50 protein-coding genes, 3 tRNA genes and 1 pseudogene (1 of these 54 only partly in view) are annotated in these 57,671 nt (G+C 25.5%); 39 read left to right on the top strand and 15 right to left on the bottom strand.

Annotated elements, in window-relative coordinates:
- On the top strand, positions 1-1,174 hold the 3' portion of the coding sequence (locus EXC48_RS00615) for an MFS transporter (protein ID WP_129720339.1). It extends 92 nt beyond the left edge of the window; 1,174 of the gene's 1,266 nt are visible here — the last part of the coding sequence; its start codon lies off the left edge, out of view; its stop codon occupies positions 1,172-1,174.
- A gap of 573 nt (positions 1,175-1,747) precedes the next feature.
- On the opposite strand, the gene EXC48_RS00620 is transcribed toward EXC48_RS00615, so the two are convergent.
- Together EXC48_RS00620 and EXC48_RS00630 are read right to left on the bottom strand one after the other, a co-directional pair.
- Positions 1,748-2,083 carry a hypothetical protein gene (locus tag EXC48_RS00620; protein WP_129720400.1) on the bottom strand — a complete coding sequence of 112 codons (336 nt, stop codon included), beginning with the start codon at positions 2,081-2,083 and terminating at the stop codon, positions 1,748-1,750.
- 332 nt (positions 2,084-2,415) lie between these two features.
- Complete coding sequence (locus EXC48_RS00630; protein ID WP_129720401.1) at positions 2,416-3,330, bottom strand: ROK family protein; 915 nt, start codon at positions 3,328-3,330, stop codon at positions 2,416-2,418.
- Between the two features lie 250 nt (positions 3,331-3,580).
- Here EXC48_RS00630 and EXC48_RS00635 point away from each other — a divergent pair, with 250 nt between their 5' ends.
- The 16 genes from EXC48_RS00635 (at position 3,581) to EXC48_RS04640 (ending at position 22,261) form a co-directional block, all read left to right on the top strand.
- Positions 3,581-5,479, top strand: a complete 1,899-nt coding sequence (locus EXC48_RS00635) for an alpha-amylase family glycosyl hydrolase (protein ID WP_129720402.1) — start codon at positions 3,581-3,583, stop codon at positions 5,477-5,479.
- 101 nt (positions 5,480-5,580) lie between these two features.
- On the top strand, positions 5,581-6,030 hold the full coding sequence (locus tag EXC48_RS00640; protein ID WP_015286934.1) for a hypothetical protein: 450 nt from the start codon (positions 5,581-5,583) through the stop codon (positions 6,028-6,030).
- An 18-nt stretch (positions 6,031-6,048) separates the two neighbouring features.
- A complete protein-coding gene (locus EXC48_RS00645; RefSeq protein WP_129720403.1) occupies positions 6,049-8,466 on the top strand; it encodes a hypothetical protein in 2,418 nt (805 codons plus the stop codon).
- A gap of 3 nt (positions 8,467-8,469) precedes the next feature.
- Positions 8,470-8,982, top strand: coding sequence for a hypothetical protein (locus tag EXC48_RS00650; RefSeq protein ID WP_015286937.1), 513 nt, complete (start codon positions 8,470-8,472; stop codon positions 8,980-8,982).
- A gap of 2 nt (positions 8,983-8,984) precedes the next feature.
- Positions 8,985-10,013, top strand: coding sequence for a hypothetical protein (locus EXC48_RS00655; RefSeq protein WP_197725026.1), 1,029 nt, complete (start codon positions 8,985-8,987; stop codon positions 10,011-10,013).
- A gap of 95 nt (positions 10,014-10,108) precedes the next feature.
- Entirely contained in the window at positions 10,109-11,023 is a 915-nt protein-coding gene (locus EXC48_RS00660) for a DnaB-like helicase C-terminal domain-containing protein (RefSeq protein ID WP_129720404.1), read from the top strand.
- On the top strand, positions 11,016-11,783 hold the full coding sequence (locus EXC48_RS00665; protein WP_129720405.1) for a single-stranded DNA-binding protein: 768 nt from the start codon (positions 11,016-11,018) through the stop codon (positions 11,781-11,783). The genes EXC48_RS00660 and EXC48_RS00665 overlap by 8 nt, the downstream gene beginning before the upstream one ends.
- Before the next feature lie 3 nt (positions 11,784-11,786).
- Positions 11,787-13,439 (top strand): hypothetical protein, encoded by a 1,653-nt coding sequence (locus EXC48_RS00670; RefSeq protein WP_129720406.1) that lies wholly within the window; start codon positions 11,787-11,789, stop codon positions 13,437-13,439.
- Complete coding sequence (locus EXC48_RS00675) at positions 13,440-14,651, top strand: hypothetical protein (protein WP_129720346.1); 1,212 nt, start codon at positions 13,440-13,442, stop codon at positions 14,649-14,651.
- A complete protein-coding gene (locus tag EXC48_RS00680; protein ID WP_129720407.1) occupies positions 14,632-16,611 on the top strand; it encodes a hypothetical protein in 1,980 nt (659 codons plus the stop codon). The genes EXC48_RS00675 and EXC48_RS00680 overlap by 20 nt, the downstream gene beginning before the upstream one ends.
- Before the next feature lie 42 nt (positions 16,612-16,653).
- Positions 16,654-17,154 (top strand): hypothetical protein, encoded by a 501-nt coding sequence (locus tag EXC48_RS00685; protein WP_129720408.1) that lies wholly within the window; start codon positions 16,654-16,656, stop codon positions 17,152-17,154.
- A 13-nt stretch (positions 17,155-17,167) separates the two neighbouring features.
- The gene (locus EXC48_RS00690; RefSeq protein WP_129720409.1) at positions 17,168-18,145 is read left to right on the top strand and encodes a hypothetical protein; all 978 of its coding nucleotides are present in this window, start codon (positions 17,168-17,170) and stop codon (positions 18,143-18,145) included.
- Between the two features lies 1 nt (position 18,146).
- Positions 18,147-19,460 carry a hypothetical protein gene (locus EXC48_RS00695; RefSeq protein ID WP_129720410.1) on the top strand — a complete coding sequence of 438 codons (1,314 nt, stop codon included), beginning with the start codon at positions 18,147-18,149 and terminating at the stop codon, positions 19,458-19,460.
- Positions 19,461-19,462: 2 nt separating this feature from the next.
- Positions 19,463-21,742 (top strand): hypothetical protein, encoded by a 2,280-nt coding sequence (locus tag EXC48_RS00700; RefSeq protein WP_129720411.1) that lies wholly within the window; start codon positions 19,463-19,465, stop codon positions 21,740-21,742.
- A 2-nt stretch (positions 21,743-21,744) separates the two neighbouring features.
- Positions 21,745-22,116 (top strand): hypothetical protein, encoded by a 372-nt coding sequence (locus tag EXC48_RS00705; RefSeq protein ID WP_129720412.1) that lies wholly within the window; start codon positions 21,745-21,747, stop codon positions 22,114-22,116.
- Positions 22,097-22,261, top strand: coding sequence for a hypothetical protein (locus EXC48_RS04640; protein WP_165035611.1), 165 nt, complete (start codon positions 22,097-22,099; stop codon positions 22,259-22,261). Before EXC48_RS00705 ends, EXC48_RS04640 begins: the two co-directional genes overlap by 20 nt.
- A 53-nt stretch (positions 22,262-22,314) precedes the next feature.
- Here EXC48_RS04640 and EXC48_RS00710 read toward each other — a convergent pair whose 3' ends face one another.
- From EXC48_RS00710 to EXC48_RS00740, 7 genes are read right to left on the bottom strand one after another with little or no spacing between them, the layout of a single operon-like run.
- On the bottom strand, positions 22,315-22,698 hold the full coding sequence (locus EXC48_RS00710; protein ID WP_129720413.1) for a hypothetical protein: 384 nt from the start codon (positions 22,696-22,698) through the stop codon (positions 22,315-22,317).
- Positions 22,683-23,192: a hypothetical protein gene (locus tag EXC48_RS00715; protein WP_129720414.1), complete on the bottom strand. Its 510-nt coding sequence runs from the start codon at positions 23,190-23,192 to the stop codon at positions 22,683-22,685. Before EXC48_RS00715 ends, EXC48_RS00710 begins: the two co-directional genes overlap by 16 nt.
- Entirely contained in the window at positions 23,180-23,644 is a 465-nt protein-coding gene (locus EXC48_RS00720; protein WP_129720415.1) for a hypothetical protein, read from the bottom strand. The genes EXC48_RS00715 and EXC48_RS00720 overlap by 13 nt, the downstream gene beginning before the upstream one ends.
- The gene (locus EXC48_RS00725; protein WP_129720416.1) at positions 23,628-23,822 is read right to left on the bottom strand and encodes a hypothetical protein; all 195 of its coding nucleotides are present in this window, start codon (positions 23,820-23,822) and stop codon (positions 23,628-23,630) included. Before EXC48_RS00725 ends, EXC48_RS00720 begins: the two co-directional genes overlap by 17 nt.
- Entirely contained in the window at positions 23,804-24,544 is a 741-nt protein-coding gene (locus tag EXC48_RS00730; protein ID WP_129720417.1) for a hypothetical protein, read from the bottom strand. Before EXC48_RS00730 ends, EXC48_RS00725 begins: the two co-directional genes overlap by 19 nt.
- The gene (locus EXC48_RS00735; protein WP_129720418.1) at positions 24,537-24,818 is read right to left on the bottom strand and encodes a hypothetical protein; all 282 of its coding nucleotides are present in this window, start codon (positions 24,816-24,818) and stop codon (positions 24,537-24,539) included. The genes EXC48_RS00730 and EXC48_RS00735 overlap by 8 nt, the downstream gene beginning before the upstream one ends.
- A 13-nt stretch (positions 24,819-24,831) precedes the next feature.
- Positions 24,832-25,800 (bottom strand): tyrosine-type recombinase/integrase, encoded by a 969-nt coding sequence (locus EXC48_RS00740; RefSeq protein WP_129720419.1) that lies wholly within the window; start codon positions 25,798-25,800, stop codon positions 24,832-24,834.
- Positions 25,801-26,891: 1,091 nt separating this feature from the next.
- Between EXC48_RS00740 and EXC48_RS00745 the strand changes: the two are divergent.
- The 6 genes and pseudogenes from EXC48_RS00745 to EXC48_RS00770 form a co-directional block, all read left to right on the top strand.
- A pseudogene (locus EXC48_RS00745) lies at positions 26,892-28,775 on the top strand (ABC transporter permease subunit); the annotation flags it as partial.
- A 2-nt stretch (positions 28,776-28,777) separates the two neighbouring features.
- Positions 28,778-29,737 (top strand): sugar ABC transporter permease, encoded by a 960-nt coding sequence (locus tag EXC48_RS00750; protein WP_129720420.1) that lies wholly within the window; start codon positions 28,778-28,780, stop codon positions 29,735-29,737.
- 2 nt (positions 29,738-29,739) lie between these two features.
- Complete coding sequence (locus EXC48_RS00755; protein ID WP_015286943.1) at positions 29,740-30,951, top strand: ABC transporter ATP-binding protein; 1,212 nt, start codon at positions 29,740-29,742, stop codon at positions 30,949-30,951.
- A 3-nt stretch (positions 30,952-30,954) separates the two neighbouring features.
- Positions 30,955-31,629 (top strand): hypothetical protein, encoded by a 675-nt coding sequence (locus EXC48_RS00760; RefSeq protein ID WP_015286944.1) that lies wholly within the window; start codon positions 30,955-30,957, stop codon positions 31,627-31,629.
- 94 nt (positions 31,630-31,723) lie between these two features.
- Complete coding sequence (locus EXC48_RS00765; RefSeq protein WP_015286945.1) at positions 31,724-32,464, top strand: GntR family transcriptional regulator; 741 nt, start codon at positions 31,724-31,726, stop codon at positions 32,462-32,464.
- A gap of 148 nt (positions 32,465-32,612) precedes the next feature.
- On the top strand, positions 32,613-33,347 hold the full coding sequence (locus tag EXC48_RS00770; RefSeq protein ID WP_015286946.1) for a GntR family transcriptional regulator: 735 nt from the start codon (positions 32,613-32,615) through the stop codon (positions 33,345-33,347).
- A gap of 28 nt (positions 33,348-33,375) precedes the next feature.
- On the opposite strand, the gene EXC48_RS00775 is transcribed toward EXC48_RS00770, so the two are convergent.
- A complete protein-coding gene (locus EXC48_RS00775) occupies positions 33,376-34,734 on the bottom strand; it encodes an aldehyde dehydrogenase family protein (RefSeq protein ID WP_165035613.1) in 1,359 nt (452 codons plus the stop codon).
- A 122-nt stretch (positions 34,735-34,856) separates the two neighbouring features.
- Here EXC48_RS00775 and EXC48_RS00780 point away from each other — a divergent pair, with 122 nt between their 5' ends.
- Genes EXC48_RS00780 through pgmB form a run of 4 tightly spaced genes read left to right on the top strand, consistent with a single transcriptional unit; the run spans position 34,857 to position 41,585 of the window.
- Entirely contained in the window at positions 34,857-36,890 is a 2,034-nt protein-coding gene (locus EXC48_RS00780; protein WP_041593839.1) for an alpha-amylase family glycosyl hydrolase, read from the top strand.
- 4 nt (positions 36,891-36,894) lie between these two features.
- Entirely contained in the window at positions 36,895-38,535 is a 1,641-nt protein-coding gene (locus EXC48_RS00785) for an alpha-amylase family glycosyl hydrolase (protein WP_129720422.1), read from the top strand.
- A gap of 7 nt (positions 38,536-38,542) precedes the next feature.
- Positions 38,543-40,927, top strand: a complete 2,385-nt coding sequence (locus EXC48_RS00790) for a glycosyl hydrolase family 65 domain-containing protein (RefSeq protein ID WP_129720423.1) — start codon at positions 38,543-38,545, stop codon at positions 40,925-40,927.
- Positions 40,920-41,585, top strand: a complete 666-nt coding sequence (pgmB, locus tag EXC48_RS00795) for a beta-phosphoglucomutase (protein ID WP_129720424.1) — start codon at positions 40,920-40,922, stop codon at positions 41,583-41,585. Before EXC48_RS00790 ends, pgmB begins: the two co-directional genes overlap by 8 nt.
- A 233-nt stretch (positions 41,586-41,818) precedes the next feature.
- Here pgmB and EXC48_RS00800 read toward each other — a convergent pair whose 3' ends face one another.
- The gene (locus EXC48_RS00800; protein ID WP_129720425.1) at positions 41,819-42,550 is read right to left on the bottom strand and encodes a GumC domain-containing protein; all 732 of its coding nucleotides are present in this window, start codon (positions 42,548-42,550) and stop codon (positions 41,819-41,821) included.
- Between the two features lie 979 nt (positions 42,551-43,529).
- On the opposite strand from EXC48_RS00800, the gene EXC48_RS00805 reads away from it, so the two are divergent.
- The 8 genes from EXC48_RS00805 to EXC48_RS00840 all read left to right on the top strand — a co-directional run bounded on the left by EXC48_RS00805 (position 43,530) and on the right by EXC48_RS00840 (position 50,621).
- Positions 43,530-44,597 (top strand): McrB family protein, encoded by a 1,068-nt coding sequence (locus EXC48_RS00805; RefSeq protein WP_129720426.1) that lies wholly within the window; start codon positions 43,530-43,532, stop codon positions 44,595-44,597.
- A gap of 23 nt (positions 44,598-44,620) precedes the next feature.
- On the top strand, positions 44,621-46,372 hold the full coding sequence (locus EXC48_RS00810; RefSeq protein WP_165035615.1) for an McrB family protein: 1,752 nt from the start codon (positions 44,621-44,623) through the stop codon (positions 46,370-46,372).
- On the top strand, positions 46,362-47,909 hold the full coding sequence (locus EXC48_RS00815; RefSeq protein WP_165035617.1) for a 5-methylcytosine restriction system specificity protein McrC: 1,548 nt from the start codon (positions 46,362-46,364) through the stop codon (positions 47,907-47,909). Before EXC48_RS00810 ends, EXC48_RS00815 begins: the two co-directional genes overlap by 11 nt.
- A 631-nt stretch (positions 47,910-48,540) precedes the next feature.
- The gene (locus EXC48_RS00820; RefSeq protein WP_129720429.1) at positions 48,541-48,867 is read left to right on the top strand and encodes a hypothetical protein; all 327 of its coding nucleotides are present in this window, start codon (positions 48,541-48,543) and stop codon (positions 48,865-48,867) included.
- Positions 48,868-48,948: 81 nt separating this feature from the next.
- Positions 48,949-49,242: a hypothetical protein gene (locus EXC48_RS00825; protein WP_129720430.1), complete on the top strand. Its 294-nt coding sequence runs from the start codon at positions 48,949-48,951 to the stop codon at positions 49,240-49,242.
- Between the two features lie 415 nt (positions 49,243-49,657).
- Positions 49,658-50,092: a 50S ribosomal protein L13 gene (gene rplM / locus EXC48_RS00830; protein WP_015286959.1), complete on the top strand. Its 435-nt coding sequence runs from the start codon at positions 49,658-49,660 to the stop codon at positions 50,090-50,092.
- A 2-nt stretch (positions 50,093-50,094) separates the two neighbouring features.
- A complete protein-coding gene (rpsI, locus tag EXC48_RS00835) occupies positions 50,095-50,490 on the top strand; it encodes a 30S ribosomal protein S9 (RefSeq protein ID WP_015286960.1) in 396 nt (131 codons plus the stop codon).
- Positions 50,491-50,544: 54 nt separating this feature from the next.
- Positions 50,545-50,621: transfer RNA gene (locus tag EXC48_RS00840), tRNA-Ile, on the top strand.
- 119 nt (positions 50,622-50,740) lie between these two features.
- On the opposite strand, the gene EXC48_RS00845 is transcribed toward EXC48_RS00840, so the two are convergent.
- A tRNA-Lys gene (locus tag EXC48_RS00845) sits at positions 50,741-50,816 on the bottom strand.
- A 7-nt stretch (positions 50,817-50,823) separates the two neighbouring features.
- Positions 50,824-50,909 (bottom strand) — tRNA-Leu (locus EXC48_RS00850).
- A 445-nt stretch (positions 50,910-51,354) separates the two neighbouring features.
- Here EXC48_RS00850 and EXC48_RS04685 point away from each other — a divergent pair.
- Positions 51,355-51,792: a transposase gene (locus EXC48_RS04685; protein ID WP_197725027.1), complete on the top strand. Its 438-nt coding sequence runs from the start codon at positions 51,355-51,357 to the stop codon at positions 51,790-51,792.
- Positions 51,793-52,169: 377 nt separating this feature from the next.
- On the opposite strand, the gene EXC48_RS00860 is transcribed toward EXC48_RS04685, so the two are convergent.
- On the bottom strand, positions 52,170-52,694 hold the full coding sequence (locus EXC48_RS00860) for a variable surface lipoprotein (protein ID WP_129720431.1): 525 nt from the start codon (positions 52,692-52,694) through the stop codon (positions 52,170-52,172).
- 162 nt (positions 52,695-52,856) lie between these two features.
- Positions 52,857-54,206 carry a signal recognition particle protein gene (gene ffh, locus EXC48_RS00865; protein WP_129720432.1) on the bottom strand — a complete coding sequence of 450 codons (1,350 nt, stop codon included), beginning with the start codon at positions 54,204-54,206 and terminating at the stop codon, positions 52,857-52,859.
- Between the two features lie 42 nt (positions 54,207-54,248).
- Between ffh and EXC48_RS00870 the strand changes: the two genes are divergently transcribed.
- The 3 genes from EXC48_RS00870 to EXC48_RS00880 all read left to right on the top strand — a co-directional run bounded on the left by EXC48_RS00870 (position 54,249) and on the right by EXC48_RS00880 (position 57,631).
- Positions 54,249-55,166, top strand: a complete 918-nt coding sequence (locus EXC48_RS00870) for an RluA family pseudouridine synthase (RefSeq protein ID WP_129720433.1) — start codon at positions 54,249-54,251, stop codon at positions 55,164-55,166.
- Positions 55,166-56,041: a hypothetical protein gene (locus EXC48_RS00875; protein WP_129720434.1), complete on the top strand. Its 876-nt coding sequence runs from the start codon at positions 55,166-55,168 to the stop codon at positions 56,039-56,041. The genes EXC48_RS00870 and EXC48_RS00875 overlap by 1 nt, the downstream gene beginning before the upstream one ends.
- A 315-nt stretch (positions 56,042-56,356) precedes the next feature.
- On the top strand, positions 56,357-57,631 hold the full coding sequence (locus tag EXC48_RS00880) for an IdeS/Mac family cysteine endopeptidase (protein WP_129720435.1): 1,275 nt from the start codon (positions 56,357-56,359) through the stop codon (positions 57,629-57,631).
- Positions 57,632-57,671 lie beyond the last annotated feature (40 nt).

Below are 57,671 nucleotides of genomic sequence, written 5' to 3' on the forward strand. Positions count from 1 at the left end.
TAAGTTAAGTTCGTCAGTTTATATTTTTAAATTAACAGAAAATTTTTGACTTGTTTCATTGTTTTATCTATTTATCCAATTGCCAGCTTTAATTGTATATATTTTTGGGCCAAAAATTGTTCAAAAATTCACTAATAAGCAAATCATATTTTTTGCAGATTTTTCAAGTTTTTTAGTTGTATTAATTGTTTTTGTGATTTACTTTTTAATTGATACGAATATTTATGGGCACACATTTTCTTGGATTTTAACTATTTCTAGTTCATTATATGGTTTATTTAACAGTTTTAGATTTTTAGCTATTAAAAATATAATTTTTTATTTATCAAATAATTCTCATGATATGAAACAATATAATTTATTTAACTCATTAGGATTATCTTTTGCTTCATTTTTATCACCAATTTTAGGCTTTTTGTTATTTAAATATTTTCCTTTTTGAGCTACATTATTATTAAATATGATTACATTTCTAACTTCAACATCATTATATTTATGTTTAAAGCAAAAGAAGAATCATATTGAATTTATTGAACAACACGATGTTGAAATTAAAACTAGCAAAAATAAATATTTAAATTGAACTTTTGCAATTTCGCTAGGATTTTTAATAACAATCTTACTTTATCCAAAACAAGCAGGAATTAATCAATTTTTCAGTTTTGTTAATTATGATTATAAAGAGTGAACCTTTATTTTTACAATTTGTATATTTGGTTTTGGTTTAATAGGAACCTTGTGTTCCTTTTTGCTAAATAAAATAAATGCTCATAATAGGTCTTTATATTTTAATATTATTATTTTAGTAATTGCATTATTAAGCTTTATCTGACTTTTTTTAAATATTATAAATGACCCAAAATTATTGTTAATATCGTACTTAATTTTAAATGCTTTGACGCAAATGCTTAGTTCGTTGGTTTTGCCTATTGGTAATAATTATATATTTATGATATTTGATAAAAAAGAATTCACTAGACAAAATTCATATATCTTAGTTTATAGGATAGTTTTTTATACAATATTAATTTTGTTACTAACGGTTTTATATTTATATGCTGGATTTGTAGTAATGTTTTTAATGTATTCACTAATTCTATTAATTATTTGCCTTTTTATTTTTTATTCAAAGTATAAAATTCAAAAACAAGAGGTTAATCAAGATGATAAATAAAATACTTATAATAAAAACTTTATAATAATTTCATCTAACGGTCTTAAATGGATTATCATCTTTGGTTGCTCATCTAAAGTTAGAAGAACGTTTTTAAAATTTTGATTATAAATCTAATATTTTAAAAAGACTTTTTAGAATAATTTAAATAGTCAACAATGCTTATTTTTTGTAATGTGCTTAAAATAGTTGATAGATCTTAGGCATTTGATGAAATATAATACTTTATATGTTTACCATATTCTGTATTTCTGGAAATTTTTATTTTATCAATAAATTTTGTATTAGTATTAACTTCAATTTGGAAGCATATTTCTTAATTTATTGTTGATAATAGCTTTTTTAACATTTATGTTTTCATCATATTTATCAATTTTTTATAGTTATTATTTAGTTGTCTAAATATATTTGTATTTTCCAAATAAAGAATTTATACTCGTTATTTAAATGATCATATCAATATTTTATAAGAATGTTTTTGATTTTTAAAAGTATATAGCATTTTAAATGTATAGCAAAAATAATTAAAAAACCTGAGTATCTAGAAAACTCAGGTAACAAATTTATAACGTTTTAATTTAACTCTTTAATTTTATCTTCAATTTCTTTAATTGCTTTATCTAGTTCTTTATTTAACTTTTCTTTTGCTTCAGGTGTAGTAGCTGAGTCAAGTTGTTTTTTTCAATATGATTTTATAATATTTTTGGTTTGTTCAATTGTTTGTTTTTTAATTTCTTCTGAAACTGGGATTCCTTGTTTTTCAAGTGATTTAAATGAAAGTTTTGCAGTTAAATTAATTAATTTATCTATTTTATCTTCTGTTGTTTCTTTTGCACTACATGCTACAACTGTAGCAGGTAATGCAACAAGAGGTAATAAAGCACCACTAATTTTTAATCATTTTTTCATATTTATTCCTTTCTTGTAATTAAAAATTTTGTTAATGTCCATTGCATTATACATCGGTGAAAAAAAAAAAAAAAAAAGCAAAAAAGTTCATTTTTGCATATTTTTTCACATTTTTATAAAAAGAAACTATTCTGCTTCTTTATTTCCGTGCATAATATGTTCTTTTAAAATTTTATAGTCATTTTCACGCAATAGTTTGCGGTATCTAGTTACTGTGCGTGTAGATATTTTTAATTTTTTGGAAATATATAAGTTTGTGTGATTTAAATTTTCGGAAATAAAAGTTAAAAACTTAGTTCTTTTCTTTTCGAATTTTGTCATTGTCATAATTTTTATCCATTTCTTAATTTGATAAGATTGTAAAGACCATATAATGCGGAATCGTCTCCTAATTCATCAAAATATAAATTAATGTTTTTAAAATGATTTGGATCGCTAATTTCTTTTGCTAAATTAAACGCATCAATAACAAATTGTTTTTGAGCTAATGCTACACTTCCACCAATAAAGAAATTATGTGGAGCAATAATTCCTGCATTAATTGCAAACATATTCATTAATGTTTCTTTTGCTTCATTAACAATTTTAGTTGCTTGTATATTTCCTTTTTCAGCTAATTCGAAAACTTCTTTTGCTGAATTAGCAATATCATAATATTTAGCTTTTGTTTCTATCCCGCTGCCTGAACAATGAAGTTCAAGCGCATATTTATTTAATAATCTACTTTTCCCTAAAAAAGCAGATTTAGAAACAGGAATTTGCGCGATTTCTTGGGCATAATAATTGTTTCCGTGAAAGATTTTATTATTTATTATTAAACCTGAACCAAAACCAGTGCTTATTGTATAAAATTGACTTACATCATTTAAATTTTTTTTGTAATAAACATGATTAGCCAAAGCCATTACATTTGCATCATTTTCAAAAACAATATCTTTTATTTGAGTATTTTTTAAAAGATATTGTTTAACATCAAAGTTTTTTCAAGTGCCGCCTAAATTAGGACTATTAAGTACAATTCCATTTTCATAATCACTTGGTCCTGGTATGCAAAGCGCCAGATACATAATATTATTTTCTAAAATTCTTTCTTTGATTCAATTACAAGTATTTTCGGCTGATGTATAATCAGTTGATGTTTTTACTTTTGATATTATTTTTCCATTTTCATCAAAAATTGCAAAACGCACATTTGTACCGCCAACATCAACAGCCGCATAAGAGTTGTTTTTATTTTTTCAGTCCATATAGTGATTATACTTTTTTTTGTTTTTTTAAAAAATACTTTTTATTTTTGTTTATATTGTGCGTTTTTATCCTAAAACAAGTATAAAAATATTACTATATACTAATTTTTACTATAAAGATAGTATATGGTTAATATATAAAAATAAGATATAATAATCTAATAATATGGTAATTTTTACCTTCTATATTGATATGTCAAAAAGGTAAAAAATATAAGAAAGTAAGAGGAATATATTTTAAAATTTTAATATGAGAAATATTTTAAAAAAGAGTTTATTAACTATTATGGTTAATTTACCATTAACATTAATTATGTCTTGTTCAACAGGATTTAATAAGGAAAATGAATTGAAAAAGTTACAAAGTACAAAAGTTTTATTAGATTGAGGCGATGATAAGTTTGTTAATATAATTAGAAAAAATAATCTAAATCATACTAGTTACTTTGATGATGTAAAACGAGTTGGTTATATTGCTCCATATAATAAAGATGCAAAGCGTTCAAATGTTATGTATCAATTAACAGTTTATTCATTTGCTGATGGAAATAATGATGGAATCGGAGATTTTATCGGGCTTAAAAATAATTTAGATTATTTTGTTAATTTAGGAATTGATACTTTATATCTTTCGCCAATTCATCCTGCTTCATCATATCACGGATATGATGTAATTGATTATACTGATGTAGCTCCTGAACTAGGAGGAATGAAAGCATTTGATGAATTTTTAATTAAAGCGCATGAAAAAGGTATTAGAGTTGTGCTTGATATGGTGTTTAACCACACTTCATATGAGCATCCATGATTCCAAAAAGCCTTGCAAAATGATCCTAAATATAAGAATTTCTATTATATTTATGATAAAAGTACAAACCAAAAAGAAGGTAAAGATAATATAAAAGGAATATTTAAAAATATTGATAAAAATATTAAACCAAATAATGAAATTTATTGAGCAGCAGAATTTTGATCTGGAATGCCTGATTTAAATTTAAATAATCCTGACGTTATTGAGGAACTTAAAAATGTTCACCGTTTTTGAGCAAAGAAGGGTATTGATGGATTTAGATATGATGCATTTTATCACTATTTTGATTCAAACAATCCCATCAAAGGTAAAAGTAATAAAGGCAATGAAGTAGAATTATTTAAAGAATTTAGAAAAGTAATCAATCAAGAATATAAAAATGCTGAAGGTCAAAAAATCTCTAGATCATCATTAGATGCATTTATGTTTGGTGAGTGATGAGATGATGCTTCAGAATTTTATGCTCAAAATACATGATATTCAAAAGATAAAAAAGAGAAAGCTTTAAGTAGTGTTATTGATGGTAAGAGATTTAAATTTAATACTAATGTTAATATTAGTTATAATTCAGAGTTAGATTTAATTCAAAGACTTACTGATAAAGATGGGAAAATAAGAGAGTGAATACCATTTTTAGATAATCATGATGTGGAAAGATGAATTAATTGAATTAGATCCCAACACGGTGATACAGTAACAGAAGAGCCACACAAATTAACAACCGAACAACGCGCTTGATATGAGGAAGCTCTGATATCATTATTATCTCGTGGAGGATTACCGACTTTATATAATGGTAATGAACTATTGATGCAAGGTGGACCTAAGACCCAGGATATTAATGTACGTGAAGCGTTTTGGTGGAATGATACATCTAAAAATGTTTATTTTAAAGAAGCTAAAAACCCAGGTGATTTAATAACAACGAAAGCTTCTCCTGGAGAAGGCTCAGTTGAATCTATTGTTAATAATCCAGATTCTTCATATAACTTACTGGCTAAAATGATTAAACTAAGAAAAGAATATGATTCTTTAAAAGAAATGGATAAAAAATATGTTGCTGATCCAGAACAAGTTTTAGAATTTATAAAACCTTTTAGAGAAAATATTAATAGTGAAGAAGTTACGTTAAGAAATAATCAAGATGGAACATACATTTTAATAATTCATAGTTCAAATCCATATGAAATTGGTAATTTAGGTTTAAAGCCGAACTACAAGGTTGAAAAAACATTTTTTACTAAGAATATAGAAATTTCAAGTAATGAGAAAGGAATAATTTTTAAAGGTAATAAAACATTAAAAATAGGAGCATTCTTAATAAAAGAAGTTAAATAAAACTGCTTGACTAGTCAAAACCTAACATTATCTAAGAATTCATATAATGTTATTTTTGATAGTGTTTTATTGCTTTATTATTTAAAATTTAATTAAGAAATATGAAAAGGCAGATAAAAGTAAAAAAAATACCTTTTAAAACCAAATTAAGATTTCTATTTCTAGGTAAGTATCCAATCGAAAGAATATATAAACCAAAGATAATTGAATACTTATTTATGATTTTCTCCAATATTTTAATCTTAATTATATCTATAATCTTATTTTATGTTTTATTAGGAGTTTACAAGCAAAGTAATTCAAACAATTTTTATGGAAATGTTTCCATAGAGTTAAACAAGTATGAATACAGAGTAATTTTATCAGTGTTTTTGATTGCTTATTTATTAAATTTAATATTATCTGTTCATGTTATTTATATATTAAACAAAACAGAATTTAACAAAATATTTGCCTTAATTGGTGTTTTAACTTCAATAATGATTTTATCACCAATAGCAATCATTTTTCTTATAATAGCATATCAAAAAAATGAATTAGCATTTGAATAATGCAAAAGGATGATATTTATGAAAAAAAATAAATTAATTTTACCTGCAGTTGGATTATTTGGTGTTGCTGTGGCGGGGACAGCAATTGCATGCAGTAAGAGAGATGGAAGTGAAGAAATAGTTGTTGCAGTAGATGGAGTGCAAAAGAAATTTTATGAAAAAGCAATAGAACTTTATAACAAAACACCTTCTGCTAAGAAATTTAAAATTAAAATGATTGAAAAAGATGTTTTTGGTGCAATTGACATTAATATACAAGGAATTACCGACAAAATAGTTGCTGATATTTTCTATATGCCAGCAGACAGAGTAACTGATTTTACTCAACGTAAAAATTTAGTTCAAATAGAAGACTTTTTACCAGGTATTTTGGATGATATTGCTAAAGAAATTGGAGCAAGCGAAAAAGAAAAAGAAGCTATGAGATACTTCGGGACTATTAAAGGCCGTTCAAAAGCTAATCCAGAAAAACAAGTTACAAAGTTAATGGCTATTAGACATAATACTGAAGGTTTAATATTAGCTTCAACAAAAGAAGAATCAGAAGCAAGATCAGAATTACAAAATACAAGTTATGATACCTTAATTGAATTAGTTAAAGCTGGGAAAGCATTGTTTAGATTCCAAGACTTTTGATTTGGTAATGGAATTTTAGCTGGTGCATTTGAAAAAATCAAATCAGAATCAACTGATGCTAAAATTAAAAATGCTAACTTAATGGAAAAAATTATTTACACAAAATATGGTGATGCAAGAGTTTCATCTGGGTTTCAAGCAGGAAATGAATATCATGAGGCATTTAAAAAAGCAACAAAGGTTATGTCTGATTTATTCTTCCCAATTTATGAGGCAGCATATGTAAAAACTGAAGCAGAATTTAAAGATACAGTTTGAGGCAAAAAAGGAATTTCACAAGGAGATTTAAAAGCAATATTAGATAAAAATGTTGGTGATGCCCAAAATAGAATATTTCAATTAATGAAAGATAAAAAAATAGATTATACAGTAATAGGATCATGAGATTCTCAAAACTCAGAAAAATCAGCGGGCGTTAGATCATTCTTTAATGTTGTTAAAACTGATGAAAAAAATGAATATCTTCAAGGGCCAGGCTCATGAGCATACGGTATAAACGCAAGAAACAATGGTGCTAAACCAGAAAGAAGAACAGCATTAAGAGAATTCTTAAAAGCAATTTTTAAAGCTGAATCATATAAAGAATATTTTTTAAGTGATTCTAAGATTCCATTTACAAATAAATTCCAAACAGACTTAGCAAATGACCTTAGAAACGAAAATGACAATGCGGCTAGAGAGGTTAATAATTTTGCAAAAGAACTTAAATTTGAAAACTATACAGAATTATATAATGCGGCAAAAAAAGAAATAAATGATATTTCTGAATTAGCAAAACAAGGACCGATTGGTAATGATTGATCATCAGATAAAGATAAAACAAAACCTTCTGATGCAGTTAATGAAACAACAAAAGAAGATAATGTAAAAAGCTTGAAAAGACCGTCTGTCGTATCAGAAACAGAATTTAAGAAAACAACAGATAAAATTCAAGCAACATTACCTCTTAGAAATGTGGTTGCGACAATTTTGGGATTAAATAATTTAGATAATTTAAAAGGAACATCTGGTACTAATAAAGATCAACCATGACTTGTTGGGCAAGAATTATTAAAACCTGAGGCAATTAAAACTGATGGTGAATTAAAAGATGCTATTCAAGGTGGAACAGCATTACATGTTAGAAAGGTTCAAAAATTTATTTTTGGTGTAGATGGAGATGATCAAAAAGGGAAAGAAGATTTAATTGAAAAATTAAAAAATGATGTTCTTGAAGATCAAAAGAATGGAAACTCATCAAAAATTAGTCAAGCATATGATGAAGTATTTAAAAAAGCAAAAGACTTTGCAACTAAATATTCAAAAAATACAGTTCCATCTGATGATATTTTAAAAAATGTTACAAAGAAACATTTAGATATATTTTTAAATGCAGCAATTGTTAGAGCTTCAATTTCAAGCATTTTTGAAAATACTAAATTCAAAAATAAAGATAATACTGATAGCAAATATTCATTTAAAGAGGTTGATGCAAAAATTTCTGAATTTGAAGGTAAATCAACATTTAATAAACTTTTAAAAGTTTTCTCATCAACAAAAGAAATTAAAGATGGTGGTATTGGAATATTTAAAACTCAAGCCACAAGACCAGATAATTCAAATCCGCAATTTGGTCCAGTGTGAGGATACTTTAATGATTCAACATTTGGAAATAACCAAAAATATAAAGAGTTTAAAGCAAAAGGCATTAAAACAGAAAAAGAATTTGCTGATGAAATATTTAAAACACTTCAAAAATTATTTGCAGATGTTTCAAGCACTTTACAAAGAGGAAATTCAGCAACATACGTAGAATTTTAATTTATGATTAAATATAAAGAAAATATATCGAAAACAAGTTTTTATATATTTATTGCACAAATAGCGCTATTAACTTTAGCGCTATTTGTGTGAATAATGATTCCCTTTGGGTTAGGGATACGCTCAGAAGAATTTTTAAAAATAACAAAAAACTTAAGTAATGAGCAAATTAATAAATTAGGTTATGAAATAACAACTAAGACAGTATTATCATATATCGCCAACACACTTGTTATATTATTTTTTGTTGGTTATTTACTTATACTAAGAAATAAATTAAAATATGGATATTTCTTTATTATAAGTTGAATTGTTATATTTATAACTATAGCATTTGTACCATTTTATGGCGGTATCAAATATCACCCAAATATTCAAATTATTTTTGGAGGAATAATAAGTACTATTAGCATTACGATCATTCTACATTTAGTTTTAATTTTGTTTAATTTTTATATTAAAAGAAAATTTCACTATTATGAATTTTACAAGATACATAAAGAAAGGGGCAAATAAGTATGAATGAACTTAAACTTTATAACTGATATGGCGAAACGTTTGAAAGCATCCTACCAAGCTCCACAAAGAATTTAAAAGCCTATAAAAAACAAGTTAAAAATGTATTTTTAAGGAGTAAAGATAGTATAAAAGCTAATGAGAAAGTTGAAAAAGATTTATATGTTAGAGCAAAACAAAAATTAAGTGATAACTTAAAAAGAGAATTGGCTAGTCATAAAGTTGCATATAAGAATAAAATAGCAGTTTTAAAAGATTCTATTAAAAAACTTTCTTCATTTGATACTATGGAAAAACTATTAAAATTTGAAATTGGTAAGTTAAAGAAAAAGAAGAACGAAGTTCAAAATTATGCGAAGGATTTTGTTTATTCTTTAATAAAATCTGCTGATGATATAGATTTTAAAATAAAAAACATTTCACAACTTCAAAAAACAACTACTGAGTCTGAGACAGAAATTTTTAAGAAATTTACAGTATATAACATTATATTGTTATATATTAAAAATAATAGTGATCGTGATTTTGATATTAAAAAAATTGAGCATTTACTTTTACCAATAGAACTAAATTGATTAGAAAAAAGTAAAATAGCAACTACTTCATATTTTAAAGATATATACTATAAATTAGAAAATGAAAGACAAAAATTACAACTTCAAAAAGATAAATTAGTAGCTGAATATAATGCTACATATGCTATTCAAAAAGAGATATACATTAGAGAAAAAAATAACATTAAGTTAAAAAATAAACAAACTATTCTACAATTAGAATATGAATATAATGAAAACTTAAAAAGAAAAAGAGAAGAAGCGAAGAAAGTGAAAGAACTTTCTTTAAAAAAGATAGAGGAACAAAAAGAACAAATTATTTCAGTGCAAGCTAAGAACAATCTTATTACACATGAAATAATATCTAAGGCGAATAATTCAATAAATAGAATTAAAGAAATTTATAAAAAGGAAAAGGTAACTCAAAAATTAAGATCACAAATTCAATTATATAAAGACTTATATATATATATATAATCCCCAATTAATGGAAGTAAGTAGTAGCGTGAATAATCCCCCTAAAAAAAATAAGGGGGATTTTTATTTTAATCTTTACCCCTTTTGGAGGAAAAATGAATTATTTGGATGGTTTAAAAACACCAAAAAACATTCTTATGGAATGAGAGCAAGAAGATAATAAAAAAAGCAACATTATCAAAAAAACAAAATTTAGCATTATCGATAATGAATTGTTAGGTTTAAGACCAGGACAATTCTTGATAGTAGGAGGAAGACCAGGAACAGGAAAAACAACCTTTCTTATCAATTTAATAAACAACATAGAGCAAACATTATCAGAAAACGAATATATTTTATTTATCTCATTCGAACAGTCATCGAATGAAATTGTAGAAAAGTTATTTGCATTGAATACTCGCGAGAAATTAAAAACTTTTTATGAAATTGATAAAAAAGAAATTTTAAACAGAAACCCAGAAGCAGCACAAAAACTTAAAGAGCAAAAAATATTAATTTATGATAATGCATCTTTGATGGTAGAACAAATAACAACATTGATAAATGAAATTGAGAGTAATTTAAATATAAAAATTAAAGCATTGTTTTTAGACCATATCCAAATCACACAAACAACAATAAATGGTAATCGTTATGAAAAGACTTCAATAGTTTCACGTACTTTAAAAATAACAGCATTGCAAAATAATATACCAGTAATTGCATTATCTCAATTATCAAGAGATTATGCAAAAAAGACAGCAACTAAACCAACAGCACCTAATATAACAGACCTTAGAGATAGCGGGAATTTAGAACAAGACGCAGATATAATAATGTTTTTATATGAGGTTGATAATGAAAATGATAATCTTTTAAAAGAGTTAGGCGTTTCAATTGTTAAAAATAGAAATGGACGATTAACAAAAAGTAAAGTTATATTTTCACCAATATTTGCAAAAATTTGAGATTATGAAGAAGCAGCAAAATTAGGAATAACTAATTCTTTAAAAGGAGCACAAAATGAATAATGCACAAAAATTAAAAGCATTTGGTTACAATATTGCAAAAGGTATGTGTAAAATTTTAGATGCACCAGAAAAAAGAGAAACAGTAAATGGTAAAGTTTTCGCAACAGCAAGAGCATCATTTACATCATACACTCAAAGGCCAGGCGAAGCATATACAACTTACTTTTCTTTAATTGCTTTTGGTAAGAATGCAACAAGATTAATAAATAATTTTCAAGCAGGCGACTTTATTAGATTTATCGGTAAGATTTATCAAAAAAAATATTTTAATGAACAAAAAAATACAGAATCTATATCTTTAAATGTGCATATTTTAAGTATGTCGAAAGTTGATAAATTTTTAAATCAAAAACAAATGGAAGATGAATATTTTTCAATTGAAATTTTAAGTACATTAGCACAAGACCCTAGAAAAATTAATGATGATACTATACTTTTAAATGTATGTTATCCTAATAATTCAGATGAAGCAGAGTTTATAACAATATTTGCAAAAGAAAAATATTTAGAACGTTTAGCGCCTAATGAACAAAATTGTTTTAAAAAAGGAAAGATTATAGGAATAAAATTTTTACCTTATGGAGTTAAAAAAACTACTTCATCAGGAAAAATTTATATAGGTATTACAGGACAAGCAACGACAATTTTTTATGTTGAAGACTTAATTGATGATAATCCATTAATTGCTAAATCAACTCAAAATGTAGAATTAAGCGCGCAAGAAACAAAAGAACTATATGAAAGTTTATTTTTAGATTAACAGATGATACCAGAATTTACAGAACAAAAATTAAAACAGATTTTACATTATACAGACCTTGATGCAAATCCAAGTTATGACGCTTTTAAATCAAAAGAATTTTACGAAATTCAATCAGGCGCAAAAGGAGTATCAAAGTCTTTTGGTGGAGCAATAATATCAATTTATCGATTAGTAAATGAAAAAATATTTTGTAGCGTATGATGTCGTAATCAATATAACCATATCGCTAATACATTGCGGCCTATGTTTTTAAAAGTATTATCTTTTTTAAAAGATGAACATAATTTAGATTACACAGAATATATAACCGTGACAACTTCAGGCGTTTATTGAAATTTTGACGATGGCGGAAAAGGTCGTTGCATACTTTTTCAAAACTTCGAAAAGACCCAAGCGTTTCAAGGTATTACACTACCAAATAACGCTTTTAAATTTGGTGAATTAGTTATTGATGAACCAATTGAAGACCCTATTGATACTAAAAAGACACCATTAGAATTACAACAGCTTTATGAAGTGCAGGAAGAAAAAATACCATTATTAATTCAAAACACTGTTTTAAGAACACAAGCACCTGATAATTTTCAAATTAAAGTAAAATTTTTTTACAATATTTTTACAACAGAGCATTTTTTAATACAAAAGTTTCATAATGTAGTTTTACCGATTTTAACACCAGATGGTAATCCAAATAATGTAATAATGGAAAAATTAATTAAAGAGCATTATATACAAAAAACAGATGCTAATTTTGATGATGATTTAGGTATAACTATTACAATGTTTGCAAAAACTTTTGTACCAAAAAAAGAATTAAGTGCAATACAAATGAAAAACCTAAATTCTTTAAAAAATAAGAATTTACGTTTATGGATTGTTACAGTTGCAGGATTTGTTTTTTTAGATGAAACACAAAAAACTAATTACTTTTTAAAACCTTATATCATAAATAATTTAGGTGAGATTAGAAAAGAAATAGAATTAGTAGAAAAAGAATACTTTTATACTCTTTTAAAAAATAATGAAATTTATTCGATTTGAGATGGTTTTGACCCAGGTAAAGTTGATAATGCGTCGTGAGTGCGTGTTGCATTAACTAAAAAAGGAGAAATTTTAGTTTTAGAAGCAGTAGAAGATATTAAAGCTATTACAAAAACAGATAGCAGATTACAAAATTGTAGAGCATTATTAAAAATAATTGATGAAAGCAATAAAGATATAATGCAATATTTAAAAAATAAAAATTCTTTTGATGATGAAGAAATTTTAACAGCAGAAACATTTAACAGTGTTATTGCTTGTGATAACGATATTATTATTGAAAACTTAAATGCAATTGCATCAGAAATGCAATTAGATAACATTTATGCAGTTAAAGCAAATAGACGTGATACAAATAAACAAGCTTTCGGCATTGTGTCCCGCCAAAATTGAGAAAAATTTATTTTTGCTAATGGTCTTATTAAATTAATAAATTCACAAGGCAGCAAAAAACTTTTAGAAAACTTTACTAAACAAGTTATACCAGATCAAGAATTAAAAAGAGACGAAAGTATTTTTGCAGAAATTTACGATTTAATTAATGCTTTTGAAATGGCGTGTTCGTTTATATATAAAAATCAATATTTAATTTTTCAAAGTAAAGGAGAATAAATGTCAAAAACAAATGAAGAAATTTTTAAATCAAATTTTATATTAACTAATTCTCAAAATTTTAATTCTATTTTTGGTGAAGGAAAAGAGTTTAAAATACCAGACAGTAAAAAACAATTTGAAAATGATGGTGCAGTACAACAAATGACACAGCTTGCTAACGCTTTGCCAAAAATAGAATTAGAAAATCAAAAAGAATTATTAAAATTTTTGAATAATAATTATTTTTTAGAACTAATACAAAAATTAGAGGTAATGCTTTATAAAAAAGGATTGGCTGCATTAGGTATTTTAGAAAATAAAAAAATAGTTTTAGCAGAAGTAATAGATTATGCATTTAATTTAGATAATGAATTATCTTTTTTAAAAGTTTCATTAGGACAGCAAAAAATTAAAAATGAAGTTTTTGAAGTTGTTTATGAATATGATTTAGATAGTAATTACATTAAAAAATATGGTATTAGCACTAGAACAGGCAAAACAATATCACCAAAAGAATTATTTGGTAGCACTTATAAACAAGAATTAAATGTTAATAATTTTATACCATTCACTGTTTTTAAAAATAAAGCAAGTGAAGCGCCAGATATTGAAATGGTAAATCCTGAACTTTTTGAAATTTTAAATGCTAAATATAAATCATTAATTTTAGATATGTATTTATCTTTACCAATCCCGCAAGTACAATGGAATGTTGGCGGTACAAAAGCAGACCAAATTGTTAAAAATCTTTTTAGCTTAGATAATAATAGAACAGTTAAAATCGATAGCAAAGCGACAATATCTGCGCTAGGTGATAATTTTGATATTAAATATGCACCAACACAAGCACCTCAAATTATCTCAACAATTGAAAATTTAATTTATTGAATTAAAAAATCTTTATTAATTAAAAAAGATGGTGATGATGGTGGTACTCATAATAAACATAATGCAGAAATAGCTACATTAAATTCAGCGTACGAAGATTATATTGAAATGAAAGCGAATTTAAGAGAGATATATTATCAAAACTTTTTTAAAATCATTTTAAGAGTACTTAAATTAAATTATGAACAAGATATAAATGTTATTGTTGTTTCTTCAACTAAATGATTAGAAGAACAAGCGAAACAATTACAAATAACACAAAATGGTGTTATGCTAAATAATAATCAAGTAGTGCATCAATTAAACCAAGAGGAAGACCAAAATGGACGCATTAACAATTAGTGATAACATAACAACTTTATATGTTTATAAAATTAAAAATTTTATAGAAAAACAAAAACTAGAAACAAATTCTAAAAATTTTATCAGACTTGAATTTGTTGGTGAATTTGATGCAACAATTACAGCAAGAGCAAAACAAACAAATTTAAATTTAGATAATAAAATTTTAAAACTAGGTTTAAATGATAGTTTAACAGTTGCTATTGATGATAATTTTATTTTTGATGAAAATGAGTTTTATTTTATTTTAGGCTCAAAATACCAAGCGCATACAGGTTTATATGATGCTTATTATTTTGAAACAAAAATTGATGAACTAATTTTTAATGATTTAGGCGATGATAAAATACAAGAATTTACAATAACTAAATTAAAATCTTTCAAAGAATTAAATGACATAGAATTTATTGTTGTTAATGATGAAGATGATGTTAATAATGAATTAGAAGTTGTTAATGCAGATGATAAAATCGATATTACTAGTTATCAACTAGAATTTTATTCTTCAGCATTAATCAATCAAATAATGCACTTTAAAAATGATTTTTTTGAAGTGCCTAATTTTGAAATAAAAGATAATAAAAAACCTATTTTAATTTTTGCTAATCCAACAGCAGTTTATGATAATACTTATTCTTTATTTTTATGAAACATCTCAAAATTTTATGTAGATAATTGAAGTGTTATAAGTTTCTTTTTAAGACGCTTAACGTTAGAATATCATAAAAATTATGAACATTATTTAAAGCAAATTGTTAATAATGGTAGTCATCGCGAAATACTAAAAGAATGTGCGTATAACACATATGTAGAGTTTCAAGGAACAGAAACCCAACGCAAAGAATGAGCAGATAAAAACGGTAATGCAAAAAGTTCAGACATAAACGATTATTTAATCCGTAATTTTTTATCAATTAGGCCAGAAGCAGAAAAGATAAAGTTTTTAAGTTTATTATTAATGTTTTCAGAGCAAATAGCATCGTCCTATTGTTGAAAAGGTGGATTAAATGATGAACATAAAGCAGCATTACCAATGACAGCATATTTTAAAGATATTGCTAATGAATACTATGTTGATAATCCTAGAATTGTTTTAGAAAGTTTATTATATAGTACAAACGAGCAAGATAATAACGATATAAAATTTGGTGTATATAATCAATTTTTAAATAAAAATATTTTCTTTTTAAATGGTAAAACAGTGCAATTCGCATTAACACCAGACCAATTTGAAGAACCAGAATTATCACAAAGACCTGTTGATTTTAATAATAAAACTTTAAATCTAAATTATCCATTTTATTTATTTTTAACAGAACAAGATACAAGTAGCATTTTAGGTTTAAGTAGTACAATTCGAGGACATTCAAAAGAAGTTATTAAAGATGATATTTTAGTTTGAAGTGGTATTAAAGATGAAGAAAAATATCAAACTGTTAATTGAGAGCAAGAATTACAAAAATATCTTGCTTCAGAATATCCTCACTCAGAATTTGAGTTTTCAATCCTAGGAAGACAAAATATTTTTACGCGTCGGTTAAACGTCCCTCTTGTGATTGAAAATAATTATTATTATAATGAACTACATCAAAAGCAAAAATTATATTTTGAAAAAGATAAATTTTATTTGACAAGTTATGATGCAATCCTAGGTTCACCATCACCAGCAATAAGACACGAATATTTAAAAATACGTGTAGTTAAAAAAGATTATGACAATTTATTTACTTTTGAAAATCAAAATTTATTTATGATTAATAATCCAAATGATTTAAATAAAAAAATAAATAATCACATTAATCGCATTGAGTTTTTTACAAATCCAGATAAAGTAATTATTAAAGGTGCATTTTTACAAGATTATAAAATAATTTTAAAAGGTAATGCTTTTGAAAATGGAAAAGAATTTAACATTAAATCAGACAATAAATTAACTAATAAATTAATTTTTTGAAAATAAAAACCAGGGAACCGCAGCCCATTAAAGACGGAGGAGTTATTAATGAAACTATTCGAAAATTTATCTCAAAAACTTGGCATATCTTGTCAAGAAATTAATGAAAAATTAGGTATTAAGGAAAATGCTAGCAAACCTGAAATACTTAATGCATTAGGTGTTTATGCTATTTTTGATGAAAAAGAAAACTTATCTAGTTATATCGCAGATAAAATAAGCAATAAGACCAAAGAACTAGAAGCTTCAAACTTAGAAAAAGAAAAAGCATTAAATGAAATTAATGAATTAAAAAATCAACTTTCTAATTTTGAAACTACTAAATCGCATTTAAAAGAACTTATTAAAAATGAGTTTAATAAAATCGACTTCACAACTAAAACAGATTTTGAACAATTAGATATAAATAAAATAGATTATTCTAATGTTAAAAAATCAATATTACAGCAAGCAAGCGAACTTAATTGAGAAGTCAAAGAACAACCCCAACCCCAAGAACAACCCCAAGAAAACAATTTTAAAGCGAAGGGGATATTAACAAGATATTAAAGGAGAATTTTATATGGCAAATGAATTAACATTAAAAAGTGCGCTGCAAACAGAATTTAGTTTAGTGCAACCAAAAACAACACACGGAGCAAATTTAACACTTCAAGCAGCACAAATGGAAAGAGCATTATCTAGCTTAGTAGATAAATCATTATTTTTAAATATTTGTAAAAATACTGTTATTTTAGAAAGCTCAGATTTAAACGTTAAAATACAAAAAGTAGTAGGTTCTAAATTTAGTCCTAAAACCGCAATTGGAACAGGTACAGCTAATAAATGACGTCTTGGTGGAAGTATTAACGTAAGTTGAAATGAACCAGTTACAGTTTTTGAAGCAATTACAGCATTTGAAAAAGAATTATTACCAATTGATTTAGCATCAAGTAAAGCAGCAAAAGTTGCGAACCAATGAAGTAGAATTTTTGAAAGAACAGCATTTAAAGAATTAGAAAATAAAATTATTACAGATAAAACTCAAATTCAAAAAGACTTATCAAAAATGCAAGCAATAGAAGTTTATAATGAACTTGTTAAAAAAGCAACAGAAATAACAGAAACAGTTGATACAGAGCAAGGTATCGATTTAATTGAAAGAGATAATGTTGTTATTATGGTTAAACCTGCTTTATTTGATAAGTTAGCGCAAGCTAAATTAACAGGGAATGGTGTTTTAGAAGCATTTGAATTAGGACAATATGGTATATCAAGCATCGCAGGATACAAAATCTATGCAAACCCATTTTTAAGACAATTTGACGCAATTGTTTTAGCAGACTTTATTGGTTTTGGTGCAATGTCACCAATTGCAATGTCATATGGTAAAATTGATAATCTTTCAAATGATTTAGGATTTTATTTTGAAGGTAAAGACGCATATGCATTTTTATACGATAAATTAGCATATGGTTTTGCAGTAACACAAAAATCAGCAGATGAGCAAGGAAAGAGAATAGAATTACCAAACGCAAACCAAGAATTAAAAGACAAATAATATGTTATTAATAACAACTACCCCAGAATTTAAAAAAGTAGTTATTAAAGATAATGAAAGGACTAGCAAATCACTTTTTAATTTTGGTGAGTTGCTTAGTTCTTTTTTTATCGATATTCTTGGTGATATTGTTATTGATGTTTTAACAGTTGCGTTTATACCGCTTGGAGCAGGTACATTTTTAATCAGAGCAGGTGCTAAGTTTATTAAGAATATTTTGTTAGATTTAGCACGTACAGGAAAGGTTGATTGAGAAAATACTTTTTTAAATTTAGGTATTGATTTATTGTTTATTGGAGCATCATTCGCAACTAAAACAGCATTAAATACAACTAAAAGATTAGCAAAAACTAATAAACTAGCAAAAGCAATTTATAACACATATTCAACAGCAAAAAAAGGTTATGATTTTGTTAAAAAAGGAATTATTGAAAAGATAGCAGAAGCATCTAAAAAAACAATTCAAGCACTTCAAAAATCAGCAAAAGTTAGTCAAAGAATTAAAAATATTATTACACCTCAAAAAATTAGCTCATTAATTGAACAAGGGAGAACAATATATCAAGCAATCAAAAATCCATTTTCATTAATTACAAAAGGAGCTAGTAAATTAAAAGGCCTTATTAATCAAAGAGTTAAAAAAACAATTGAAAAACAAGGTCTTAAATTTTGAACCTCAATAGTTCAAAAAAGAGCACTTAATGGAAAAATAAGCAATAAATTAGCTAAGAAATATGCACAAGCACTTAATAAATTTGAAAAAGGACAAATTTATTTTAATTCAAAATGAGTAAGTGGTGTGCGTGTTTATAATCCAAAATATTGAGAGCAAACAAGATTTATAAGTTTCTTTTTATATTTTAAAAGACAAGCAACTAAGACTAAAAATAATCCAAAAGGAAAAAGGCCACTTGAATTAGTGATGTCTATAAATAAATATTTTGAGTTTATTAATGCATCATCAAAAGGACAATATTATTTAAACAATATTTCGTGAGGTTGAATTTTAGGAAAAGGTCGTAGGATATTAGATAATTTAACATTTAATAATTTAGATGAGTTATATGTATCAAAAGATTTTGAACGTTTTCGATTATCTTTTAATAAAGTAGAAAATCAAAAAGAAGCATTATTAAACGACGTTGAAAACCTAGAAAGAGTTAAAAAGCATAGAACAAATAAAACACAATCAATTGCATATGTTGATAAATTACAAAATGGAAAATATAAAATTAAATTTGCTAGAAATGTGAAAGATTTTAACTCTACACTATATACACGTCAAACAATATACAAAAAACAAAAAAGGAGATAAATATGAATGAAGAAAAGTGAATAAAAATTAAAAACATTTTTGAAATAAATTTAGATGCGTTAAAACAAATAGCATTTAATCAAAATATTGCAATACCTAAAAGACTTAAAAAATTTTTTGGCGAATTAAACGATGAAGCAATTATTGACAAAATGCAGTTACACGTATTTTTAGCAATAGATAATTTAGTTAATAATAAAATAACTAAATTACTTGAAGCAATTAATTACGATGAAACAAAATTTAAAGATGTTATTGGTGTTTATCGTGTAATGTCAGTGCATATTGCATTATTGCACGAAACACATTATCGTATTGTGTCAGAAACAGTACCAGAAATAGCAAATAGACAACGTTTAATATCTAATAATTTAAATATTTTTAATGAAGCACGTAATTTTTATTTAAATGAAAATTATTTAAATGAGCAAGCGTTAAGAACTATTGTTAATGCAGATTTTGAAAGTTTAGAAAATGAGCTTTTAATTTGAAAAAATAGAATTGAAAGCTCAGAAGCTTATAAAGAATTAAAAAATAAAACAAGTGATATACAAAATTTATTAGGTAAATATGAACATTTAAAATTGTTATTTAATACAGAATTAAATGATTTAGCAAATCAAAGAATTGCACCACTTGAATTAAGCGCGCAAGCGTTAAATCAATTAGTTTCAGAGCAAATAAATAAAGCTAATGAATTAAGTGATAAAGTAACTACTTTTGAAACAAAAATTGATGATATACCAGAAACAATAAATCAAAGTGTCGCAAATCGTTTAGAAAGTTTTAGCCAAAAAGATAATGAATTAGAACAAAAATATATACAAATAAATCAAAAGGTTGATAATTTTAAAAGAGAGCAAGATAATACAAACTTAGCAAATAATTCTAAATTTTTACAATGCAAAGAAAAAATATCATCATTAGAAACTAAATCTTCACAAAACGAACAAAATATTAGTGTAATTAGAAATAAAGTACAAGAAGCAAATGAAGAATATAAAAATAATATAAAAGAATTACAATCATCTAAAATAACAGCAGATTATGTAAATGATAAGTTATTAAATATTGAAGACCCAACACAGCCAACACACGCAGCAAATAAAAAGTATATTGATGGTATTATTGAACGTGTACCAGAATTATCAACAAATAATACTTTTAGTGGTCGTAATACTTTTAATGATAATGTTAGTTTTGGTGGTAGTTTAGTTACTTCTAGCGCAAGCATTACACAAAACGAACAAGTGACAAATAAGCGTTATGTAGATACTAAAATATCAGAGCAGGCGCAAAGAATAACAGCAATAGAACAGTCACCAGGATTTACGCAAAATGAAAATGTTTTAACAACTCAAAATTTAAATGCAGTACCACGTGAAATGAAAACTTTAACAATAGTACCTGCTTCAGGCAATACAGCATCGATATTTTTATCAGGTAAAAACAACACTAAATGAGAATTTTTTAGTGATGGAGGTTCTCGTAATTTTGGAGTATTTAATAAATCAGGTAATAAATATGCACTAGAAATTAAACAGAATGGAGAAGTTAAAACTTTTGGCGTATTAAATGTAAATAATAATAAAATAACTAATTTAGCTAATCCAGAAAATGAAAAAGATGCCGTAAATAAAAAATATGTTGATAATTTACTAGAAAATGATAGGTTTAAAAAATTAGCAATTTTAATTGAAAAACAAATTAAATATGGAAATACAATCCCGTATGGATGAAAAACAGAAACAAAATCAAGATTATATATTTATACTGAAGCAACAGAAGTATGTAAATTTTTGTGAGAAAATGATTTTTCTAATAATGAAATTAATTATTTTTTTAAAGGATACTTTAAAGATAACGAAGTATATAAAAAATATGATAGTTATGAACAATTAAAAAATGATAGATTTTTTGACTTATATTTTAGAGGTTTTGTTAGATGATTGTCATTAGATGAAGTTAATGAATATATAAAATCAGATAAGCAATGACCTGTTGCATGAAATGGAACACATTTAATACAAAATTTAATTTATGATAATCGTGCAAATGAAGCTACAAATTTATGAGACTTATCATTAATTTTAAAATACAGTGATAATTGAGATACTATAATAAAAGATAAAGTAATTGTAAATAACGGTAATTTAGATGGTTTAAATGAAAGAATTGAAGGACTAAAAGATAAATATGGCCAAAAACTTAATTTTAATATTTTTATTAGATTAATGGAAGTGATTAGTTATAAAAATATTTTTGAAGGGGAATTAAATTAATAATGCATAATCCTGTTATTGAAGTTTTTGCAGCAGGTGGAGTAGGTGCGTGCTTATTAACAATTATTGTAATAGTTCGTTATTTTTTAAAGAAATATCAATTACCTAAACAAGAACAACAAACAAAAAATGAAAATAATATTAATATCACACCGCAAAAAGAAGAAGGTTCAAACGTGTTAAAAGAATTGATTTATGCGAACAGAGATAGCATAGAAAAAGCGAAGGAAGAATTAGATGAAATTAATTTAAAAATTGAAAGACTTAGTTTAGCAATGATTTTATATGTTAAATCAAATGGTGTAGATGAAACTATAAAAAATGAATTTGAAAATATTATTAAAGGAGTAACTAGTGAAAAAAATAATAAATAAAATAATTGAATTTTTTAAATGATTAAAAGTTAATTCAAAAAACGCAGCAATAACTTTATTAGAAAACACTAAATTAGATAAAAATGATATTAAACGTTTAAAAAAAATAGTTGATAATGATGTTTTTAGCAATAAGTCGGTATAATTTTTTAGAGGTATAAAGATAATAAAAATAACGCTTAAAGCGTTGTTTTTATTCTATTCAGTTTCAGCCAAATAATTTTGTGCTAATTTTAATTCAGCAACAAATTCTTTATGTTGTTTTGTGCTAAATGTGTGGAATTTAGGTCTCTTACAAAATTCTTTTCTTTTTATGTCTCATTTTGCGAAAGTTCAAAAACTGTAATAAGCATATGTGCTGTTGATGTAAAATATTAATTCTTCTATTGTTAAGTCATCTCTTAAATAAACTATGTCACCTTTAACTTCAAAAAAATCATCAAATGCTTTATCATCAAGGTCATAATAATAAGGTCGTTTTTTATTATTTGCTAATTTATATAATTCTTTTTTTAATTCTTCTTTTTCGCTTTCAGTTTTATAAAAATTATTGTAATTTGTTAAATCTAATTTTGTTTTCATATTATCTCTCCATTTTTAAAATTTATCATTGTTCATTTATTATGCTCTTTAAATGCTAATAATGGTACTAAATTTAGTTTATTGCAAGCATTTAAAAAAGTTTTGTAATTAAAGTTATTTGTGTTCGTTTTTGATGGTTTAACTTGTATTGCATAAACAATATTATCTTTTTTTGCTAATAAATCAATTTTATAAACAGTATCAACAAATGCATTTGTTGGTTGTGCTCAATTAAAACCATTATTTAAAAGCGTTTCAGTTAATTGCTTTTCTTTTTTATAATTTATAAAAGTTCAATACAACAACACTTGCTCGTATTCTTTTTTTAAATTTAGGTCAATATTATTTTTTTGCATTCATAAATCAATTTTGATATTAAAATCATTGATTATTAATGCTCTAAACTGTTTATAATTAGTGCTATTATATTTTCAACATATTTTTTTAATATTTAATCCTAATTGATTTAAAGCAGGCAATTTTAAGTGCGTCACGGTATACCTAATTTTTGTCTTGTTTCTTCTAATTTTTTCACTTCATTTTTTAAATTTGTAAAGTAACTATGTAGCTCTACGCTATCAAATAGTTCATTTACATATTGCTTATGCATATCATTTAAATTTGCAAATATTTTTTCAATTGCGCTTTCTTTAATTTTTGTATATTTTTCAATTAATTTATTTACTTTATCTTCTTGTAAATTATTACTCTCTTCAACAGCACCATCTCTAAAATCTAATGTGTTTCTTAACAAAATAAGCGCATCAATTATTAAGTCTATTATTTGTTCTTTTTTAACTTCTAAGCGCTCTAAAAATCGTCCAGCACCTAAAATATTATCTAAACACTCAAAACCGCTTAATTTTAAATTTAATATATTCTTTTTTAGTTCTTTTTTAATAAAAACTAAATCAGGTTTAATTAAATCACTAATTTTTGTTATCATCTAATAAATCTCTTTTTTCAAGTTCTTCATAATATAAATTTATTATCTCGTCTAAAAGGTCTTCAGCTTGCTTAGATTTGATTTTATAATGTAGTTTTAATAATTCTTTTGCTCAGTATATAACCTCGTCTTGCAGCCATATAACTTGCTTATATTTGTTTAATTCTTTTTCTTTCATATTATCCCCTTCGATTGATAAATTAAGTCAATTATTAATTCATTTGGAATAGCAGAACGATCATTATAATTGCCTAAGTTTATCATTTTTATATTTGACTTTTCTTTTGTAGTTTTTGTATCAAAATAATAATTAGAAGCAAATGTTGTTGCTTTTTTTGGAAAATTTTTATCATAAGCAAAATAATGTAATTTATTATTTATTGTTTCAAAATTACAAAAGCTATTTATATATTTAAAAATTCTACTGCTTTGTGGATTTTCGATAAAAAATATTTTAGGTTTTAATAATTGTAATATTAATATTGTTGCTAGTGTTGTGCTCTGTGCTTCTAAAATTGAGCTCTGTTCTTTAAAAAAATCTCTTTTTGCGTGTCATTGTGCGTATTCATTATATGCTATAAAATGACTATAATTTTTAAGTTCTAAATTACCATTTTCTAAAATATTTTTAAGTGCTTTACCAGGATTTGCAGTGGTTCAAGCTCTGCAAGGTGGTGATGCAAATACTATATCAGGCGCACCTACTTTTTTAATTAATTTATTTATATCTTGTACTAATGTTTTATTATTTAATGATAAATCGATTTTGATATAGTTGTTTTCATTTTCTTTATCATTTATACCAAAACTATAAACAACAACATCATTATCATTTTGTAACGCTTTATAAATTGACCTGTTAGCATCATCAAATAAAGCTCAGACTATTAATTTATTCATTTTCTTTATTTTTTGGTTTTTCAACAAAATAATATCACAATTGATTAGTACCTAAATCTTTATCAAAATCATCATAATTAATATGTTTAGCCATTTTATGTAATAAATAATCATATTTACCAAATATTTTTTTATATTTATTTACTTTATCTTTTTTTATGTCATATGCTTTTTTTAATAACTTGCATTCATTGTGTAATTTGATAATTGTATCAATTAAATCATCTTTTAATTTTGTTTTTAATATATCTTTTAATGTTTTTGCTTTTTTCATTTTATACTCCTTTTTAAACAATAAATTTTGCTAATTTACTTGCAAATTCTTTAATTGTTTTTTTATCATTATCGATTTGTAATTGTAATTTATGTATTGTTTTTTCTAATTCAATAACGTATTCTTTTGATGCTTTTTTTGCTTTATTTTCTAATGAGCTTTTTGCTAAGTATGCATTATTTTCTCTAATTTTTTCTTTGGATGAGCGATAATATGTATTTATTAAAACTTGGTCGGATACGTGTCCTGTTTTAAGCATTATATTAAATGTACTTTCACCATTATTCAATCATTTAGTAATTCAATAAGTTCTAAAACTATGCGAAGTAATTTTTTCATTTAGACTTATATTTAAGAATTTATTTACTCTTTTAGATGCTTCATTTATTCAGTTAGAATATTTTTTATAAGTTAAGTTAAAAGTATTCTTTTTGCTTCATTTTATGTATTCATTTTGAATATGTTTAGGTATTATAAATTGACGTTCTTTATTATTTTTTGATGCTTCTTCAAAAACTTCATAATAACCTCATAGCTCATTAAATTTAAATTTATTTTCTTTTAAAATTTTTATTGCTTCGTTAAATCTAGGTAAGTTTTCATATAAAAATTCAGTCATTAAATAAATCTCAAAATCATTTGATTTTTTTGCTTCTTCTCTTAATAAAATCATTTGCTTATCAGATAACGGCTCTTTAAGTGGTGTTGTTTGACCTTTAATTTTTAGAGGTTCAATCTCATAAACATATTTATTCATTCTTTTGTTATAAGCGCTTAAAAATGATTTTATGACGCTTAAATGATTTATTTTTGTTGTTTTTTTAGTTTCAGAATTATTAATTACTTCAAATACTTCTTCACTGTTTTTAAAATTTTTTGTTATTATTTTTTTTAAAATAACAGTATGTATTGTTTTAGTTGTTTTCTTTCAAGTTTTAGATTTTTGTTCTAAATAAATATCTAAAAATTCTAATAAAGTCATATTTTATTTATTAGTACCTGTCAAAACTTTTTTATTTTTTTATTGTCCTAATTTAATATTTAGTATAAAATATTTATTAGGTAGTATCAGGTTCGACATTAGGTACTACCTTTCTTTTATTTTTTAATTATGTAATTAATGAAAAGCACATAGAAGTTTAAACTCCTATGCGCAATTATTATTTTAATAGAATTATTATAATAACGCATTAACAAGGGTTCGACTTCTCATTAATCACGATAATATTATAACATTAAATTCAGGAAGTCAATGAAAATTTTTAAAAATAGGGAAAAATGATTTTGTATTGCATTTATCAGGTTACTTTTTGCGACATAGTAACCAGTAGAATTATAAAATTTTAATTAATCTATTTTTTTAATATTTTTATAATCTTGTTTATGCATAATATAAAATATCTATAATACATATATATTATATATATAATATATATGTAATTAATATATAATAAATAAAAATATTTGTTAAAATATATTTTTATTTATTATATTATAAGTATACTTATAATATATATTACTAATACTTATTAATAACTTATTAAATATATTACTAATACATAAATAAAATAAAAACATTAAGTCTTTTATTTTATTTATGTATATTAAGTATAATAATATTACTTATAAAGGATAAGTTATTAATGAGTATTAATTTTTACTTTTAAAATTTATTTTGAAGTTCTAAATAATGTTATAATTTATTTGTTAGATAACGGGGATTTATTTTTACTTATTAACAATAATCAATAGTAACAAATAAACATAAACAATAACCTTATTATTTTTTAGGGGACTTCGCAAGTGCTTGCGACAACTTGCTTCAGTCCCTCAGATGATAAAGGTATATTGTAGAATATGTTATTTTTTACAGTTATTGTTAATAAGTTCTCTCTTATTATTAATTGAAAATTATATATATATATAAAATCTAAAAAAATAAGTGTACAACCATTTGATTTTAGTTACAATCATCTTACAAAAAAAGAGTTACAAGAAAAAATTACAAAATTAAAAGAGTACTTTATAGTAAGTAATTTTAATGAACAATTAGCAATTATTGCTATTCAAAGTTTTTTAACATCAACAAATATTAAAAGAACAGAATATGAAGGCAATTTGTTACTTAAGTCACAATACAAACAAAAAATTGGTACTATTAAAAAGTCTTATAGTTATGAGGGGATATATAATCTTGAAGAAGCTAAAGCATTAAAAGAGAAATTTATAGATTATAGAATAACTAGACTTAAATATAGATATGAAAAAATAGATGCAAAGTATCAATTGCATTTATTAAAAATAAATAATGTTTATCAAAAAGAAAAAGAAGAGTTTAACACCAAAAGAAATGAAATTCAAAAAGAATATCAAGTTAGAATTTCAGAACTAAACCAAAAAATTAAAAACAAAGACATTTCTAAACAAGCTTATAAAAATAAGCTTGTGGAATATAAAATATATAGAAAAGAAGCGATAAATGAAGCTAAGTTAAAATCAAAAATCCAATCAAATAAAGAAATTTTGCGCTCATCATTCTGAAGAGAATTAAGTGAATATAAAGTTAATTTGAAAGTGTATGAAAGTAAGATTAATGAAGCACAAAAGACAATTCCGATTGAAACAAGTAAAAATCTTCGTTATTTTGCATCAATGCTAAACTTTATATTTCCAGGATTATCAGAATTAATATTCTTTAAACAATTTACAAAGGGAATATTAATGAGCATTGTTTCAATTATCTCTATTGTTGGAATAATACCATTTTCATTTGGGGCTTATTGAGATGAAATGGGCGGAATCCCAGGATTTAGTGATTTAGGTGCTGGAATACATAATAATGCTCTTGGAATTTTACCAGATGCCAGAGTTTACTTGTTTGGCGGGGTCATATCTGTTATATTAATGGTATTTGTCTTAATATATCACTCGGTAAGCTCATTAGGAGCATATAGAGTTGCTAAATTCTTGGAATATGGTTCAAGACCTAATAAATGAACGCACACCAAACGATGATTAAATTCTAGCGGTTTTCCGTGAATGATTTCTCTTGTCGGATGAATGTTGATGATATTCATTGTTGCAACACCAGTTATAACATCCATATTAGTTTCATTTACCAATTATGGATTTGAACACTATGCACCTGCACAAACTGTTGAATGAGTTGGATTAAAACAATGAGGAAAATGATGAACACTTAGAGAAAATCGTTTATTCGAATCATTACAAAGCGTTATTTTATGATCGATTATATGAACGATTCTTTCTACATTATTCCCGATTTCTCTTGGTATTTTAATAGCAATATTAACAAACAATCAAAGAATAAGATTTAAAAAAATATTTAGATTGATCTATATATTACCATGAGCAATTCCTGCCTTTGTTACACTATCATTTATTCGTAGTATGTTTATTGGTGGTGATGAAGGACTGATAAATAAAATTTTATTAACTATCGGATTAGTGAAGGAATCGAGAAATTGATTGCAAGAAATCGGAACTGCTAGAGTACTCGTTATAGTAGTTCAAACCTGAATAGCGTATGCTTGAATCTTTATGCTTGTAACTGGCAATTTACAATCAATACCAAAAGATATTTATGAAGCTGGTTCAGTAGATGGGGCAAAAGGAAGACAACTTTTCTGATATCTTACTTTACCATCCTTGTTACTTTCTATTGCGCCTATGTTAATTGGTCAATTTGTTGGAGCATTTAATAACTTTACAACCATCTCAATTTTCACAGGTGGTGGACCTGCGTTTCCTAACCCTACAATTTTTGGTGAAGGTTCAACAGACATTATAATTTCGTGAGTATTTAAAATAACCACTGGTGGTATTCAATTCCCAGGTAACCAAGCATTTGCTGCTGCTTTAACTACTCTTGCTGCATCATTTAGTATTGCAGTGAGTGCAAGAGGATTTATAAAGACAATGTCAAGGAGAGACTAATTATGTTTGATAAATTAAAACGTACATTATTTTATAAATATCAATTTGACTCAGTATCAATAACTCAAGCAAAATTAACTCCAAAAAGATTGACGTTTAATGAGTCTGATGCAAAACCACCAACTGCTTTAGAAATGATTTGATTATTCTTTAATTATTTAATACTAGTATTTTGAGCGATCATAATATTATTCCCAATAGTTTCATTGATAATTTCTTCATTCAACGTTGCTAATATCCGGGTAATTGGATTACAAAAATTTGAATTTGGATTTGATAACTTTGAATACTTATTTACAAGTGATAGAAGTTTATTCACCACTTGATATGCTAATACTTTAATTATCGCTGGAATGACTTCATTAATTTCAACTGTAGCAGTTGCATTAAATGGTTATGCTTATTCTAGATTTAAATTTACAGGTTCTAGACATTCATTAACCATTGTTATGATGTTGCAATTAATACCAGCGACTTCATCTTTAATTTCATTATATATATTAGTTAAATTAGGTGGAACTTTAGGAATTCCTCCAATTTGAATGTTAGTATTTATATATTCAGGTGGATCAATAGCTGGAAACACATTTATGTTGAAAAGTTATTTAGACACTATTTCAAAAGAGTTGGATGATTCGGGAAAAATAGATGGATGTAATAATTGAGGTTTATTCTTTAAAATCTTATTGCCGGTGATTAGACCTGCCTTAATAATGGTCGCTTTATGAACATTCTTAACACCATTCACAGATGTTATCTTGCCTAAATTTGTTTTAATTGAAAATGATCAGAAGACACTTGCGGTTGGATTAGATGCATTTATTAATGCTGAGCCAAAACATATTAATTATGGTGCATATTCAGCCGGTTCAATCTTAGCAACACTACCAGCTTTTGCTTTATTTATGTATCTACAAAAGTACATTGTAGGTGGATTAAGTGATGGAGCAGTGAAAGGATAAAAATGTTAAATAAAGACGACAATATAATCAAAAAACGTTCTGATATTGATCTTGATGATTATGGTTTTGAAACTATTGATATAGATAAAATGGTTTCTGAAATTGGAGAAATATATAATTCAAACTCTGGTGCGCATATTAAATTAGTTAATATTTCCAAAAAATATGAAGGTAATGAAAAATATACACTTGAAAATATTAATCTAGAAATTAAGCCTGGAACATTTTGTATCTTTTTAGGGCCTTCAGGTTGTGGTAAAACAACTTTACTAAGAATGATTGCAGGATTAAATTCGATAACAAAAGGTGATTTATTATTTAATAATAAAAGATATAATAATTTACTTCCAAATGAACGTAATATAGCAATGGTTTTCCAATCATATGCTTTATATCCTCATATGAATGTTTATAACAATATATCATTTGGATTAAGAATAGCAAAAGAAAGAAAAGACATTATAGATAAACGTGTCAAAGATGTTGCTAAAATTCTAAAAATTGATGATTATTTATATAGAAAACCACGTGATTTATCAGGAGGACAAAGACAACGGGTAGCTATTGGTCGGGCAATTGCTAGAAAACCACTTGTCTTTTTAATGGATGAACCACTTTCAAATTTAGATGCTAAATTAAGAGAAAACATGCGTAGAGAAATAGTTAATATTCACCGTATGTTAAATACTACAAGTATCTACGTTACACACGATCAATTAGAAGCTATGACTATGGGTGATCAAATCGTTGTATTTAATGATGGTAAAATCCAACAAAGTGGAAAAGGTAAAGAATTATACTTTAAACCAGCAAATGTTTTTGTTGCGAAATTTATCGGATCACCTACTATGAATACTTTTGAAGCCGTTTATAATGATGGGTTCATTTATGATGAGTCTGGAAAAATAAACATTAAATTAGACAAAGAAACTGCTGAAAAACTTTATAATAACCAAAAATTAATAATTGGTTTTAGAAGTGAAGATTTAAGAATTTCATATACAAATGTTGATAATTCAGCGCTTGGAAAAATATCAAGCATTGAATTAATTGGTAAAGATCAATTGGTTCTTGTTAAACTAAATGATAAAACTGAATTCATTGTAAATGCTACTAATAGTGATGAGTTCGAATTATTTACTCATGTATATGTTGAATTTGTTGTCTCAAGAATTCATATTTTTGATAAAGAAACAGAAAATAGAATTAACTAAATTATGAATAATGAAATAAAACTTTTAGACACAAATTACTTAAAAAGAAAAATTTTCTTATCTATTTTATTTGTCTTACTTTTAATAGTATTTATTTTTCAATTAGTGATGGTTGATAAATTTATAACTAGAATTACATATGAATATAATTATATAAAAGAAGGTACATCAAGTAAAAATTGAGCTGATGAATTAGTTTATAAAAATTCTGAATCATATCAATTACGCTATGTATTTCATAGTCTAAATTCAATTATATTAATATTAACACTAATTTCATTAGTTTTGGTTTTTATTTCATTATTATCATTATTCCTTAATATTGATAATGGAGATAAATATTATCCATATCTTACTTGAATAATTCCGATATCATTTATTTTATTATTCTTCTTACTATCATTACAACCTGAAAATATTAATAAAGTTGATGAAATACAAATTGAGGTTGAAGGGGAACCGCCAACTAAAGGAATTAAAAAAGTTCCTGGTATACCTTTTGGATATGAATTAGTATGATCTTCTATGTTATTACAGTTTGCTAATATATTCATTATCTCAATCGCTAAAAAATCATATGGTTTTATAACTAAAGATTTTATTTTACAAAAAAAACCTCAAGAAACAGCTAATCTATATAAAGAACTTCAAAATAAAATAAAAGAAATTAATAAATAGACCAAAATTTGGTCTTTTTATTAATTATTTTTTGCTTTATAGGATGAAATATAAAATCTAATTTAAATTATTAAAATAGTTGTAAAATTGATATATGAGTAAAAATGTTTATGAGAAGAATATTAATAGTGCAGTTGATATAAAAAATAATATTAGAGTTAAGCAAGTGAAAAGTAATGAAGATTTTACAAAAACTAACAATATTATTTTGTATTTAATGGATTTAATTAAATCTAAAAAAATCCCGGTAAATAAAATAATGCCATCTGAAAATGCATTAATGCAACGATTTAATTGTTCAAGAAGCGTAGTAGTGGCCGCTTATCAGAGATTATCTTCATTAGGCGCGGTTTATACAATTTCAAAACGCGGTCATTTTGTGGCTGAAAATTTTCACAATTTAATTAAACCTGTTAGTTTAATTTTAAAGGTAGAAAAACAAGAAGGATATGAAGAAATTGATTTTATTTGACCTGAATGATTCGAAAAGAAAAACATTATTTTTACTGAGGGTGCTAGAAAGTTTAAAAAGACATACTATAAAAATGATGAATTAATAGCATATTCAGATATTTGAATATCTACTAAAAACATTGCAAAAGATGAAATTATTGATGCTAGTAAACCACTAATTGATGTTTTAGATGAAAAAGAAACAATTACTAACATTGTCTATGAAGTTCAATATGAGAACTTTTTCAACTACTTTGGTTTTGAAAAAATGATGGTATTAACTTTATTCGGCTATGATGAAGATAGTATTTGTATTGCTGGAAAATATTACATCAAACCAGAACATTTTAAACTCTTTTATCAAGAGTTTTCATTATTATAGAGGTAATATTTTAACATTCTTGTTCTATTAACATATTTTTTTAATTTTTTATTATTTTTTAAAATATCTTAACACTATATACAAAATTGTTTGCATATTATTGAAAAATTGTATTGTAAAGATTATGTTATTTTGGTAAAATACTTTTATGAATAAAGCGACATATAAAAAAAATATTGAAAGTTATCCTGAAAGTGTAGGAGCAGTTAGAAATAGATCCTTAAAAGATGACGATGTTACTAAAACAAGCAATATAATTCAATATTTAATTAGTTTAATAAAATCTAAAAAAATTCCCGTAAATAAAATAATGCCTTCAGAGCACGCTTTAATGCAACGTTTTAATTGTTCAAGAAGTGTAGTTGTATCTGCGTATTTAAAACTTAATGCATTAGGAGCAACTTATTCAATTTCAAAACGTGGTCATTTTGTGGCTGAAAATTTTCACAATTTAATTAAACCTATTAGTTCATTACTTAAGGTAGATAAGCAATGAGGAGAAGAAGTATTTGATTTTCAATGACCATCTTGATTTGATGAAAGAAACATTATTTTTACAGATGGCGCTAGAATGTTTAATAAATATTTTTATAAAAATAATGAATTGATAGCAGAAGCGGATGTTTGACTATCAACAAAGAATCTTGATATTTATGAACCAATTGATTTATCAATACCATTACTTGATTCTTTATCTGAAAGAGAACCAGTTAAAAACATTGTTTATGAAATTAAATATGAAGAAGCAAATAGATTAGGATATGAAAAAATGATGGTAATCATATTCTTTGGATATGATGAAGATAGTATTTGTATTGCCGGTAAATTTTATATTAAGCCAGAACACTTTACATTTTTTCATCAAGAATTTTCATTATTATAAAAACCAAAACTACTTGTTTTGGTTTTTATTATTTTTTAAAAATTCATTCTAAAATTTGTTTTTTAAAATTAGTTTCTTTTCCAAATGTTAGAAAGCTTGGTTTGATAAATGAAAAACTTTTAAAGAAGCTTTTAGGGTTACTAAACGATTTAAATCCTTCATACCCATGATATCTGCCATTACCAGAATTGCCAACTCCACCAAAAGGCAAATAAGTATTTGATAAAAATGAAATGGTATTATTGATAATTACACTACCAGATTTAAAATATTTTTCTATTTCAAAATTTCGTTTATTCTTTCCAAATAAATAGATAACTAATGGATTAGGTTGTCTTTGCAAAATATTTTTAAGTTCATTAAAGTTTTCAAAACTTAAAATAGGTAAAATAGGACCGAAGATTTCTTCTTGCATAATTCTTTCATTCTGTGAAGCAAAATAAACAAATGGTTCAATTGTTAACTTTGATTCATTTTTATTTAATAATGAGAGTTTGTCATTGTCTAATAGTGATAATATTCGATTAAAATGTTTTTGATTAATAATTTTACCGAAATTATCATATAGTTTATATTCATTTAATTGTCTTTTAAATTCTTGATAAAACTCATCTTTAATTTTATTGTCTATTAAAATATAATCATGAGCAGTGCAAATTTGGCCGCTATTTAAGAATTTACCAAAAATAATATTTTTGACCGTTGATTTGATATTTGCATCATCAAATACGATACTTGGGGACTTTCCGCCAAGTTCTAAAATAGTTGGAATTAAATTCTTAGCTGCATTTTCTGCGATAATTTTTCCAATGTTTGATGAACCTGTAAAGAAAATTAAATCAAAATTAATTTCATTAAAAATTTTAAATTCATTCATATCATTTGATGAACAGTACATTATGGATTCATCAAAATTATCATTAATTATTTTATTTATTAAAGTCCATGAATTTTCTGAAACCTCTGATGCCTTTAAAATAATCCTATTACCAGCAGAAATAGCTGCAATTATCGGATCAAAACTAAGCAAAAAGGGATAATTTCAAGGGCTATATATTCCAACTACACCATAAGCCTCATATTTAATATAGCTTTTAGAACCAAATAAAAATCAAGGAGTCTTAATTGATTTTGGTCTAGTTCATTTTTTTAGCTTTTTAAGCGTTAGATTAATTGAATTATAAATTAAAGATATTTCACTATAGAAAGCTTGGCTAGGTGTTTTTTTAAGATCTAAATATAAAACGTTTTCTATATCAGATTGATAAAACATTATTAATTTTTTTAGCTTTTTAAGAGTCTTAATTCTTGTTTTTAAATCAAGTGGACCATTATTTAAGTAGTTTTCTTTTTGTTTTAAAAATATTTGATAATTTTTTGTGTTCATATACCAAAAAAATACCACATTTTGAAAAAAATCAAGAAAAAAATCTACATCAATGCTATTGACTATGCAAGTTCATAACAAAAGTTTTTTTAATTAATTTTTACTATTTTATAATAGCAACTATGAACGCAAATATTAAAAACACATTGAAAAGTTTTAATGAATTTGATAATACTTTTGCTCATAAACACGATGATTTAGGTGTTAATATAATAAAAGATCAAATCAATATTAAACTTTGACAACCACTTGCAAAAGAAGTGAAAATATTATTATATAAAACTTCTAATTTAGATAGAAGCGAATCCTTTAAAATGGATAAAAGAGAAGATCTAAAAAATCATTATTCAGTTTGAGAGATTTCACTAAGTAAAGAGAAATATCAAGACTACTATTATCAATTTGAAATTATACAGGAAGACAACACTAGAACAATCGCCTTAGATCCATATGCTAAATCATTAGCCCCCTTTAATTGAGAAGGAAAAGGATATAAAGTTGCAAAAGGTGTTTTATTAAAAAAAGACCCAATAGAAATTGGCAAAAAACCTTGCGATTTAGATGTTAAATGAAATAATTCAGTTGATCCAATAATTTATGAAATGCATGTTCGTGATTTCACGAGTTTATTTGATGAATATGAAATAAAAGATAAATTGACTTTTAACGGTTTAATTCAAGCAAATATTTTTGAATATTTAAAGAAATTAAACATTACCCACTTACAATTACTTCCAATTCATGCAGCATATTCAGTTAATGATTTAGATCGAAAAATTTTATTAAAAAATCAAGGTTCAAAATGATCTACAAACTATAATTGAGGCTATGACCCGCTTAATTATTTTAGTATTAATGGTCTATACTCAACTAATGCAGAAAATCCATATGCAAGAATTGAAGAATTCAAGAATTTTGTTGATTTAGCTCATAAAAATGGAATAGGGATAATTTTAGATGTTGTTTATAATCATATGATGGATAATCATATTTTAGATGATGTTGTTCCTGGCTATTATTATAGAGATGAAGCAACTAAAAAACCTGTTATTTTCCCACCATTAGCTGATGAAAGATATATGGTTAGAAAATTAATGTTTGATTCATTAAAATATTTTGTAGAGGTATTTAATGTTGATGGATTTAGGTTTGATTTATCTTGTTTTCATCATAAAGAAACAATTGATTATATTGTTACAAATTTAAGAAAAATAAAACCTAATCTTGTTTTTCATGGTGAAGCTTGAAAATTTACTGATTTAAATTTAGAAGATTCATACATTAAAGGAATAACAAACAATAAACTCTTATTTGGATATTTTAACGATTCGATTAGAGATGCGATTAAAGGTAGTGAACATGAAGTAAATTCACCTGGATTAATTCATAAGTATAATAAAGAACAATTTTTAGAATATACTAGCTCAATTGTTGCCGGGTTAAAGAATTATTCATTTGGCGAAATACCACACTCGGTTGATTCATATTCATTATTTAATGAGGATGTTGGGATTAATTTGAATTATGCGGCTTGTCATGATGGATTTACCTTATGAGACAAGGTTAACATTTTCGCTGAAAATAAAACCTTTATTGAACGTATCGAGATGTATCGTCAGGGAATAATGATGAGTGTTGTGGCACAAGGAAGATATTTGATGTTAGCTGGAACTGAATTATTACAATCTAAACCTTGTGATTATTCTGGTGAAGAATCAGAAAGATGTGTAATTAGCCCTTATGATGATTTTGGTTTAGAACCAGAAAACAATTCATATTGTCCTAATTCATACAAAACAACTGATTATACAAATGGGATTAAATGAAATAATTTAAAAAATAAAGATGTTAAGAAGTATGTTTTCGATTTTGTTGCAGACTTAAATAAATTTAGAATGAATACAGATTATTTAAGATTAGACACAAATGAAAAAATAATAAAAAGATTAAAATTCTTAGAAAGTGATGTAGAAAAAGGGATATTAATCTTTAAGATAGACAACATAGACCATACAAAAGAATTAATTGTTATGCATAATTTTGGAACAAAAGATTATGATATCAAAAACTATAATGGGTCAGTGTTATTTGAATCAAAAATAGATAACAAAAATAATATATTACAAGCAAATTCAACAATAATAATGGAGAGATAAACACATGAAAGTAGTTAAACTAGAAGAAAAAATACTATACCAAATTTTCCCTCGTTCTTATTATGATTCTAATAATGACGGAGACGGTGATATAAACGGAATTACAAAAAAACTTGGTTATTTAAAAAAACTCGGAATTAATGCAATTTGATTATGTCCAACATATGAAACTAATTTTGTTGATGCTGGTTACGATGTTTTAGACTATAAATCAGTATGAAAACAATTTGGAACTCTTGATGATTTTATTAAGATGACTAAAACTGCTAAGAAATATGGAATCGATATTATAATGGATATTGTTTTAAATCACGTATCTAATGAACATGAATGATTTAAAAAAGCTGTTGCATCTGTAAATAATGTTGAACACAATTATTTCATTTGAAGAGATCAACTTACCGAACAAGAACAGAAGGCTCAAAGTATTTTTGGTGGTTCAGCTTGAGAATATGTGTCAACTATTAAAAAATATTATTTTCACCTATTTTCAAAAGAACAAGTCGATTTAAATTGAGAACATCCGGATACAATTAAGGCAATGGTTGATGTTATTGATTTTTGATATGACTTAGGTGTTAGAGGTTTTAGATTAGATGCCATAAAGCACGTTTCTAAAACTTTTGATAAGGTTGATGATAACCCTTACTTTGCTTGAAACGATAATGCTGTTGATTATTTAAAAAAGTTTAATGAATTGGCTTTTAAGGATAAACCGGATGCATATACCTTAGGTGAAGCAAGCGGAATTACAGCTGATGAATTATTAGAGTATGGTTCAGGACAAAATAAAGTATCTGATAATTATTTTAATTTTTCGTGATGATGAATTGGATGAGGATTAAAGACAGGAAGAAATGGTTATGATGCAAATTGAGATTATAAGCAATTTGTTTATCAACAAAAACCGTTTCAAGAAAATGAATTAATTAAACCACATATGTTTACTAATTTTTTATCAAATCATGATACCTCAAGAAGTATATCAAGATGAGGAGATGAAGGATTTTTCCACGAAGAATCAGCTAAAACATATGCCTTGATGATGTTTTCACTGAAAGGTATTCCATGTATTTATTATGGTGAAGAAATAGGAATGCTTAATGTTAAATTTAATAATCGTTCAGAGTTCCGTGATGTTGATATTAAAAATGGTTTTGCTGCGTTAGTTGACAATAAGAATCCTGAATATAGCGAGGATGAATTCATTAAATATTTAAATATCAACTCAAGAGATGCTGGTCGTGGATTAATGCAATGAAATAAAACTAAAAATGCTGGATTTAGTAAATCAACAAGTACCTGAATTAAAAATGGAAGAAATAAAGAAGAAATTAATGTTTCAAATGCATTAAAAAATAAAGATAGTATTTTTTACTTTTATAAAGAATTAATAAATTATCGTAAATCTAAATATCATAATGTACTTATTTATGGTAAATCAGATATTTATGTTGATGATAATGGTGTGATTGTAATTAAAAGATATGATCATAAAACAACTTTAATTGCGTATATCAATCCAACTAAAAATGAATTAAAATTAGATAGAGTTTGTGGAGAACAAATTTTATCAACCTATAAAGATAAGAAAATCACAAGTAATAAATTAAGACCTTTTGAGTCGGTTTTAATTAAGTTATAGGAGCAATATGAACTTTTTAAAGTATGATGTTGAGAATAAGACTATTTCTCAAGTTAAGTTTGATAGGAATGTTACAGCAAAAACAGAAAGTATTTTTGCACTTGGTAACGGTCGAATTGGTATTAGAAGTGCTGATGAAGAGAGAGCTTTTTATAATAAAGAAGACTTTTTTGTAAATGGAATATTTAATAGAGATACACGTGATGAAGTCTCTGAATTAGCTAATTTAGCCGATTTAATGACAACACCAATTTATTTTGATAATTCCGAATTTGAAGTATTAGAGCAAGATAAATATGAAAAGACTCTTTATTTGTATGAAGGTGTTTTAAAAAGAGAAGTAGAAATCAAAAGAGATTATGGTAAATTTCATTTAACTTTCGAGCGTTTTGTTTCACAGGATGATCTAAATGTTTATGGACATAAAATAACAATAAAAGCTATAGAAGTTAAAAATGAAAATGGTCTTTTAATTACATTTAAACCTGCTATAAATGGTCAAGTAACTAATAATGGAACACAACATTTTGGTGAAGGACTTAAATCACGTCCAACACAAAAATCATTACAAATGGATCAAACAACAACTATTTCAAAACGTTATGTTGTTCATAATCTTTTAACTAACTTATATTTTAATGATAAAGAAGTTGAAGGCGGAACAGATGATTATGTCGTTGAAATGAAAAGACGTTATATTGGATTCAAAATCAGACAAAAGGTTAAAACTGGTGATGTTTTAGTCCTTGAAAAAGTTATGTCTGTGCATACATCTGTTGATAATAAGTTATTGTTAAATAAAGATGAAATTAAAGAAATAGCAAATCAAAAACATTCATATTTATTGACTACTAATTACAATCAATTAAAGGCTGCATCTATTGAGATGATGGTTTCAAGAGCTAGAAAACAATTTTATGTAAAAATCGAAGGTGGAGAAGAGGCAAAGTATGACTTGTTAGCTCTTGATTTTGGTGTTTTTCACTTAAATGGATTTGTTCCAAGACATTCAAAAAATATGAACGTAGGAGCAAAAGGACTTTCAGGCGAAGGTTATCAAGGACACACATATTGAGATACTGAATTTTTTATTAATCCAATTTATTTATTTAATGAACCAAAAATCGCACGTAATCTGTTAACATATAGATACAAAGGTATTCATAGTGCAAGATTAAAGGCAAAAGAGGAAAAAGAAAGACCTGAAGAAAGTAATTTATTAGGGGCTCAATATCCATGAGAAATGGCGTGACCTACAGATGGTGAAGTTTGTCCATATTGAGGTCAAGCAGATGTTGTCACTGGAAAACAAGTCCCAATTACTTCGCGGCGTCAAGAAATTCATGTTTCTGCAGATGTTGCATATGCTGTAAACCAATACTTCCAAATTACTAGAGATTATAAATTTATGGAAGAAATGGGATATGAAATGATAATTGACACAGCTATATTCTATTCAAATAGAGCTGAAGTTCAACCTGATGGAACATATGAGATAAAAGATGTAATGGGTCCTAATGAATATAAAGGTAATATTGATAATAATGCTTATATCAATATGTTCGCTAAATATAATATTAATTTAGCTTTAAAATATATTGACTTTTTAAAAAGTAAAAAACCAGAGATTTGAGAAGTGATTCAAACTAAAATACCTTATGAAATTGATTATTCTAAACTTAAGTTAGTTGCTAATAATCTTAAACAACAAGCACCAAATAAAGATTTAATTATTGCTGAGAATGATCAATTTTTAGAACTTTCAAAAGTTGATATTTCTGCATTTCAAATGCTTGGTGACGCAGGTAAAAAATTATTTAGCACCAAGGAAGGTCAAAAGGTATTAGCATCACAATTAGTTAAACAAGCTGATGTTGTTTTATTACTAAATATTCTTCCTCACCTATATACAAAAGAAGTTAGAAAAGCTAATTTTGATTATTATGAACCTATTACAACTCACGATTCATCATTATCGCCTGCTACATACGCAATAGAAGCTGTACGATTAAGAATGCTTAAACAAGCTTATAAATTATTTAAGTATGGAATTAACATTGATTTAGGGCAAAATATGCACAGTTCTAATGCTGGAATCCATGCTGGTGCATTAGCTTCAATTTATCAAATGATTATTTTTGGGTATGGTGGTCTTGATTGACATGATGACAAATTACATATTAATCCAATTCTTCCAGAACAATGAACTAAATTAACATATCGATTTAAATATCAAAGCAATCATTTTGAAGTTATTGTTAATAAAGAAAAATTTAGTGTTCAAATGATTAGTGAAACAATTAAAAAACCTACCTGAATTTGAATTGGTGATAAAAAGGTACAATTTGAAAATAATGAAATTTATGAGTTTGGAGTAATTGAAAATGTTTAAAGGATTTATTTTCGATTTAGACGGAGTCATCACAGATACAGCTAAATTACATTTTAAAGCTTGACAAAAAACAGTTAAAGAATTAGGAATTGATTATTCAGAAGAAGAAAATGAAAAATTACGTGGTCTTCCAAGAATTGATACTTTGAAAGCTATTTTAGATATGAAAAAATCTTCATTATCTTTATCTGAAGCTGAACTAGTAGAAATAGCAAATCAGAAAAATGAGCTTTATAAAGAGCTTCTTAAATCTGAGATTGATGAAAAATCAATCCTACCAGGAATTTTAGAATTTTTAAATAAAGCTAAAAAGCACAACATCAAATTAGCAATAGCCTCAAGTAGCTATAATGCCCCTATGATATTAAAGAAACTTGGTATTTTTGAGATGTTCGATTATATTGTTAATCCAAAAGATGTTACAAATGGGAAACCGGCTCCTGACATTTTTATTAAAGCTGTTCAAGGAATTAATTTAAAACCTTGTGAATGCATCGGATTTGAAGATGCGCCTGCCGGGATTAAAGGGATAGCAGATGCAAAAATTAAATCAGTTGCAATTACACACAATTCAAATGAAGATTTTTCAAATGCTGATTTAGTGTTAAAATCAACATCTGAACTTGACTTTAATAAAATTTTAAAAATGTTTGATTAAATTAATAAAAACTTACTTAATATGTAAATATTGTTCGCCTTATTAAGTAAATCCAAAATGCAATGTTTGAAATTTGTTAAAAAACAACAATTTTTAGATTGGAAAAAATCATTCGGGCACTTCCGAGTGATTTTTTCACATATTTAAAAGGAGAATATTTATTCTGCGAAATGTCAACAAATGGATTTTAATGAAATATTACACAAAATCAATGAATTTGTAAATTGATCTAATTATAAAAGAATAAGATTGTAAAAACAAAATCCTATCCGGATTCAATTTTTGGGGAACTGTAGATAATTCTTAATTTTATCCGCTTTATTTTGAATATTAGTTTTCAAAGTAGATTTTTCTTGATTTATTTGATCAATAGCTGTTTTTGCTTCATTCTCAGCATCTACTAAATTATTTTCAGTAGCCTTAATTTCAGCATCTGTTAATTTTGGAGTTTTATCTTTAGCTGCTTCTGCCACTTGAATTGCTTGCTCTAATTTAGTTTTAGCATTATTTAATGTAGATTCATTATTCATTGAGTCTTTTGTTTGTTTTGACTTATTAATTTTTTTAGCTAATTTATTCAATGCATCATCATTTTTTTGAGAAGCGACGGTTTTTTCATCTTCAGCTGTTTTTGTAGCTCGGTCTAATGCATTGCCTTTATTATTGATATCTGAAAGAGAATCATTATTTGTAATACTTTCATTATCAGTAATAGCTTGTTGCAATTTATTAATTGCGACTGTTAAATTAGCAACGTTAGGATTTGATTTAAATTCCGCTAGTTTATCTTTAGCTTTTTGTAATTTATCAGAGAAACCTGATTTGGCTTGCTCTAATTTTTCTTTTGTGATTTCTAAATTTATTCGATATTTATTATTCATATTTGTTGTGCAACCGATAACAACGGAAGCAATAGGAATTATTATAGAACCTAAAACCAATATTAATTTATTTTTCTTATTCATTTATTTCGGAAATTAATCCTTTCTTATTTTTTTAAATCTTTCAACTAATTCTTCATTTCTATTCTTTATATCATCTATTGTTCAATAATCTTTTTAAGTTGCGAGATTTTTATTACAGATCTAAATTTTGTCGCCTTTTTATATCGCACTTTTAAGTTTGGATCTTTAAGTATAATCTTGTAAAATTCGCATAAATCGCTGAATAATTATTCAGTTTCTCTTCTTCTTTTTTGTGAATATGGTATTTGATATTTGGTATTAAAAAGTTGTATTAATTAGAATATTCTTAAATAATTTTCTAATTATTTCACTTTTTACTTCTATTTTGTTTTGTGTAATATATATCCCTTCTCCATAAAAATATGCCAAAAAACACCTAGTTGTTAGGCGTTAATTTATTGTTAAATTATTTATTAAGAGTTTACTCTCTCTCAATCTTATTAAAAGAGGATTAGAAAAAGAGATTGTGTATAAAATTCCTTTCACATCATTCATGATGTTTAATTACTATAAATTTTTTAATTGTATTAGTTTTTATTAAATAATATAATTCGTAAAGCTTAAAATTAGTTTTAAAATAAGGTATATTTAATAAATATATGCGATAAATGAGATATGTTATAATTACTTTATTTGGGAAGGATTTTATTAAAATTATAGGATTATTTTGTTAGCCTTTTGCAAATGATGTTGTTTTAAATACGTTAGAAGAAATTAAAACTAATGCTGCATAAATTTTAGTATTTTTTTGTGTTAAGAATTAAGAAAATTGAAACAATCTAAATCTTGTATATACTTTTTGGTAACGAGGTAAATATCATTGTGCAGGATTTATTTAATATAAAATGATCATAAACTTTTAAAAAATGAGTAGTAATTATTGTTCAAATAATTTTAGATTATTTAATGATTTTGGAATAATGTTTTGTTTAAACGCAGTTATTTACTAGTTATAAAACAAAGATTTTAGGGGATAAACATGCAACTAAATAAAGAACTAAATAAAGAAAATATTGATATTAATAAATTTACTGAATATTCACAATCATCAATAAAATCAATTTTAGATAAAGCAATAGAGAAACATAAGCAGATAATTTTAACAGGAGCTCCAGGAACGGGTAAAACTTATAATGTTAGATCTTATGTTAATGATCAGATTGAACCAAATGAAAAGAGAAGTGAATTTGTTCAATTTCACCCGTCATATGATTATTCAGATTTTATAGAAGGATTGAGGCCAGTTATTTTAGACGAAGCTACTATTGAAGAACCTACGTTTGTAAAAATGGATGGTATATTTAAAGCATTTTGTAGAAAAGTAGTCTCTGAAAATTACGATAAAATTAAAGCTAAAAATCCAACTGAGGTTAATTTGCCATTCAGCGACCTATATAAAAAATACGAAGATAATTGTACGGATAAATATTTCTTTATCATTGATGAGATAAATCGAGCTGATTTGTCTAAAGTTTTTGGAGAACTAATGTTTGGACTTGAAAAGTCTTATAGGGGAATTGAAAATTCATTTCAAACGCAATATAAAAATCTAAAAACATATGAAATACTTACGAACGGGAAAGGAAAAATAATTGATTTTGATTGTTTTTCTAAGGGCTTTTTTATTCCTAAGAATTTATACATTATTGGAACTATGAATGATATTGATAAATCAGTCGAATCATTTGACTTTGCTCTAAGGAGAAGATTTAAATGAATTGAAATAAAGGCTAATGAAGTTGCGCATATATCATTAACTGAAATATTAAATAATAGTTCTCCTGAACAGATTAATACCTTGGTTGATAAAATCAAAAAAATGAATAATGTTATTTCTGATTCTGTTGAAGGAAGAAAATTAGGTCTTTCAGAAGCTTATCATATTGGTCATGCATATTTTAAAAAAGTTGATTTGAATAACCCCTTAAGTTTAAAAAATATTTTTAATAAAAATATCGTCCCAATTCTTAAAGAATATACAAGAGGAAGACAACAATCTGATATTAATGATTTTATTGCTAAATGTGCTGAAGCATTAGAAGTTTAATATGAAAAATAGAATGGATTATTATGAAAAATAAATTAATTAATTTATATGAAAATACTTATAAAGATAAGGTTTATGAAAAAAGACTGGAAAAGTATAATGAAACTATAAATAAATGAAAAGAGTATCGTCAAAAAATTAAAGACGGAACAATTACATTAGAAGATTATACAAATCGAAAAAATTTTAAGCATTATTTAACTTACTTTTTAGAATTCGATTCTGCTGACATCGGATCGTCAAGATGTGGAAATGCTTTTCAATACATGATTAAAATGAACGACAATGGAACTTTTTATCTTAATAAATATGATAATGAAGAAGAACAAAAGGAAGCTGATAGAGAAACCGCTAATATATATTTTGAAGAAAAAATAAAACCTTTATTAAAAAAAATAGTAAATTGCAATTCATTTAAAGAATTATATGATTTAGAAAAAGATGACTTATATAAGAAATTTGTAGCTAAACAAATTATTAAAAAAATGATTTGTTTAGAGTCTAAAGTTAAAGAATGTGAATTCAAATATAGAATTGCTGAAATTTATGAACATTTAGCAATTAAAAGGGGTTGCAAATTATTCGAAATAGAAAATAAAGGAATGTCACAAATTAAACAAAATATTAATATAATGGAAAAAGCTTTTGAAATTTTGTCATTGAATATAAATGAAATTACCGAAAAGCAGTCTTTTGAAGTTTCAAAAACATTAAGCGAAATACTTTTTGCTAAAGAAAATGAAACTTCGGATAGTGAAAATAAAAACTATATATTTGAAATAATATCAAATGCTTTAAAAGAAGATTACAAACAGATAATTTTAACAGGAGCTCCGGGAACAGGCAAAACTTATAATGTTAGATCTTATGTTAATGATCAGATTAAACCAAATGAAGAGAGAAGTGAATTTGTTCAATTTCACCCATCGTATGATTATTCAGATTTTATAGAAGGATTGAGACCTGCCATTATTTTTAAAGCAGCTAACGACAAGCCAACGTTTGTAAAACAGGACGGTATATTTAAAGCATTTTGTCGCAAAGTTATAATGAATAACTTTAAAGAATTAGGAGATGATTTACCAGTATCTTTTAAAGATTTTAAAGATAAATATTCTGATGCAGAAGAAAATAATAAATTTAAAACAAAATACTTTTTTATCATTGATGAGATAAATCGAGCTGATTTGTCTAAAGTTTTTGGAGAACTAATGTTTGGACTTGAAGAGTCTTATAGGGGAATTAAAAATTCATTTCAAACGCAATATAAAAATTTAAGAACATATCAAATAGAGTCAGATGGAAAAGCTCATTTATTAAGTTTCGATTGTTTTGAAGGTGGCTTTTTTATTCCTAAGAATTTATACATTATTGGAACTATGAATGATATTGATAAATCGGTAGATGTTTTTGATTTTGCCTTACGAAGAAGGTTCCAATGAATAGAAATAAATGCTAAAATGATTTGCGAGCAATCACTTATTAATATGTTAAAAATTGATAAAGAAGAAGCTAAAAATTTAGCAAATAGAATTTGCGCTATGAATGATGTTATTTCTAATGAAGGTGCTAAATTTGGTTTATCCGAAGCTTACCATATAGGACATGCTTATTTTAATGAATTAGATTTATCTAAACCTTTATCATTACAAGAAATTTTTAATAACGACATTGCTTTAATTATTAAAGAATATACTAGAGGAAGAAATTCTGAAGAGGTTGATGAATTAATCCATAAGTGTGCCAAAGCTTTGGATGTATCATATGAAAAATAAGATTACATTTTATGGAAGAGATTTTTCCGATATTTATAAAGATATAGAATCCACTAAAACAAACGGCTCTGATTCCGAATTATTAAATAGTAATAAGAAAAAAATACTTTTATATTTTTTAAACAAAGTAAAGCCAGATGTTAAAGAATTAGTTGTTAATAATAGTAATCAACGTTTAGAGTATGAATTATTTAATCAACTAAGCGAAAATATATACTATTTTGGCGGCCTTGTTGGAATATTATCAAAATCAATTAAAATTAAAAAAAGTGATATAAAAGGTGAATTATCAAAACAAGAGTCAAATGATGAATATGAAGTTGAAATTACTCTTCAAATTCAATCTAGATTTGATGTAAAAGAGGATGGAACTATCGGAGAACCAAATTTTCTATCTACAATGCTATCTGATAAAGATTTGATCTTAAATGAAGATTTTATACCTTTAAATAGCAAAGTTAACATTTTTGATTATCTTTTATTATTTTCTTATAAATATAAATTAAAGGAAGCGAGCATTAAGGGGCTATTTAGGACATACCAAAGATTTGAAAAAAATGATGACAAACTTAGAGGAACAATCGATGTATCTAAACATATTAAACAAAATATGTGAATGAACAGCGGTCTGATATCATATTCGTATAGAGAAAATAGTATTGACAATTACACTAATCATTTAATAGTCAAAACCTATCAATATCTAAAGAAAAAATACTTTTCAAAGGTTAATAGAATATTCGATTCAGATACAGAAATGAAAAGATTGATCGACAATTTGTCATTTAATACTGAACATTGAAAATATAGTCTTAAAACAACTATTATGAAAAATTTAAATTCAATTTCACATCCCTTTTATATCGAGTATGAATCGTTAAGAAAAATATGCTTAAATATTTTAAGAAATGAAGGTATATCTGTTTTTAATGGAGACAATTCAAATAAAGTAGAAGGAATTTTATTCTATATTCCATCTTTATGAGAGATTTATTTAGAAGAATTTTTAAAATCTGATGAATATACTCTTTCTTCTCAAAAGGAAATTAAAATTATAGATTACAAAGGAGAAAGAAAATTCAAACAGCCAACATTTCCTGATTATGTTTTTTCTAGTAAAGACAAGAAAAAACATTTCATGATTTTAGATGCAAAATTCAAAGAGGCATGAAGTAAAATTATTTTTGAAGAAAAACCTTTTAGTGATGTATTGAGTGATTATGATAAATGTATAAGGGATATGGTGTCAATCAATTGCCATGCTAGCGGTGTTATTTTTCCAAGTAATCATGAACAACCATCGAAACTTGAACCTTATGTAGAACATTCTATTAGTAAATTCAATAATGTTGATAAATTTTATACATTTCCAGTTTTTATTCCTTTTTCATCAAACGATTATGAATCTTGATTAAAAGACTTTAAAAATAACTTTAATAAGGCATCAACGCTTGTTAAGTCTTATATTATCAAAGAAAAGAAATATATTCAAAATATAGAAATAATTTCAAAGCAAGCAGAAGAATTAGGAAAATAAGTTATATAAACTGAAATTAAACTTTTAACATATATATAGTTAATTTAATTTAATTTAATAATGTTTTTAATTTGTATTATTGATATCTTTGTTCTTGATTATCAAAATAAAAAAATAGTAATAGGAGTTTTTAATTCGTATTTTTATGATTGTATTTATCCTTAATTGTTATTCAAAACTATAATAAAATATTTTAAATATCAAGTTAAGCTTATTTTTTTATTTTTAACAAATAATTTCATTTTTATGATTGATATTAAAACTTAGAAATTTAGATTATAATTAGTATTTTTTTATATGAATACTAGTTTTTATTTATAATTAAAATACTATGAATTTTAGAATTCTCTCTTATAATCTATTTAAGAAAAAAGAAAGTCAATGAATAATATCGCCACAAATATAGTGGCTTTTTTCTATCGAATAGAAATGTTGTTTTCAATAATATATTTATTTTACATCAAACATAGGTGCTTCTACAATGCCCAAAGACGGAGATAGTAAAAAAATTCAAGAGCATTTTATTTCATAAGTTAAAAAATATTTTAGCGATGAGTTAAAAAGACCCGAGATTTTAAATAGGATTGGTATACCAAACATAATCCCTTTTAATAAAATAACCTCATTAGAAATGAAACTTGACATTATAAAATATAAAATTAAGAAAATTAAAGAATTTTTATTAAAAGAAAAAAACATAAAATTAATATTCGATGATTCAATTGAAGCATATTACACATTAGTAGCTAATAATGTTGATGATTCAATGGGTGCCCGTTCTCTTATTTTATTCTTAGAAACTGATTTAGTAAAAGCAATATCAAATATTATTTTTAAAAATAGAGAACTAATTGAGAAGAAATTATCGGAATCCGAGGATGACGATGGTTTAGTAAATCTAAAACTAAAATATGTATCTTCAAATGATAGCTGTGGTTTTAAAGAAGAAATATTCTAAAATAAAGTCAATTAAAACTTAACTTTGCCTGTTTTATGGACCTTATTTTTTATTTTTAATGGCGTAATTGATATTGCATTTATGATTATTTTAATAGAAAATAATATATTTTTATGCATTATTTTAACAATTAGATCATTGATTGGTTTAATGATTTTTTTATCATTATATATAAAAAAGCAGAGTGTTAAAAATGCTCAAGAAAGACTCGGAAAATGAAGGTTTGTACAAGAAGATTTTTACTTTACTAAGGAATATACTATTAATGAACACAATTCAAATACTTATATTTATACTTTTGGTATTACAATTGGTAATTATCCATTGTGTATCCCTCTATATATGTGATATAAAATAGAAAAAAATATTTTATAAATTTTGATTTAAATACTTTTTATACAATAATTTGAGGAATTCATTTTTCAAAAATAAAAATAGTGCTAAATAAAACTTGTGAAATTTATCAAGATTTCACTAATCTTTACTATAAGCAAAAATAGTATTATGAAATATTAAAGTATAAACAATAATCTCTAATTAAAATGTTAGAAACAAAGAGAAAATAATATAAAACTAGGGCAATATTATTTGTTGAAAAAGTAAGAAGAACCTATTTGAAAAAAGATTTTTAACTTACTTTTATATTATTTTCAAGTTATTTTACATATTTTATTTGCAGGTGCAAAAATTATTATTTTCAAAATTTGCATTAAATATTTTATATGGTATAATAACTAAGCAATTTATAAAAAAATTTACATTGATTTACAAAAATTAACGTGGAGGAAAAATGAGACAAACAACAATCGTTAATTCCCAACAAGCAGACAAAAAATGATACGTTGTTGACGCCGAAGGTCAAGTTTTGGGTCGCTTAGCTGCATTTGTGGCTTCTGTACTTAGAGGAAAAAATAAACCAACATTTACACCTAATTCAGATATGGGTGATAATGTAATTATTGTTAATGCTGAAAAAATTATTTTAACTGGTAAAAAAGAAGATAACAAAATTTATTACTCACACTCAGGATATCCTGGTGGATTAAAAAGCATTGTTGCTGCAAAGTTAAGAGTTAAAAGACCAACAGCATTAATCGAAAAAGCAATACATGGAATGATTCCTCATACAAAACTTGGAAATAAACAACGTCGTAACTTATTTATTTATGCAGGCGCAGATCACAAACATGAAGCACAAAAACCAGAAAGATTAGAGGTTAAATAATTATGACTAAAAACATTGAATATCGTGGATTAGGAAGAAGAAAATCATCAGTTGCTCGTGTTAAATTAACAAAAGGAACTGGAAAGTTTTTAATTAACAAAAGAGATGCTCGTGAATATCTAACTTCTGATATTTATTTAAAGGATGCTAATCAACCTTTTGTTTTAACAGAGACAGTAAATCAATTTGATGTTTCTGTTATTGTTTCTGGTGGTGGTTTAAGCGGACAAGCAGGTGCAATTAGACTAGGAATTGCTCGTGCATTATTAGAAGCTAGTTTAGATTATCGTGCAACATTAAAATCTGCTGGAATGTTAACAAGAGATGCTCGTGCAAAAGAACGTAAGAAACCAGGATTACGTGCAGCACGTCGTGCAAGACAATTTTCAAAACGTTAATTTTAATAATAAAGCTTTACTATTCTTTTTTTATGGTATAATAGTTTTGCTTATGCGAGCGTAGCTCAGCTGGTTAGAGCACACGACTGATAATCGTGAGGTCGATGGTTCAAGTCCATTCGTTCGCACCATATCATTATCAATGACCTATAAACACCTAACTAGGTGTTTTTCTTTTTCTTTTTGCTTTTTTCAAAAAAAAAAAAAAAAAAGCAAGTTATAAAACTGCTTTTTGGTCAATAATCTGAAATGGTACGTCCTAGAGGATTCGAACCTCTGACCCAATGGTTAAAAGCCATTTGCTCTACCTGCTGAGCTAAGGACGCACAACTATGGTGCCCAAGACTGGACTTGAACCAGCACGGTCTTGCGACCGAGGGATTTTAAGTCCCTTGCGTCTACCATTCCGCCACCTGGGCTTTTTTAATGTGCGATATAATTATAGCATAAAGAATAGAAAGTCAATAAATTTTTTTATTATTTTTATTGTGCTGCGAAATAATCTAGATTTTTATACAGGGTAGTGGAAGAATTAAAATGATACAGGTTTGATAAAAGTGATATAACTTATATATGGAAATATTATTCAATTTAAATAAACAAAAAAATTAACAAATTTTGAAAAAAATAGAGAGATCCTTTATATTGTTGCTAAAGAAATAAAATAAATTTAAGTTACGGGGAAATAGTTGAAATTGATACACAATTTAAACTATATCTTAGTTAAAGATGAAGTGCCTGTTTATATCACGCTATTGACGAGACTGCTGTTTGCTTATTAGCAGTTTTATTTGAAGAATAAGAAACAACATTAGGTTATCAAAGATTACTAGAAATGGTTTTTAAAAACACGGCTTTCCTAAGATGATTTATTCAGATAAAAGAAGAACATTTTGGGGTAATGAAAACAATCAAACAACATTTGAAAAAATTCTAAATGAAAAAGGTATAGAAATAAAATGTTCATCTAGTCCTACTCATAAACCATATGTAGAAAGATCATTTAGAACTGCATTAGGTAAATATCAAGTTTATATTGATAAAAATAATTTAAAGAATTTAAATGACTTAAGGCTAAACTCTGATGGCTTTAGAGATTATTACAATACAAGAAATAATAAATTAATTTCAAAACATAATGTTTTTAATCAAGAGGGTAAGAAAAATGGCAATTGAGCCATTGATCTTGTTATTAATAGAAAAGTTTTAAATGGAGTTGTAAGATATAACAATAAAAATTCTACTGCATTTAATTTAGAAAATAAAAGGTTGTTTTTTCTTTTAATTCTAATGTTTTATTAGTTCATTCATCGGACAATGAAATATATTTCATTCAAATATAATGGCAAAAAATATTTCACTAAAGAACCAAGCAAAAAATATTTGAGTTTTTCAAAAATGTGAGCACTCGAAAGAGGACTTGATATTTCAATATCTGCCGTTACAAAGTTAGCTTTTCTTTATAAAAAAGCGGTTCATTTTTTAAAACAATGCAAGAATATATGATTAAATTTAATAGACTTCTTACAAGTAAAAATGTAGATTCTATTAATATTGAAAAAGCGCTTTTATAGTATATATTAAATAAAATATTTATAATTTTAGTCTTGTATTTTTATCTTGATTATCAAAAATACAAAAATTTAAATTAAAATGCACCATAAACATAGTGCATTATATTATTTGAATGATTGAGCGTTTGAGTTTTCAGCTGTTAAAGGATAAGATTTTTTTAATAACTCTTGAATATTATCACCTTGTTGTGGTTCTTTTTCAGTTAAAATAAGATTTACAACCTTGTATTCTGTTGTATGTTCTTTTTGTTCAGTATCAAAAGCAATTTTGAAACGTACTTTCGCCTTTATTTTTTCGCTTTGAATTTCAACAGGAGTTCCTACTGCTGTGATGTGGTGTTCTTTATTAGGTGTACCATCATTATATTTATATGAAACAATGGCAAAAATAATAATTTTCTTTGATGTATCTAATGAACTTTCTTTTTTTACATTTAACTCAATAGTTGCATTATCTGCTTTTTTATCAATTACTGAAAATGTTAATTCTTTTGTATATTTACTCTCATCATCAGTATTCATTTCTGGTGTTGGAGTTGAATTGTTGTCAGTTTTAGCACACGCAATAGCCACAAGTGGTGTAGCAATTAAAGAACCTACGGTTCCAAATAAAAATAATTTTCTCTTCATTTTTTTCCTTTTTATAATTTTTATATTTTTCGTTTCCATATATTTATACTTGAAAAAAAAAAAAAAAAAAACATTAAGTAAAATCTTCGCTAAATTGTGGAAAAAATGAGAAAATATTATAAATTTAGAGAAAAATATAAAAAACTACTTACGTAGCTTTTTCTATAAACCAAACATTTTTGGATCAAATCCTCCACCACCATTTTTTAGTTTTTTGCCCATTTCACTCATTCTTTTAACCATCGCATCATAATCAGCTAATAGTTTATTGAATTCTTGTGCTGTTCTTCCACTTCCTTTGAGAATTCTTTCTTTTCTAGAATTTTGTCTTAATAATTTTGGGTTTTTTCTTTCTTTAATTGTCATAGATGACATTAAAATTTGAAAGTAATACATTTTTTCTTCTGCTTTATCAATTTGGTCTTGATTTATTTTTGAAGCAAGATTGCCTGGAAGCATTTTTAAAATTTTTCCAAATTTCCCCATATTTTTAACTTGCATGATTTGTTCAAGCAAATCATCTAGAGTAAACTCGCCAGAGAACATTTTATAAATCATTTTGGTGGCTTTATCTTCATCAATTACATCTTGAGCTTTCTCAATTAAGCTTAAGACATCACCCATACCAAGGATTCTATCTGCCATTCTATCAGGATGGAAAATGTCAAGGTTTGAAACTTTTTCCCCTGTACCAATAAATTTAATTGGTATATTTAAAATATATCTCAAACTTAATGCAGCACCACCACGAGCATCTGAGTCCAATTTGTTAATGATAGTTCCTGTTAATTTTAATTTATCATGGAATGTTTGAGCAACGTTAATAATGTCTTGCCCAGATAAAGCATCAGCAACAAAAAATATTTCATCAGGATGAGATATTTTTTTAACCCTTAATAATTCGTCCATTAATGGTTCATCAATTGATAATCTACCAGCAGTATCTATAATTATAAGATCATTATTATTTTCTTTTGCTCTATTTAAAGCGTTAGTGACAATTTGATCTACTGAGACATCTACTCCTTCTTCATAATAATCAATTTGAATACCTTTTGCTAATGTAATTAATTGGTCAACAGCAGCAGGTCTATAAATATCAGCAGCGACTACTAAAGGGTTATTAATAATTTTCTTCTTCTTTAAAAAATATGCTATTTTAGCTGTTGAGGTAGTTTTTCCTGATCCTTGTAGACCACACATCATTATTACATATGGTCTTTTATCGACTTTTAATTCATTAGATTTACCACCTAAAATATTAACAAGCTCTTCATGCAAAATTTTAATGAAATACTGAGAGGGATTTAATTTTTTTAGGTTTGGATCATTCAAAGCTTTTTCTTTAACATTATTAATAAACTCTTTTACCACTTTTAAATTAACGTCTGCTTCAAGCAAGGCAAGTTTAATATCTCTAGTTACTTCTAAAATATCAGCCTCACTTAGATTTATTTTTTTAGACACTTTATCAAGTGTTTTTTGTATTCTTTTTTCTAAAAATCCTAACATATAATAATTTTATCATAACTTATTATTTGCTATAATTTTATAATGATAGAACTTATTGTTAAATATCCAGAAAGAGTAGATAAATATATTGCGAATAATTCTGATATTACACGTAATGATATTAAACTTCTTATTCAAGAAGGAGCAGTGTTTGTAGATGGAATAAAGGTTAATAAACCAAAGTTTGAAGTAAAAGAAAATCAATTAATTAAAGTTATTAAAGTAATTGATAAAGAGATTAATATTATTCCTGAAAATATTGAACTTAACATAATTTATGATGATGAATATTTGTGTATTATTGATAAACCAAGTGGTTTAGTTGTACATCCTTCACCTGGACATACATCTAAAACTTTAGTAAATGGTCTTTTGTATCATTTTAAAAATAATCTTTCTAATGAAAACGGCTTATTAAGGCCTGGAATTGTACATAGAATTGATAAAGATACTAGCGGTTTATTAATTATTGCTAAAAATAATTTAGTTCATAATAAGCTTGCTGAAATGTTTGCAACTCATAATGTAAATAGAAAATATTTAGCAATTTGCGATGGAATATTAGAAGATAAAAAATTAAGACTTAATTTACCAATCGGAAGAAGTGTTAAGGATCGTCAAAAAATGACAATAACAAATATTAATTCTAAACCAGCGATTACTAATGTAACCTTGCTAAAAAGTTTTTATTTAAATAATCAACCTAAATCATTAGTTAAATGTGAACTTGAAACAGGAAGAACCCATCAAATAAGAGTTCATTTAAAATATATAAAAAATCCAGTTTATGGAGATCCATTGTATAATAAAGAAGTAGATAATTTCGGGCAAAGATTACATGCTTATAAATTAGAATTCTTTCATCCAATAACAAGTAAAGCAATGAGTTTTTATTCTATGCCACCAAAAGAATTTGAAATTGCTGATTTTGATTATGATGAATTTTTAAAAGGAGAATAATGAAAAACATATTTGGAATTGACTTTAATAAGTTAGACTTAAATGATTTATGAAAGAATGAAAAACAACATTTTAGAATTTGATTTATTTTATTTATTGTATTTTGATCTATTATTACTCTTTTATATTTGGGGTTATTTGTTTTAGACTTGGTATTTAAGGATGAGATTATAAAAAGCATAGATGCTAATATAAAAAAAGGACCAGAACAAAAAAATGATTCAAATCCATATTATAATACAAGATTAGTAATTGATATTTTATTTTTTATAGGACCGGCTATTATATTAATATTATTTGTTATTTCACTTGTTGATTCATATAAGAAAAAAACATTTATTGGAATTTCTTCTTTTTCCATTACTTTAGCAAAATTTATTGGAATAATGACAATTATTAATTTAATACTTTTTAGCACTAGTTATATATACGCAAATGGTGAAACAATATATTCAAAAATTTATTCTTCATTATCTGGAATAGTCATTTTATTTAATATTATTCAACTTTTCTTTGCAGCAAACAATATTTCAAAAATAAAGAAATTATTTATTCAAAAAGAATTAGAAAACCAAGCAAAAATTTTCTTTGATGCAATGAATAAAGCTCAAAATAATAGTCCTTTTGGACCGGATTTAAATTCATTTTTTAATAATGCGCAAACAAAACAACAAAGCGTTAATGAAGAAGAAGCAACTGTTGTTAATGATTCAACGCCAAAAACTGAGTCTGAAAAACAAATGATTATTAAAAAAATTTTAGAATTGCCAAATGAGCAACTACATAAAATTGCTGAAAAATTAAACATTTTTGGCTATGAAGAAATGTCAAAAGAACAATTAGCGGAAATAATTTATAATCATACAAAAAAATAAAAATGCAAAAGTAGAATGTACTATCATTCTACTTTTTTGTTTTTTATAAAAAATACAAAATTTATTTTTCATTTTCAGCCGTCAAGAAAATTAAAAAAGCACTCATAATTATTAAGTTTCTTGTATAATTTTTTAAAATAATAAATTATGTATTGGAGTTAGAAAGATGAAAAGAAAGTTTATGTTTTTTTCAATATTAGCATCTTTTTCCACTGTATTTTTGTCAATCCAATGTGCTAATAATAACCAAAAAAATAGAAATGTTTTACACACACCGAGAGAGAGAGAGAGAGAGAGACTGGGAAGAGCCATTCTGTGTCACCGGATAAGAAAAATGATAACTCCCAATTAAAAAATTCTCACTCTTCTAATTCTACTGATAGTAATACTACTCCCAAATTGAAATCTCCAATTGTCGAGGAAAGAGGTTTAGGTAGCTCAAAAAAGCCTCAATCACCAAGCAAAGACATTCATAAGCAACAAGATAATAGAGTTCCAGATGAAACAAAGAATCCTAATGATCTAAATACTACACCTTCAATAGAAAATAGTAAAAAAACAATTGAAATAAATCAAGAATTTTGAAATAAACATCCAGCTTTATTAACTCAAAAAAAACGTGCAAAATATTCACTGTTTCTTGATGGTGTAAAGTTTGATGCTAATGCATTTAAAAATATAGAGAATAGTGGTTGAAGATATACAAAAGAACGACAACCGGATGATTGATGATATGACATTAATAAGGACTTTGACAGAGATGATAATGCACTTTGCGCAGGAATTACATCTGCTAACTGACTTCATTATTGACTTCGTCAAAATAAAAAGTATGTTGATGATTATTTAAAAGATAGTTCTAAAGGATTTTATGATGTAGTTGAAAATGGGACAACAAAAAAGCAATTTGATCTCCGCGAATTAATGAAATATTATGAAGATAATTCTGCTAATAAAAGTTATAAAGTTTGAAAATCTAATATGTTTGAATTTTTTAAATTTAGATACAAATCAACATTTGTAAATCCTAATATGCTAGTAGACCACTATTTAAATGGTTATTCATATAATGCTGCAAAAGATAAATTCGGAGGAAGTAATACTGAATCTAAATATAAAATACCTGAATTACATAAGTCATTTTTTGGAGATGTATTTGGGAAACACATATTAACTAAAAAAACAAATGTATCGCATACATGACAAAAAGAGACTTTTTCTAAGACACTTATTGATGCTTTAGTAAAGAATAAACCTTTAGGCATTTCGCATAATAATAAGTTCAGCAAGAGAACAACAGGACACATAATTAACGTATGAGGTGCCGATTTTGATGAAAATTACAATGTTGTAGGTCTTTATATAACTAATTCAGATGACCCTAAAAGTACATATAAATTAAAAGATGATACTAAAGAAAGGCTATCAAACGTTGTGTATTACAATGTTTGATATAACAATGATAAAAAGGTAATAAGTGTTGGACAAAGTGACGAAGAAAATTCTGGTGCTGATCTTTGAGATCTCTATTCAGTGGATCTAGGTCAGGAATACTTTGAAGCCTATTTTAAAAGCCTTAAAGATAACTAATATAATAAGTATAATATTAGTATTCTACACTCAAAAAATA

Origin of the sequence: Mycoplasmopsis cynos (assembly GCF_900660545.1) — a bacterium.
In the GTDB taxonomy this organism is placed as follows: domain Bacteria; phylum Bacillota_I; class Bacilli_A; order Mycoplasmatales; family Metamycoplasmataceae; genus Mycoplasmopsis; species Mycoplasmopsis cynos.